Raw genomic sequence first — 57,671 nt, forward strand, 5'->3', positions numbered from 1 at the left:
GTCATCCTTCCAGGCCGCCCTCCCGGGGCAAGCCAGATCAGATGTCACCTAACCGTGCACCAGTCCCCATCGTCGGCCTGGCTCGCTGTATCGCCATGGTCATCATCTGGAACGACCTCGCGTGTGGTGACCGGGAGGCGGCCGCGGTTCTGGTGGCGCTCAATTCGGCGTTCCAGGTGGTGATGTTCGCGGTGCTCGGGTGGTTCTACCTGTCGGTGCTGCCGGGGTGGCTGGGACTGGAACAGTCGGGAATCGACGCATCGCCGTGGCAGATCGCCAGATCGGTGCTGATCTTCCTCGGCATTCCACTCCTCGCCGGGTACCTCTCGCGACGGTTCGGAGAGCGGGCGAAGGGACGCGACTGGTACGAATCCCGATTCCTGCCGGCCGTCGGCCCGTGGGCGCTCTATGGACTGCTGTTCACGATCGTCGTGCTGTTCGCGCTGCAAGGTGAGCAGATCACCTCGCGCCCATGGGATGTGGTGCGCATAGCGGTTCCTCTCCTCATCTACTTTGCAGTGATGTGGGGAGGTGGATTCGCACTGGGGCTCGCGCTTCGCCTCGGGTATGCCCGCACCGCCACCCTCGCCTTCACCGCCGCGGGCAACAACTTCGAACTGGCGATCGCGGTGGCCATCGCCACCTACGGCGCAAGCTCCGGTCAGGCGCTCGCCGGCGTCATCGGGCCACTCATCGAGGTGCCGGTTCTCGTTGCACTCGTGTACGTTTCGCTGGCGCTGCGGCGGCGGTTCTTCGTCGAGAAGAGCCGTGGTGTCTGAGCCGTTGAGGGTGTTGTTCATCTGTGTCAGCAACCGGGGAAAGTCGGTGATGGCCGGGTATCTGACGCCGACAATCACCGATCGCATCATCGCATCGTCTGCGGGCACTTCGGCGAAAGTCGGTGGGCGCGTGAACGAATTGTCCTTCGAGGTTTTGGCCGAGGTCGGAGTGGCGGTGGCCGGGCATGATCCTCGGCAGCTGACTGACGAACTGATGCGGGCCGCCGATCTCGTGGTGGTGATCGGAACTGCAGAAGTGTGTGCCCCACCAGGTGTTCCGGTCGAGATCTGGTCCACCGACGAGCCATCGGAGCGCGGCGTCGACGGGTTCGAGCGGATGCGACTGATTCGCGACGACATCAGCGCTCGGGTTCGCGCCCTCGCCGATCGTCTGGGGCAGTAGGCGACGGCGTCAGCAGCAGGCCGTGTCGGCGGCATTGCCGTCACAGCAGACCGAGCCGTCGGCTGTCGGCTTCTGCTCCAGGAGATTCGGGCTGGTACCAAAGGTGTCCGAGTCGGCGAGCACGGTGTAGACCTCCCACTTCTCGTCGTCGGCCCCGGTGATCCACACCTTGTCCTGGGTGGCAAAGCAACAGGTGGTGTTGATCTCCTCGTGCGTGAACAGCCCGGCGTCGGAGAGCCGGGCGATCTCGGCGTGCACCTGTTCGCTCGATTCAACCTCCACGCCAAGGTGATTCAGGGTCCCGCCGGTGCCGGGATTCTCGAGGAGAACCAGCTTGAGTGGCGGGTCGGAGATCGCGAAGTTCGCGTACCCGGGCTTGCGTTTCGCCGGTTCGGTGTTGAACAGCGTCGAGTAGAACTCGACGGCCGCGTCGAGATCGTCGACATTGAGGGCCAACTGGATGCGCGACATCATTACCCCCGAAGGTTCGACATATATCGAAATTGTGGTCGAGGTTAGTGTGGTCCACCTCTTCGACATATGTCAAGGGCGTCGGTAGGGTGGGCGCATGCCCAAGGCTCTGCCAGTCATCGACATCAGCGCGCCGATCTGCTGCGCCCCGGTGTCCGCGCAGCCACTGGACGACGATGCGGCCCTCGAGATCGCCCTGAGACTCAAGGCTCTCGCAGATCCGGTGCGCATCAAGCTGATATCCCTGTTGCTGACCGTCGATGCCGGCGAGGTCTGCACCTGCGATCTCGCCGTCGCGGTCGGCCTCACCGAGGCCACCACCAGCCATCACCTCGGACAACTCCGGAAAGCGGGGATGGTGGAACCGGAACGTCGCGGGATGAACGTCTTCTACCGCGCCCGGCCCGAGAGCCTCGCCGCGCTCCGCAGCGTGCTCGGACCACCGGACTGCTGCTGACGCCGCGACCAGCAGGTGGTTAGAGCCTCGTGTTCGGCCATCCGAGATCGACGATCGGGCCGATCTGTCTTCGGGCCTGCCAGACGGGTGTCGATGCCGGTTGGGTGGAGTAAATACCGTGCGCCACCGATTCGACGCGTTCATATTGGCTCGGCCAATTGATCGATGCAGCCAGCGCATCGAGTTGTTCTCGCCCGCGCCCCAGAGCTCGGACCACAAGGCTCGGGGCCGGTAGGTGATCGGACTTGTTGGAGTTGCACGACGCGCAGGCGAGTACCAGATTGCTGAGTCCGTCGATGCCGACCCTGGACCACGGCAGGACATGATCGACATGTCTGACTCCGGTCAAACGCGTTGCGCAGTAGAAGCATTCGCTGCCAAAATGCTCCGCCAGTAGTTCTGCGGGGCGCGACAGAGAGATTCGATCGGACCCGAACAGGTGTCGCGCCAGATCCGGCCCCTCGTCGAGCAGGTGCGTGTTCATGCGGCGCACGTCGCCGACCCAGGCCAATTGAAACGCCGGTTTCACCAGCGGGGCCAGCCGGGCGAGCGTGTGACAGACGCCGGGAAACAGCGTCAGCTTGTTGCCATGATCGGCGATGGCGCGCAACGAATCCCGGCCCATCCACGAGTCGTCGTACAGGAAACAGTCGTGGCCGCCGGTGCCCACCTGCTGAAGAAGGTGCAACGGCATCTCCACCATTTTGCGCTTCACCTGCAACCTCGATCGCTCGTAGACGTCGGGCGTGCGCAGCGCAGCGGTCTCGATCGGAACCCCGCGGGAGGCTGTGCCGCTCGTGGCGCCCCGGAGCGCGCTGACGGCCTCGAAGATCTTCCCCGACGGCTGAGTGGACTGACTAAGAATATGCCCACCGTCGCGGTCGTGCATCGGCAGCAGCTGACGCCAGTACAGATCCATCACCCGTTCGGCAATCCGATCCAGGTCCACATCGACCGCCGCGGCCGGATCGTCCGGCGTCAGCTCCACCGCGAGATCGAGCAGTGCCACCATCGTCGCGAGTTTGTATGTCGCCGTGCGCCGCCCACCTTCCAGAACCGCGACCAGACGCTGGCCGAGGGAGAGGGGGTCGGTGGGAGGCATTGCAAAGAGTCTAGGGGGTGCGCCAGGCAATCTTGCTTGAGCGGCGGTGGTGGCGAGGATGGGCTTCCGCGCTGAGAGTTCTTGGCGAAACCAGTCCAACTGCGCCCTCGCAGGGAGACAATGACGCTGACCACTTGGGGAGGTCAAGGATGAGTAGTAGTGGTGATTGCACACGGCAGGCAGAGTTCCCTGGCCTCCCGGAGCAGATCGAGCCCGGAAAGTTCAGCTTCACATATCCCTACGCCTATGAGGGGGAGTCGTACCTCCAGGATGTCGCCTTCGATTGGGTCGCCGATGAGCACACGGCAACCTGGAGCCATGACGTATCTGAGTCGGCGTCGGGGCTTTCGGTCGGCTCAAGCGCACCCGCCTATGGCTGGATTTCGTGGGGCTCGGGGAAGAACCTCTTGATCGCCTACATCTGGCCCGAAGTCGGTGTCGATGGGTGGGCCCACGTGGTGGGTGGTGTGCCAAAGAGCTCAAAGTATGAGGCTGATGTCGAGTACGATCCTATGACCTGGGTCGCGTTTGCCAGATCAATCACGGCTGCGCTGTGGGGTAACGAACAAGCGGGAGTTACCGCCGACTATTACCGATGGTAGTCAGTTCAATGGCGTGACCACTTCCGTCGAGATTCTCCGGCCGATGCCGTCTACCTGTTTAAGCAGTTCATCCGGCGGGCTACTGAGGTCAGTGACGTGGCGGTAAATCGCTATCTTCGAGAGTTTACGGATGGAGTCGGCCGCGGCGCCATGGGGCCGGAGGATACGGCGGTTGGATGCAAACTGGTCGATTGCGTCACTCCTTCCTGGTTGCGATCGGGGGTGGTCACCTGCCAGGCCTGCTTAACCCGCGATCACCGACCCGCTCTCGAACACGTCAATCGGCATATTTCGCCGCAACTTCCACGTTATCGCGATCGGTCTTTCGCCCTGGTGGCTGACGTAGTCGACCGGTCCGAGGAAGATATACGGGTCGGCGCCGAAGTCGCCGTCTGTGCGATCCCGAACGAAGAGCAGCACGCGGCAACCGTTCGTCCGTTGCTCGACGTAGCGGCGGCCCGTCTCGGAGTCGACTGCTGTGTTGTTTGGCGACTCCCAGTGGAATAGCTCCCGGGAGATCGGGTAGTCGTGGTACATCGTTGCGGGGTTGAAGTCGCGGTCATTCTTGTGAAGGGTGACGAACAGGGCGCCCGTGTCGCCGTGCCAGGTCACGCCCCCGGCCTGTCCACGCGCTTTCCGCTCGAGTGTGGCAAAGCCGATGGCGGCGAGCACTTCTTCGCGGCGGTAGTGAGCATGGCTGTAGAGCGGGAAACTGTCAGAAGCTTCAACGACAGGCCTGGGGACGTGATCGGTTGCGGCGGCGGATATGGTGAGCAGCTGGTCGATTTCGGTGCATAAGGCGGGGTGCGCTCGAAGGTGGTCGAAGCCCTCGTCGAAACTGGAGAATCCGCCAAGGTCCGACCACAACGTGAAGAAGAGCATGCGGGCCAGTGTCTGCTCACGCACCGTGAGTGCACCGTATCGGGGACCATCCGGATCGACGAGTCGCCGGTAGAGGGCGGCGCGCTCGGCATCGTCGACGTGCGCGAGTGCTCGGATCCGTCGCGCGAGGCTGTCCTCACTCGTACTTACTGGGTCTGGGATCAAACGGGCGGCTCGCAATAGAGGCGTCCACGCACGCGTACCGCTACCGGCATAGATGTCCGCCAGGTCGTTGCCGGTGGCCGTGAGGTATTCGCCGAGATCTGTTGTCTTGGTGTCGCGGACCGAAGCGATGAGTGCGGAACGTCGGTTGGTCGGCAACGCATTGCGAATGGAATCGAGCACAATCTGTTGTGACTGGCGATCGAGTACCAGTCGGCTGGCGCCGGGCAGGAACGGAAACCCGCCTTCGACCTCCGAGATGAGCCGTCGGTCCCTGGTTCCGGTGAGTGCTGTCAACCGCGGAGCGAAGTTGAACTCTGCCCGCTGGTGACCGATGAAGTCGAGCACGGTCAGCACTGCTTTTTCCGAACTGCGTCGCAATCCGCGGCCAAGCTGCTGCAGGAACACTGTGGCGCTCTGCGTCGGGCGCAACATGAGAAGGGTGTCGACGTCTGGAATATCGAGGCCCTCGTTGAATATGTCAACTGCGAAGAGGCAGCGTACGGTGCCGTTCCCGAGACTTGAAAACGCCTGTGCCCGAATATCCCTCGGTGTATTGGCAGACAGGGCGATGGAAGCAATGCCCTGCTTGCTGAATGCATCGGCCATATACTCGGCGTGCGCAATGGAGACGCAAAAACCTAAGGCGCGCATAGTGGTTGGATCAGTCACGTAGTCGCGGACGGCGTGCAGGATCAGGCGGGTGCGCGCGTCGCTACTCGTGTACACGTTCTCCAGGTCCGCGACTCGATAATCGTCACGGGACCACACCACGTCTCTCAAATCAGTGTTGTCAGCGATGCCGTAGTAATGGAACGGGCACAGCAGATCCTGTTCGAGAGCATCCCAGAGGCGCAGCTCATAGGTCGATCGACCGCCGAACCAGCCCAGAATATCGGCGCTGTCGCTGCGTTCCGGTGTTGCAGTGAGTCCGAGCAACTCGACCGGATCGATGCGGGAGAGCAATCTCTCGTAGGTGGCCGCGGCAGCATGGTGGAACTCGTCGACGACAACAACGTCGAACTGACCGGGATCGACAAGGTCGACGCCAGAGCCGTTCAATGACTGGATGCTCGCGAATACGTGCGACCATCCGACCGGACGTTGACCGTCGACGAATAGCTCGCCGAAACTGCCGTCACCCATGACCTCGCGGTACTTACGAAGAGACTGATCGAGAATCTCCTTACGATGCGCCACGAAGAGCAGGCTGAGTGGCCGCTTAGCGTCGTGGCAGAGCCGTTTGTAGTCGAGCGCGGCGACGACGGTTTTACCGGTACCGGTCGCCGCGACAACTAAGTTGCGGTGTCGCCCATGGACTTCGCGAGCTGCATCGAGCGCTTCGAGGATTCGTTCCTGATGCGGGTATGGCCGTACCTCGAGACCCGACACCGTGATGGTCTCGCGTCCACTGCCCCCGCCACCTGCTTCCGCGAGTGCCCGGTCGAGCTTTTCGAAGTCGGTGGCGGGGTTGTATGTGAGGAAAGCCGGGTCGTTCCAATAGGTGTCGAAAGTACCCTCGAACTTGCGGATGAGGGTAGGGGTACTGACTCGGGAGATCCGAACGTTCCATTCCAGGCCGTCGACCATGGCTGAGTGAGAAAGGTTGGAGCTGCCGACATACCCGGTGTCGAATAGCGAATTGCGGCGAAACAACCATGCCTTTGCGTGGAGACGAGTGGAGGCGGTTTCGTAACGGATGCGGACCTCTGCGCCGTACTTGCTGACGAGTTCGTCGATGGCCCGGCGCTGAGTTGCTCCACGGTATGTGGTGGTGATGACCCGGAGAGGTACACCACGCTCACGCAGGGCTTTGAGTTCACGGCCGATGACGGCGATCCCGGCGAAACGAATGAATGCACAGAGCAGATCGACGCGATCGGCGCTCGCCAGCTCGCGTGCGATCTCGCTGGCCATGTTGGGCTCGTTTGGCGTGTTCGTAAGGAGGGCAACTTCCGACAGCGGTGTGGCCGGGCGGACGGGTGCCGGCACGCCAGCTGCGTGAGCCGAGGTCAATATCTCGTTGCGCGAGATGATGTCAGCTGCACTGTCGCTAAGCATGGCGATGAGCGCGTTTGCTCCATCGAGGCGTGTGTCGTCCGGCAAGTTCGCCAGATGTCGTTCCACCGCAGCGGCAATGTGCCGAGCCAGCACGTGCGGTTCGTCGGCGCGCGTCAGCGACCCGAACTCTGGCTCCAGCCCGGAGATATCAAGCGCGCTCTGCAAGTGGCTGGTGACGACCGACTCGTAGATTCCGGGCAGCAAAGGCTCTGGCACCACCGAAGTACATCACGAAGGACCGACAACGGGCGGCGGGATTCTGTGTCTCCGCCCGTTCTACGAGGATGCCGACAAGGATGATCGCGTAAGCAGTCCAAGATCTCGACGTCAATCGAGCTGAGACCCTCGCTCAATGACTTCTCCCTAAGCCCAACATTCCGGCGCCCGGCTCGTGCCACCAGCATGGGTAGGAGCTCTCGCCGGCGGCCGCCGAGGTTCGCGCATTGTGCAACGGTGTTGCGGCGGGCACGGTTGTTGAGACATCGCCCGTTCGGGTGCCAGTTGAAACTTAGAATTGCCCGTAGACGTTTGGCGGTTCACGGTCACCGTGATCCCTGTCGCCCGGAGCGGGGGATTCCGTCACTCCCGCCTATCCAGCGAATACCAGACGGGGCCGGTGACTGCCCAGATGACGGTGACGACGCCGAGTGTGCCGGTGATGCCGAACATGGCGTGGCGCTGGATGTCGTCGGCGACGGTGTAGCCGAGGCCGGCGGTGATGATCAGCGCGATGGCGGCTGCGGCGAGCCAGCGGCCGAAGTCCTGCCACTCATGGCGTATGCGGATCGATCCGTACCTGGGGATCTTGTCAGGTGCGGGGCCGGCGGCGAAGTGGTGGGCGAAGCGGGCGTCGGCCCAGGAGACGACGCGGTGTCCGAACATGAGTGTCACGCCGAGGTAGAGGGGAGCGAGTCGGTGCGCGAAGCCGACTTCTCCGCCGCGATGGAGATCGAGCGTGACGGCGACCAGCAGCACGAGGTCGACGAGCGGTACGCAGGCGAGGATGATCGTCGAGAGTCGTTGGTGTCGAACGATATACCGCACGATGAGGCCGACTGCGATGACAACCCAGAAACCGATCTCGCATGCGGCGATGGTCCACAGGATCGGGTTGGACAATTCGTTCATGTGGTGAGTGTCGGCGGTAACGGCCGCGGACACATCGGCCGATCGGGCTTGCGGGCATCCGTCGTTCGGGGGACCCGTCGGTGCGCCGTGTGTGGTGTAGTGAATGGGATGCCGGTTCTCCGATCGTTCACCCGCGGCACGATCGCGGGCTGCCTGTTCACCGCACCCAATCTGCTGGCGGTGGGCACGCTCCTGATCGGGCTTCTGCTGTGGGCGTCAGGCGATTTCACTCTCCTCTCCGATCGACGCGACGGATATCCGCCGTATGCCGAGCCGGTTCTGCTCGCCGTCGCGTTCGTCCTGCAGATCTCCGCACGGCGATATCCGGCGGCGGTCTTCGGCGTGTTCTCGGTGCTTGTGCTCGCCGACATGGCAGTCGGGCCCGCGCTGCCACTCTGGATTGCCTACTCCGATGTCGTTTACCTCGCGATGGTGCGGGGAAGTCAACGGCTGCAACAGATCGTCACATCGGTGACCATCATCGGTTCGGTTGCCGCGGCCGTCGCCGGAGGTGTCGTGGCGGGGCCACGGGGAGGCGTATTCGCGGGACTCGTCGCGGTGGCATTCCTGCTGTCGCCGGTCGGATATGCCAAGGCGGTCCTCGCCACGAGACATGCCGCCGCAGTGGAGAACACGGCGGTGCGTGCCGAGGCCGCAGCAGCGCGGGCGACCGATCTCGCCGACGAACGCCGCCGGGTGTCCCGCGAGTTGCATGACACCGTTGCCGGGCACGTGTCGGCGATTGCAATCCTGGCCGAGGCGGCACGCGATGCGGAACGGCCCGGGCCGATCGTCGAGTCGATTCGGGCGAATAGCCTGCGTGCACTCGACGAACTGCGCGTCATGATCGACCTGCTCGCCACCGACGGCGACGACACCGCGACCGTCCGCTGGGCCGGCCTCGAACCTCTCATCGAGGCGGCAAACGCCGTCGGCTCCACTGTCACCATCCACGGCGAAGAACTCATCGACAACGTCCCGCACGAGACGGAAGTGGCGTTGTCGCGGATCGTGGGTGAAGCTCTGGCCAACGCGACCAGACACTCGCCCGGCCACCCGGTCACGGTGACCCTCCGCCGCGACGATGGTGTCCTCGAACTGCAGGTCGACAATCCGATTGTCCCCAACGTGCCAGTCGGCGAGGGGCGGGGTCTGGACAACATGAGAGTGCGAGCCGAGAGTGTCGGAGGTCGCGTGACGATAGATACTGCTGGTGAACACTGGTGTGTGACAGCCGAACTCCCGCTGCCGAGGCATGGCGGCTCGCGTCAGGTTCACCGATGACCGGTGAGCGCAGAGTCCGCGTCGTGCTCGCTGACGATCATGCCGCGGTGCGCGAAGGGCTTCGGATGGTGCTCGAGGCGTCGGGGTCGATCACCGTCGTGGGGGAGGCGGCAGATGGAGCGGCCGCGGTGCGCGCGGCCACCGCGTTACGGCCCGACGTCATTCTGATGGACGTGCGGATGCCGGGCGTCGACGGACTGGTCGCCACCGCGTCGGTCACCGCGAGCACCGATGCAAAGGTCCTGGTGCTCACCACCTTCGGACTTGACGAGTATGTGCTCGGCGCCCTGTCGGCGGGAGCGTCCGGGTTCCTGCTGAAGACGGCGTCGGGGGCCGAGTTGGTGGATGGGACACTCCGTGTGGCGGCCGGTGACGCGGTACTCGACGCCGATGTAGCCAAAGTCGTTGTCGACGCGATGCGTTCGCGTCCTGCGACAGCCGCTCCCGACCTCACCGAGCTGACCGAACGGGAACGGGACGTCCTTGTCGGTGTTGGTCACGGATGGACGAACGCGCAGATCGCCCGACGCCTGGACATCGGCGAATCGACTGTGAAGACACATGTTTCGCGTATTCTCGCCAAACTCGACGTGCCATCACGTGTGCAGGCTGCCGTCGTTGCCGTTCGCGCCGGGTTGACGGGTGACGAGGCATGACGGTCGTAGGTGCTGCTGCCAATTGTGGGCGCGCGAGCATACAGCTGAGCGGGGATGCAGTGCCGAATCTGGTTCGATAACGTTCCGCCTGAGATGCGTTCACGCCGAGCCGGTTTCATCGCGTAGTCGCCTGAGGTACGCGATCTCCGCAGTGTTGCCGGCCAGACGGATGGCGTTGACGTAGCTATCGTGCGCTTCGGCGTTCCGGCCCAGTCGACGTTGTAGTTCGGCGCGTGCAGCGTGGAACGAGTGGTAGGTGGCCAGCGCGGGCTCGAGTTCATCGACAAGCACGAGTCCGGATTCCGGACCATCGCGGCCGGCGATGGCTATGGCGCGGTTGAGTTTGACGATCGGTGACGGCTCCAGGACCACCAGCTGGTCGTAGAGTGCGACGACCTGTGCCCAGTCCGTGGATGAGCCGTCCGTGTGTACGGCGTTGATCGCGGCAAGCAGCTGATACTGCCCGGGAGCGAGGCCGGTGGCCAGGCGTTCACGTACCAGCGCGTGTCCCTCGGAGATGGTATCCGCATCCCAGAGCTTCCGGTCCTGTTGTTCGAGTGGAACCAACTCGCCCGACGCCGACACTCGTGCGGCGCGACGAGAATCTGTGAGCAGCATGAGGGCGAGGAGTCCGGTCGTTTCGCCGTCTTCCGGCAGAAGCTCGTGGAGGAGCCGAGCCAGCCGTATTGCCTCGGCGGACAGGTCTTCGCGTAGCGGTGTGTGGTCCGAATCCGAAGGCAGGTACCCTTCGTTGAAGATCAGGTAGAGGACTGCGAGAACCCCAAAAACTCTGTGCGGCAGGTCTTCTGAGTTGGGAACCCGGTACGGGATCCGGGCGCGTGCGATTTTCGCCTTGGCGCGCGTGATCCGGGCGCCCATGGTGGTGTCCGGCACCAGAAATGCGCGCGCAATCTCCGGCACGGTCAGCCCCCCGACCATCCGTAGGGTCAGGGCGACGCGAGCCTCCATCGCCAGTGCGGGATGACAGCAGATGAAAATCAGCCGGAGCCGGTCGTCGGCGACGGCGCCGATCGGCGTGGGATCGTGGTCCCCGAACACCCTGTGCGCCTCTCGATGTCGCGTGTCTCGGCTGCTCTCACGCCGGAGTCGGTCGATCGCTTTGCGAGTCGCGACGGTGGTGAGCCACGCGCCGGGATTCGGGGGTACGCCGTCCGCGGGCCACCGTTCGACCGCCGTCGCGAAGGCGTCGGCTGCGGCGTCGTCCGCGATGTCCAGATTGCCGAACCGCTTGGCGAGTGCCGCCACCACCCGCGCCCACTCGGTGTGGTGGGCGCGGACGAGTGCGTCCTGTGTGTCGATCAGCGCTCCGTGAGAATCGGCCGCACCTCGAGCCTGCGGTTACAGGCCCGGGAGCCCTCGGTCATCAACTCCAGGGCGACGTCGAGATCAGGGGCCTCGATGATCCATAACCCCGCCGCCCACTCCTTCGTTTCGACGAATGGGCCATCGACCAGGAGCGGCTCGCTCCGGCGGCCGTCGATGACGGTCGAGGCCGCCGGATCGGCCAATCCGGCGGCGAACACCCAGTGGCCGCCCGCACGGAGCTTCTCGTTGAAGGCGTCGATCGCGGTGTATTCCTCGGGGGTTGCCGAGCTGCTGCGGTCGTCGATGACATTGACGAGATACTGCATGCGCCCAGTGTCCTCCCTTACGCCGACTCTCGTGGGGTCGGTCCCGCGTCGGCGGGGATCGCGCCGTGCAGATGTGGCATGTACGCGAGTTTCACGATCCGGCCGTCGAGAACCGACGATTCGACGAGGTCCAGGTCGAGTTCTGCGCCGTCGTGCAGGAGCGCCGCACGGCCTGCAGCCCCGGTCACGGCAGGAAACAGGATCACCTCGAGCCGGTCGACCAGCCCCGCTGCGAGGAGTGCGCGATTCAGTGTGATGCTGCCATGCGACCGCATCGGGACGTCGGTGGTGCGCTTGAGCCGCTCGATCGCGGTCACCGCATCCTCGTTCAGGACGGTGGCGTTCTGCCAGCCGGGGTCGTCGGGGTCGAGCGTGCTGGAGAAGACGATCTTCGGCAACGCGTTCATGCTGTCGTAGTAGGGCTCGTCGTAGGCGTCGATGAATGTAGAGAATTCGCGGAAGGTTGTCGCCCCGAAGACCAGTACCTGCTCTTCGGCGAAGGTGCGTACCCGGTCCTCGCGGATTTCCGGCCCCTCCTTACCCCAGTACCCGGGCCAGCCCTCGGCCGAGCCGTAGCCATCGATGGTGCAGAAGAAGTCGACGGTGAAAGTGGTGCTCATGATGGTGCTCCCTTGGCGTCCGAGCCGCCCCGGTGGCGGCCTCACTTCCTCTACGAATGGGCGAGGAGCGATTCGACAGCCGTCGGACAGTGATTTCGGACCGTTCTCGACTTCGCTATCCGCGCAGCGCGTAGCGAATCGGTAGGTGTTTGAGTCCGCCGACGAAGACGGTCTCGGCGAGTGCTGGTTCGCCGGCCAATTCGATCGAGTCGAGGCGGGGGATGAGTTCGGTGAAGAAGCTGCGCATTTCCATTCGGGCGAGGGCGGCGCCCAGGCAGAAGTGCACGCCGTATCCGAAGGCCAGGTGCGGGTTGGGGTCGCGGCCGACGTCGAAGGTGAACGGATCGTCGAACATCTCCTCGTCGCGATTGGCGGAAGTGTAAGCGAGATAAACGGATTCACCTTCTGCGATGGGGACGTCGCGCACGGAGGTGTCCTCGGCTGCGGTCCGCATGAACTCCTTGACCGGGGTGCTCCAGCGGATCATCTCCTCCACCGCCGTGGGGATGAGCTCGGGCTCGCGACGCAGCCGTTCGAGTTGATCCGGGTTGTCGATGAGGGCGCGCAGGCCGCCGGAGATCGCGTCCTTGGTGGTGTCGTGGCCCGCGCTGGCGACGATGACGTAGTAGGAGGCGGTGTCCACGTCGGAGAGTGGTTCGCCGTCGACACGGCCGTTGGCGATGGCCGAGGCGAGATCATCGGTCGGTTGCTCGCGTCGCGACGCGGTCAGTGCGCTGAAGTAGTTGAAGAAATCGAGCAGGGTGGCCATCTGCTCGTCGACCGAGGTGCCACGCTGGTACTCGGCGTCGCTGCCGCCGAACAGCTCCTGGGTGAGCTGCTGCATCCGAGGAAAATCCTCCTCGGGTAGCCCGAGCAATGACAGGATCACGTGCAGGGGGAAATGGATCGCGATGTCCTCGACGAAGTCGCATTCGGGGCCGACGTCGAGCATCGTGTCGACGTAGCGCGTGGCCAGTTCGTCCACGCGGGACTGTAAGGCGCGCATGGCTTTCGGTCGGAACCAGTCGGCACCGATCGCGCGTACCTTGCGGTGGTGCGGGTCGTCCATGTGGATCAGGGTGCGCAGACCGGCGCCGCTGTCGAGCTGTGACTGCGCGTAATCGTCGCCGGCGGCGGTGGTCAGCACCGGCCGTGGCGCGCTCAGCCACAGATTGTTGGCGCGCTCGATGTCGAGGATGTCGGCGTGCTTGGTGATCGCGTAGAACGGCCGATACGGGTCGTGATCGACGCGTACCACCGGCTGGTTTTCGCGCAGGTAGGCCATCGCCGCATGGAGCCGCGGTTCGTCGGCGTATGCGCTCGGGTCGGCGAAGATCCTCGCGGCCTCGTCGGTCGAAGTGGTCACCTGATCGTCCTCTCCAGTCGCCGTGTCACTCCTGAGTGTCGGCCACGGAGCGGGTCGGGGCGAGCTGGTTGGTTAAATTCCGGCGTTCTGTCCTGCGGGCGCCGACGGACCGAGCGGGTGATCCTCTACGTGCCGAGATTCCCGATCTTCCACTGCAGCCGGCGCATCGCCAGATAGGAATCGTCGGGGTCGAAGTCGCTGAAGTCCTCCCACTGGTGTCCCAGGCCGAGGATCTCGCTGGAGAAGGCGACTTCGCAGGCGCCCAGGCATCGTCGCCACTCGCCGGCAGTGAGTCCGAGCCCCGCGTCGATGTTGCCAGCACAGTGCGCGCTGTCGGCATAGAACGACTGAGCGCCAGTGTGGCCGAGGGCTTTTGCGAGATCGTCGGTCATCCCGACGACTCCACCCCATTGGAGTAGACCTGTCTGAAGGAAGTCGCGCTCGACGGGGTCGAGGTCGACGACGTACCGCTTGGCTGGACACATCATTGACAACACTAGGTCCGACGGTCCGAAATCGACGACGATCAAGTCCAGGGTTCGATGACCGGATCGATCATCGCGATGAACGTGTCAGGACGGACACCACAGAGCGAGGCTTGCGCCTGTGAGCGGACCGATCGGGCGACCGTTCGTGGCATCGCTGACGCAGAGCCGTGAGAACACTATCGTTTTCAGGGTTTTCGGGTCTACCTCCGAGATGTGGCCGTCGCCGAGCCGCGTCGACGATTTGTGCACTGTGCCCTGGGTGGAGAACGCCTCCGGCAGTCGGGACCCGATGAAGCCGTAGCGGAGCGTCCCACGGCGTCCATCTGTCGGCGAGTGGAGGCGCTTGAGGATAGGCGTGTAGAGCGTTGTCGCCTTGGGGCCGTAAACGATGCTCTCCGTGACGGCGACGCGCTCATAGACCTGCACACCGACGGTGAACAACTGCGCGTAGACGAAGTCGCCGAGCTGATCGACGCGGTGCGGTGTGACGGGGGAGCGGTCCGGTTGCGCCGCGGCCTGTCCACTGGCGCCGAACAACAATGCCGCAACAGCGGCGATCGAGGTCAAACACACGGTGGCGTGTCGTGCTGTCGTTGTCATCGGCGCTCCCGTGATCGATGTTCTCGGCAGTCTCGCTTGTTAGGCGAACTTAATGTACGCCGGAAAGCGGTGCGATGAGGCGGCTTCGGCGATGCGAGAACCCGTTCAGCATCGGGACGACCTGTGACCGATTGGCGAAACCGCCGGGCGTTCTGTGCTGCGATCCCTGCCGGACCGAAGCCCGAGAACGCCGAACCCCGGGATGCCGGCCGGACATGGTCGACGCAAGCCCGACCGGATGTCCCGGAGTTCAGAGGTGTTAGGGCAGAAGCCACTCCGCGTTCTTCGAGAAGAACTTCGAGGTTGTCTCCGCGCCCAGTGGTTCCACCTTGGCGAGCATGTTGTCGAGGGCGTCCTTGGTACCTTCGACGTGCGGGTAGTCGCTGGAGAAGCAGAAGACGTCGGCGAGATGGGGGTCGTCCTGGAAGTAGCGGTCGACCGGCTCGAAGTTGAAGGGTGAGATCCGCACGTTCCTCGCGATGTACTCGGACGGCTTGAGCGGGAACCTGGCCGCGGCCGAACCGGGAAACACCTTGACGTACATGTCCATTCGTCGTGCGGCGTTACCGATCCAGTGCGCGCCGACTTCGAGCAGACCGACCCGCAGGCGGGGGAAGCGCTCGAACACGCCACCGAGGACCATGGTGGACAGGTAGTTGTCCACGGCCATGTGCACCGTCGCGAACATGTGGATCGTCGTGTTCGGGATCTCGGGAGACTGAAACAGGTCGAGGAACGTCTCTGCCAACGACCATCGTGGATCGAGGAAGGCGAACTCGGTGCCGATGTGGAGCGTGACCGGGACGTCGGCTTCCTCGAACATGCGCCAGAACGGATCGAGCTCGGAATGCGCGGGGGAGAGTCCGCCCGGCGGTTCGTCGGCCTGGACATAGACGGCCTTGATACCGGCGTCGATGAGTCGTCTGCCGGTCGCCATCATCTCGGTGAGGTCCTGGCTGGTGGGCACGATCCCCACCATGCGAATGCGGTTGTCCGCCAAGGTGGGCTCGCTGGTGACCCACTCGTTGTAGGCGCTCAGGAAGCTGGATGTGAAGTCGGGTCGCGACATGCCTTCGAGCATCGATACGTCGCCGCCGAAACGCATGTCGAACGCCATGTCGTTCATTCCGCCGACCATCATCGCCGCTATGGCGGTCGTCGGAAAGACCAGCTGCCGATCGATTCCCATGGTGTCGAGGACCTCAAGTCGTCGATGCATGTCGATGGCGCTCGGTGCCGGTGGTCCTTTGATCTTCCAGATATCGCATGGCTCAATCGGATTCACGTCGCCGATGATGTCGGGCTGATGCATGTTGGTCGGAGTGGGGTCCGGGCGCAACTCGTCCATCGCCTCGAATAGCCGACCCATGATCCGGCCGGGTTTTCCCAGGACATCACCGAGGAGGTGGCCGGGGATCATCTCGTGGCTGTCGATGTCGTTCGCAACTAGAGTCATTGGGGCCCTCTGGCTTTCGTGGTTGGTTGCGCGGGCCGGAGTTCGCGGATCGCGACAGAATGGAGACCGAAGCCCGCTCTAGATAGATCACTCTATCCACCATTGAGCCTGACATGTGGGCTGCGTCACGTCAACTGCTCCGGCAATTCTCGTCGCACGGCTCGGTCACCGTGGCGACTGTGCCGAAGACGCCACCGCCGCGGGTGCGACCGAGGGGTGGTCGCACCCGCGGCGGATCGCCCAGGCTGTGGACGATGGTCAGTCGGCGGCAGCGCCTGTCATCTCCTCCTGTGCCTTGACCAACGAATCCATCAGCGACGGTTGGTCGGTCGCGAAATCGAGCTTCTCCATCCCGCCGTACGGGTTGTCGAACGTTGCGACTTCTTCGGGGGAGTTGTCCGAATAGACCTCGAGCTCATTGCCGTCCGGATCCAGGAAGTAGATGCTCTTCGTGACGCCATGATTGACCGTATAGGCGATCTCGACCTTCTCGTCCAGCAGCGTCTGGTAGGCCTCGCGAAGATCGTCGTCGTTGCGAAGCCGGAATGCGAAGTGCTCCATGCCGACTCGGTAGAAGCTGTTGGCCGGCGCCTCGTCGCCGAGCTCGGCGATGCCCAGCTCGTGGTGATCGCGGCCGGTGGACAGGAAGACCACCGCGGGATCGATGCGGCCCATCTCCTTGAGGCCGAGGATGCGGGTATAGAAGTCGAGCGACTTCTCCAGGTTCCGGACTTTGATCACGACGTGTGCGACCCTGTCGATCTTGATCATCGGTATTCCTTTCGGTGGGGTTCGTCTGACGGTGTCACTAACCGCGATTCTACTAGATCAATCTATCTAGTTGCGTCGATTGGCGAAAGCAATCGTGACGGCGTCAGCCGATGCGGAGGAGGATCTTCGATGATGCGCCCGCTCTGAGTTGATGGAGAGCGTCGACGATGTCGTCGAGCGTGCGCTCGGCGACCCACCCGCTGGTGTCGTAGAAGCCCTGCGACATAGCGGCGATGACTGCATCGAACTCGGCGTCCTGGTAGCCGATGGCTCCCGCGATCTCCTTCTGGGTCATCATCAGATCAGTGGGCTGCAGCCCGGTCGGATGTTCATGCAACGAGACGAGGACAAGACGTCCGTTGGGCGCGAGACTCGCGAGTCCGGTCTCCAGGGCCGCTCCGGCGCCTGCGGCTTCGATGACGGTGTCGATGCCGTCGCCGTCGGTGAACTGGTCCACACGGGCGCCGAGATCGTCGTTGCGCGGATCGATGACGGTTGCTCCGAGTGCCGCCATCACCGCGCGGCGCTCGGAGCTCGGTTCGGACACCAGTATTCGGTCGACCCCGTGGGCTCTCAGTGCGAACCAGGCTCCGATACCGATCGGCCCTGCGCCTGCGACGAGGGCGGTGCCGCCGGGGCGAACGCTGCTGCGGGCGACGCCGTGCCAGGCCACCGACATGGGTTCGACCAGGGCACCGTCACGCAGGCTCACGTCGTCGGGCAGTCGGTGGAATTGTCGCGCGTTGGCAATCACGAATTCGGAGAGCCCGCCGCCGGGCGCCGTCGCACCGAGAGCCCCCATGAGGCGACAGGTCATCGGTACACCGCGTCGGCACGATGCGCACCGGCCACACGTGACGACCATGGGATGGACTGCGCCCCGGTCGCCGACGCCGATTCCGGTGACATTGTCGCCGATCTCGACCACCGTGCCGGACATCTCGTGACCGAGAATCTGGGGCAGACGAGCGCCGGTCAGTGGGTGCGGACTCCGGACGTCGAACGGCACGGAATCGAGCGCGAAGTAGTAATGCAGGTCGGAACCGCAAATACCGGCATATCCGATCTTGATCTTGATCTGGCCCGGTCCCGGCGACGGCTCGGCAACGTCCTCCACCCGGAGGTCTTCCTGGCCGTACAGTACTGCAGCTTTCATGGTGAAGTCCTCGGTCGCGTGATTGGTCACGCTCATACTCGCGCCGCCCGAGTGGCCCGACAATCCGCCGAACGTTGCGGATTGGTGGGCCCGAACCCCGCCGTCCGGGCGTCGGCGGGAAGCCTCGGCCCGCGAGGTGTCACGTATCCGTGGTGAGGCGTCGTAGCAATTCCGCTGCCATATAACGCATTCGGCCTTCCACGGTTCTCGGGTCGTAGCCGAGCATGCGAGTGAGGCTCTCATGTTTGGCCTGCAGAGTGGAATGGTGCATGGCCAATTCGGCCGCGGCGGAACGGATACTGCTCGCGCCGGCCAGCACTCGTAGCACGTCGGCGGATCGCGAGTCGGTCCGGCGCAGGGCCTCGACGTCGGGATGGGGGTGGTCGGGATCGTAGGCCCGGGCGAGAATCACCATGGCGCCCAAGTCGCCGGCATTGACGACCGGCAACTCCGGGGCAGTGAGGCGGTAGGCGACAACCGCACCTTGCCACGATTCCGGAGCGTGGTCGGCGCGGACCCACTCGCCGATGCCCGCGGCGCCGGAGGGTCGCGCGGAGCCGGTCACGTCGAGGCTGGCCTGCAGTATGCCGTAACGAGTCGGTACCGCCGCGGAAATGCCGGACTCCGCGGACCCGAGGGCGCTGGCCACCACACGGATTCGGGTGGCCGGATCGAGGTGGAGGCGAAAGAGGCCGGCGGCGCGGGCGTCCGCCGTCTGGTCCGCGTCGATCACAAGGGCGAGGCCGGAGGATGAATTGCTCCGCGCGTCGATGAGGCCGATCGCGAAAGCGAGGCGATCCACGACGATGTCGTCGTTGCGGCGGGCGGTACCGCTGCGTTCGAGCCAGACGCTACCGCCGTCGATCGAACGCTCCGCACACCGGTCGCCGACGTGTGTGCCGTCCGGGGCCCGCCGGCCGTCCGCGGTGAATCGGGTGATCCGTCCATAGTGTTCGGCTCCGGCGACCGTACCGGTCATCGTCGCCGCGGCCCGTACGTAGCCTTCGACGCCGAGGCCACTGCGCATCAGCTCATCGAAGTCGCGGATCACGCGTCTCGTCTCGTCCGATTCGGGATCGAGAGGAATCGATGAACTCACGGCAGCCTCCCGTCAGTGGAAAGGCGAGTCTACGGGCCCGCGATCGTCCTTTTGGGTTATTCGCTGCGGATGCCGGCGCCTTTCGCTGTTCCGACCGTCCAGGTCGATCACAGTATAGATTGATCAATCAACCGAGGTGATCCCCGCGGGAACGTGCTCGCTGACGGCGGCGGTGCCCCCGACCGAGTCGGCCGTGCGGTGCAGGGGCCGACTCGGTGCGCCGGCCGGGGTATGCGGCATTCGCGCAGTTCAGCCCTGTGGCGCGAGTCCGGCGTCTGCCCTTGACGAGACGTCGCTCATAGGTTTAAGTAGAGGCACTAGATCAATCTATTTAGAGGAGCGCAGGTGAGTACGCACCCGTCACTCGTGTCAGGACCGTTGGGCGTCTGGTCATACCAGCTCGATGTCCTGCCGATGGCGCGCTCTCAGGAGATCGCCGCGGATCTGGACGAACTGGGATTCGGGGCACTGTGGATTCCGGAAGCCTTTGCCAGGGAGCCGTTCGCAAGCGCCGCGATGCTGCTGGCGGCCACCGAGCGGATGACCGTCGCCACCGGAATCGCAAGTCTGCACGCCCGTACCGCGATGACGATGAACGCGGGCCGGCATACCCTCGGCGAGGCCTTCCCCGGTCGATTTCTGCTGGGGATCGGCGTCAGTCATCAGCCGCTTGTGGAGGGCTCGCACCGCAGGTCCTACTCCGCAAGGCCGTACAGCGCGATGGTCGATTACCTCGATCAGATGGACTCGAGCGTCTTCCTGGGCGCCATCGGGGATGACGCTCCACAACGCGTTCTCGCCGCGCTCGGGCCACGGATGCTGGCTCTCGCCGCGCAGCGCGGCGCCGGCGCACACACATACTTCGTGCCCGTCGAGCACACGGTGATCGCACGCGAAATACTGGGTACGGCAGCACTTCTCGTACCCGCACAGACGGTGATCCTGGAATCGGATCCGATCAAGGCGCGCGACATCGCTCGCCGCTTCATGGAGCGATACCTCGCACTGCCGAACTATACGAACAACCTCCGGCGACTCGGATGGGCGGAGAAGGACCTCGCCCATGGTGGCAGCGATCGTCTGGTCGACGCGATCGTCGCATGGGGTTCGCTCGACGACGTCGCGCGAAGGGTGCAGGACCACCTCGACGCGGGCGCCGATCAGGTGTGCGTCCAGGTCCTCTGTGAGGACCAGCCCGGGCTCCCGACACCGCAGTGGCGCGAACTCGCCACGCTCATCCCCGAGTTGCGCACCCGCTCCCGGCCGACGCCGGTGTCCTGACCGAATGCGTCGCCCACCGACTTACCCATCCACCATCACCGAAGGCCTGTCATGACACACACCGCAGCTGCCCGCTACCTCGCGGCCCTCGCCGAATACGGAATCGAATCGTTCTTCGTCAATGCCGGAACCGATTTCGCCCCGATCGTGGAGGCGTACGCCCAGAACCTGGAGGCGGGCGGTCCCGACCTGCCCACCCCGATCATCTGCGCGCACGAGAACCTCGCCGGCGGCATGGCGCATGGTGCCGCACTGCTCACCGGCAAGCCGCAGGTACTGATGGTCCATGTGAACGTGGGTACCGCGAACGTCGCCTGCGCGGTGGCGAACGCGTCCCGGGACCGAATTCCGTTGCTGGTCACCGCCGGCCGGTCACCGATCATCGAGGCAGGCGCCGTCGGAGACCGTGATCTGCCGATTCACTGGTCGCAGGAGATGTTCGACCAGGCGAGCATCGTGCGGGAATTCGTCAAGTGGGACTACGAACTTCGCGACCCGCGCCAGGTGGACGCGGTCGTCGACCGTGCCCTGAGCATGGCGACCTCGCAGCCGCAGGGGCCCATCTACCTGTCGCTGCCCCGGGAGGTTCTCGCCGAGAACGCCGACGAGCCTCCCGTGCCCGCGAAGCGGGAGTTCACATCCGTCTCGGCGACCGTGCAGCCGGATCCGGCCGCGGTCGCCGAGATTGCCAACCGGATCGCCGGTGCCACGTTCCCGGTGATCGTGGCGACAGCTGCCGGTCAGGACCAGGCGGCGGTGCCGCTCCTGGAGGAACTCGCGACCCGGTTCGGTGTCGGGGTCGCGGACCCGTGGGCGCGATACCTGAACATCGCGTTCGATCATCCCAACCGTGTCGGCAGTCAGATCTCCGACGTGTTCGGTCACGCGGACGTCGTCGTCTTCCTGGAGAGCGATGTGCCGTGGATCCCCAAACGGGAGGCCCCGGCCGAGGGCACGTACATCGCGCAGGTCGGCATCGATCCGTTGTTCGCCGCCTACCCGATCCGTTCGCACCGTTCGGATCTCAATGTGAGCGCGTCGTCTGCGGCTTTCCTGACCGAACTCATCGCCGCCCTCGACGCACGGTCGGCGGACATCGATCCGGCCCGGGCCGACACGATCCGGGAAGTAGCCGCCGGCCACCGGGCGGGGATCGACGCCCTCCGCGCCCAGGAAGCGGCGGTCAGCGACGAAACCATCAGTCCGGCAATCATTTCGGCGATCCTCGGCGACCTGCTCGACGACGACGACATCGTGTTCAACGAGTACGTTTCGTATCCGGACCTGCTGCGCAGGACCAAGCCCGGAACGTACTATTTCCTCCCGGCTTCCGGAGGTTTGGGCTGGGGACTGCCGGCCGCGCTCGGCGCCAAATTCGCCGCACCCGAACGCACGGTGGTCGCGACTCTCGGAGACGGCGCCTACATGTTCGCCAACCCGGCGGCCTGCCATCATGCGGCAGCCAAACACGACCTCCCGATCCTCACCGTCATCGCCAACAACAGCAACTGGGGCGCGGTCGACGGAGCCACGCAGCTCGCCTATCCGGCCGGAACGGCGGTTGCCAACGCCGAGCGCCGCTTCTCCGACCTGTCCCCGTCGCCGGACATGGCGGCGTATTGCACCGCATCGGGGGGATACGGCATCACCGTCCACAACCGGAGCGACCTTGCCGACGCACTCAAAGCGGCATTGCACGCGGTCCGCGTCGAGAAACGTCAGGCCCTCGTCGATGTCCGAACGGCACTGGCATGAATCCGACGATCATGCCGAAACACCGCGCAACCCCTGGGAGCCCAGCATGAGATACAACCACTCCACTTTGTTCGCCGCGGTTGCCGCGGCGATGCCAGATCGCGAGGCCATCGTCTTCCGTGATCGGAGACTGACTTACGATGATGTCGCGGCCCGCGTCAACCGGCTCGCGAATCTGCTTGCCTCCCAAGAGATCGGCATCACGACCGAGCGTGACGAACTCGAGCCGTGGGAGTCCGGGCAGGATCTTGTCGCCCTGTACCTGCTCAACGGCAACGAATACCTCGAAGGCATGCTGGGCGCGGCCGCCGCCCGGGCGGCGTCGTTCAACGTCAACTACCGGTACGTGGAGTCGGAACTCGCCTATCTCCTGAACGATGCCCGCCCGAAGGCGGTGATCTATCACGCGCGCTTCGCTCCGACGCTCGGCGCGATTCTCGACATGCTCATCGAGAAGCCGGTGCTGCTCCTGCAGGTCGCCGACGAATCGGGGAACGAACTGCTCCCGGGCGCCCTCGACTACGAAGAAGCCTTGGCCGCTGCCGACCCTTCACACCCGGTCACCGAGCCCGACGCCGACGACCTGTACGTCGTGTACACCGGCGGCACCACTGGCATGCCCAAGGGTGTCCTGTGGTCCCAGGCGGAGATCCTGCAGAGCTCGATCGCCGCGTTCATGCCTCCCGGTGTCTTCGACGCCGCGACTCTCGCGGACGGGATCGAACTGATTAAGGCGGGACCGTCCCGTGTGGTGCTGCCGACTCCGCCGCTGATGCACGCCGCGGCGCAGTGGGTCGCGCTCGCGGGCATCCTGTCCGGTGGGGCCGTGGTGTTCCCGTCGGTCGTCGACCGGTTCGACGCATCCGCCGTGTGGGACGTCATCGACGCCGAGGGCGTGATGCTCATGAACATGGTGGGCAACTCGTTCGCCACGCCGCTCATGGACGAGTTCGATCGTGGCGGACGGAGCGGCGCAACCATCCAGATGATGGGGACCGGTGGCGCGATCCTGTCGGCCTCTGTGAAACAGCGCATCCTCGACGCCCTGCCGCACGTCGCGATCGCCGACGTCGCCGGGTCGTCGGAGACCGGCTCGCAGCTGTCGAACATCAGCGTGAGTACCGCACGAGCCACCTCGGGAGTGTTCACAGCCGCACCGGGTAGCTGTGTCGTCGACGACGACCACACCCGAATCCTCGAGCCCGGCGCGCCCGAGTCGGGATGGCTCGGACGCTGGGGTGCAATACCGCTCGGGTATCTCCGCGACAAAGCCAAGACACTGCGGACCTTCCCCACCGTCGACGGACGCCGGATCGCCATTCCCGGCGATCGCGCACGGCATCTGGCCGACGGCGGCATCGAACTCCTCGGCCGGGACTCGGTGACCATCAACTCCGGCGGCGAGAAGATCTACGCCGAGGAAGTGGAGGATGCCATCATCGTCCACCCGGCCGTCCGGGACGTCGTGGTGGTCGGTCGGCCGAGCGATCGGTGGGGCAACGAGGTGGTCGCCGTCGTCGAGGTCACGCCCGGCCACGATCCGAGCGACGACGACCTGCGTGCCGATATCGAATCTCGGCTCGCGCGCTACAAGCTCCCCAAGGAATTCATTCGGGTCGAACGCGTGCTTCGTAGTCCGGCCGGGAAGCTCGACTATCGCTGGGCGCAACGGATCGCCGCACAGAACGTCACCGAAAACGTTTCTGCAGACAAGGAATTGATCAAATGACCGTCACCACGGATATCACCGCCGATCTCGGCACGGCCGAGTTGCAGGCCCTGCTCGACGCCCAGCGCGCGGCCCATGCCGCAGATCCCGTTCCGGATGCCGCCACTCGGCGCGACCGAATCGATCGGCTCGTCGCAGGTGTCCTCGAGCATGCCGAAGAACTCGGTGATGCTCTCGCCGCCGACTTCGGAAGCAGGCCCGCGACGACCTCACTGGAGATCGACATTCTCGGTGCGCTGCAGTCCATCGCCTACACCCGCGACCATCTCGAGGAGTGGATGGCGCCGACCGAGGCAGAGGCTGGTCTCGGCGGCATCATCCCGACCTACGTGCAGCACCGCCCCAAGGGGGTCGTCGGTGTGATCGGACCATGGAATTTTCCCGTGGTCCTGGTCTTCGCGCCGGCCGTCGAAGCTCTCGCCGCCGGTAATCGAGTGATGATCAAGTTCTCCGACATGGCGCCCCACACGGCCGCGGTGTTCGCGCGGGCGGTCGCATCGCGCATGAGTCCCGAAGAGGTCGTCGTGGTCGGCGGTGGTCTGCCGACGGCGACCGCCTTCAGCGACCTGCGATTCGATCACCTGTTCTTCACCGGATCTCCGAAGGTCGGGCGACTGGTCGCCGCGGCGGCAGGCAAGAACCTGGTTCCGGTCACCCTGGAACTCGGCGGCAAGAACCCGGCCATCGTCGCGCCCGACGGCGACATCGCCGGAGCCGCGCTGCGCATCGCGGGCGGCCGGATGCTCAACAACGGCCAGGTCTGTTTGTCGCCCGACTATGCCTTCGTCCCGGAACAGGCGAAGCAGGACTTCATCGATGCCTACCGGGACGCGATCAGCACCTACTTCCCGACGTTCGCCGACAACCCCGACGTCGTGTCGATGGTCGACGACGCCAACTACCGACGTGTCACCGACCTGATCGACGACGCGAAGGCCAAGGGGGCCACCGAAATCGTGATCGTCCCGGACGACGAGCGGCAGCGGCTGCCGCTGTCCGGAGAACGCCGGATCCCGCCGACACTGCTCGTGGACGTCCCCGATGACGCACGGATCCACGGCGAGGAGATCTTCGGTCCGGTTCTGGTTCTGCACTCCTACACAGACGTCGACGAGGCGATCACCTATGCGGCCGCCGGCGAGCATCCGCTGTCGTCGTACTGGTTCGGTGGTGACACCGCCGACTTCCGGCGATTCGTCCGGAACACGACCTCAGGCGCTGTGTCGCGCAACGACTTCGCACTCGCCTACAACAATGACGATGTGCCGTTCGGTGGCGCCGGCATGAGTGGGTCGGGCGGCTATCACGGCAAGGCCGGCTTCGACACATTCTCCCATCATCGTCCGATCGCACAGAGCGATCTGCCGGTCGCCCTGGTGCCGAATCTGTTGCCGCCACTGACATCCGAGCGTGTGGCCGGTGCCCGGGCGATGACGCACGACGCGCTGGCCGACACCGTCGCCCGCCTGAGGGCATAGGGGTCATCATGGGTGAGGCGAAGACGACTGACTTCGAGACGATTGTCTATGAGCGGCCCGCCGAGCAGGTCGCGCGGATCGTGCTCAATCGTGTCGATGCGCGCAACGCGCAGAGCATGCGTCTGCTCTACGAGTTGAATGATGCCTTCGATCGTGCGGCGCAGGACGATTCGATCAGTGTGATCATCCTGGCGGCCAACGGACCGCACTTCTCGTCGGGTCACGATCTTCGTGAGCCCGATCCGCTCGGCGAGATCGAGGCGCACGATCGAGTCGGCACGTGGTGCGGATTCGGTTGCGAGGGTGCGCAATCACAGATGGCCGTGGAGAAGGAGATGTACATCGGGTTGTCCGAGCGCTGGCGAAATCTGCCCAAGCCGACGATCGCCGCCGTGCAGGGCAAGGTCATCGCGGGTGGTCTCATGCTCGTCTGGCCCTGTGATCTGGTCGTGGCATCCGCCGATGCGCAATTCCAGGACAACACCATCGCGATGGGTGTCGCCGGGGTCGAGTTCTTCAACCACCCGTACGAGGTCGGTGTCCGAAAGGCGAAGGAGATGTTGTTCACGTCGGACTTCGTGTCGGCCGTCGAGGCACAGCAACTCGGGATGGTGAACCACGTGGTAGAGCGTGACGAACTGGCCGACTTCACTCTGCGGCTTGCCCGGAAGATCGCCGAGAAGCCCTTGTTCGCACTACGTTTGGCGAAAGAGTCGATCAACATCGCCCAGGACAACCAGGGGCGGGCGACCGCGATGCAGGCATCTTTCGCCTACCACCAGTTGTGTCACAGTCACAATCAGCAGGTCCACGGAATGCTGATCGATCCGTCGTTCATGGCGGCGACGTTCGGTGCCGACGCGGAGCGTGCGTCGTGACCGGGTCGACCGTCGAGGTGGTGCTCGTCGACGGAGGCCGGTCAGCGGTGTATCCGGATGGCCGGGACATGCCGGAAACAACGGGCCGCGGCCTGCGGCGTGTCATCGACGCCCTCATCGATCGCAATGGGCTGGACGTCGCAGAACTCGGCGGTGTGTTCCTCACCGAGGGGTGCGGTCGGCTGTCCGGGGAGCTCGGCGGGTTGCAGACGCGCCCGGCCCGCAGCAGCGCGGTGAGTCTGGAACAGGCCGTGGCGGCCGTCGAGGCCGATCCGGACCTCGTCGCGGTGGTGGCCGCCGCCGATGTCGGTTCGGACGGCTCGCCCACCGACCCAGGCGTCGACCGAGCAGTCCGAGTCCCCGGCGACTGGTTGCGCCGGTCGTCGGCGGACCGATGGAAGGTGGGAGCCGACGAGGTCCGACGGTGGATGCGATCCTCCTATTCGAGGTCCTTAGAGTGCTCCCGGGCAGGGGATTTCGCACACGAGATCGTCGCGATCGAGCCCGGCCACCACTCGGACACCTTCCGCACCCGCCGCCTGAGCGCACCGCAGCCGGCATGCGGCTGCAGTGCCGTCATCATCACGAGCCGCCGCCGAGCGGACGAGCTCGGGCTGACGTTCCGGGCCCTGATCAGGACGGTCAGTCGCCCGCAGACGGGAGATGCGTTCGAGGTCGGGCCACTCGATACGACATCGTTCGATCAGCTGCTGGCGCCATGCCGGGTCGATGTCGCACATCTCGATCAGCTCGAGGTACCCGAGGCCGATCCGGCCACCCCGCCGGCCTGGATCAAGGCCACCGGCATCAGCCGGTACCTGGTGAACCCGCGCGGGGGAGATCTGGGATTCGGACGGCTGCGGCGCTCGGGTTCGCTTCGCTCACTGGTCAGCATGGTGGGTTCACTCGAGGCCACCGATGGGCGCACCGGGGTGGTCGTCGCCGGTGACGCCGGTCGAATCCTGGCTGTCGTCCTTCGCCTCGATGCGCACGGTTCCGGTGTGCGGCGCCTCGACGGAAAAGGTGTCGAGGCCATCGCGGGCTGAATCTATTCCCGAGGGGCCGATGCACGAAAACCGCGGAACCACACTCTATTCCGGAGAAAGAAGACCATGACTGACAATGATGCGGCGCGGGTCCGCGACGCCGCCGTGGCCGTCGTCACCGCGCACGATCCACGGTCGGCGCCCATCGACGAGGTGCTCGGCGCGTGGTACGAGGCGGGACTGTCCTGGGTCCACTTCCCCGAGGGGCTGGGCGGGCTCGGTGTGTCGCGAGGCCTGCAGAGCGTTGCGGATCGGGTGCTGGAGGAATCGGGTGCGCCGTCGCCGTCGACGCTCAACATCATCGGATACGGCATGGCCGCACCGACTCTCGTCGAGCACGCGCGCACCGATGAGTTGAAGCGTCGCTGGCTGCCGCCCCTGGCGTCCACCGAGGAGATCTGGTGCCAGCTCTTCTCGGAGCCGGGCGCGGGTTCCGACCTCGCCGGGCTGGCCACCTCCGCGGTCCGCGACGGCGACGAATGGGTGATCAACGGACAGAAAGTCTGGACCACGCTGGCGCATCAGGCCCGATGGGGTCTGCTGCTCGCCAGGTCGGATCCCGATCAGCCCAAACATCGCGGGCTCACGTACTTCGTTGTCGACATGCACAGTCCGGGTGTCGATGTCCGGCCACTGCGGCAGATGACCGGGCAGGCCGAGTTCAACGAGGTGTACCTGACGGACGTCCGTGTCCCCGACATCCACAGGCTCGGAGACATCGGTAACGGGTGGCGCGTAGCGATGACCACATTGATGAACGAGCGCAGCACGATCGGCGCGACCGGTAGTGCGCGAGGAGAGGGGAGCATCGACGACGCCGTCGCGCTGTGGTCACGACGACCGGAGCACCGCACGCCGGTGCTCCGTGAACGTCTGACCCGGCTCTGGTTGCGCGCCGAGGCGGCGCGTCTGACCTCCGAACGCGCGCGCGTACGCGCCACCCTCAGCGGTCCGGGACCCGAGGGCTCGATCGACAAACTCGTTGGCGCAGAACTGAACCAGCGTGTCTATGAGCTCTGTATGGACCTGCTGGGGCCACAGAGCGCGCTGTACGGCGACTACACGATGCGTGAGGTGTTCCCCGACGAGGCCAATCGCGGGGGTCCGCTTCAGCAGCGCTTCCTGCGTTCGCGTGCCAACACCATCGAGGGCGGCACATCCGAGGTGCTGCGCAATATTCTCGCGGAGCGGATTCTCGGCCTGCCCGGTGATCTGCGTGCCGATTCCGGACGACCGTGGAAAGAGGTCCCCCGTGGCTGAACTGAATCCCTATGACCGCCGGGAGTTTGCGTTCACTCCCGAGCAGGAGGAACTGCGAGCCGCGGTGGCACGCTTCTGCGGGGAACGCTCCGACGACACGACGGTCCGTCGGCTGATGGCGTCGACCCCGCCGTTCGACCGGAACGACTGGCGGCGGCTCGGCACCGAACTCGGTGTGCTCGGCCTCGGCGTACCGGAGGATCTCGGTGGATCGGGTGGTGGACTCGTCGACGCGTCAATCGTGACCGAACAGCTTGGGGCAGCGGTCTATTGCGGACCTGTTGTCGGAACCCTGATGCTCGGTATTCCTGCTCTGGTGGCGGCGCCCGCATCGTCGGTGCGCGATGAGGTGCTCGGCACGATGCTCGACGGGACCAGGACGGCGGCGTTCGTCGTGCCCGATCGTGCGGGCGCCTTCTCGACCGATGCGGTGACCGTGTCCGCCGACAGCACCGATGGCCACTGGCGGCTGCGCGGAGGTATGGCCCAGGTGGTCGATGCCGGTGACGCGGACGTACTGCTCGTCGCCGGCCGGACCATGCTCGGTGTCGCACTGTTCGTCGTCGACGCCGATCAACCAGGAGTACGTCGTATCCGGCTCTCGACCATGGACCAGACGCGGCCACAGGCGTCGGTGGAGTTCTCCGATGCGCACGCGCGGGTGGTGGCGGGCGTCGACGAGGCCGCGGCCGCGTGCGACCGCGCGTTCACCGTCGGCGCGGTGCTCCTGGCCGCGGAGCAGGTCGGCGTAGCCCAGCAACTGCTCGACATGTGTGTGGAGTACGCGACGTCGCGGCTGCAATTCGGCCGGCCGATCGGATCATTCCAGGCCGTGAAGCATCGGCTCGCCGACATGCTGGTCGATCAGGAGCACGCGAGATCTGTTGCACTGCACGGTGCGTGGGCGTTGCAGGACGGCACCGACGACCCGCATCTCGCGGCGTCCATCGCGCAGGCGGTGTGCTCGGACGCAGCCACCAGCATCGCGCGTGAATCGGTGCAGATACACGGCGGCATCGGCTTCACCTGGGAGCACCGCGTGCACCTCTATCTCAAGCGGGCGTTCACCGATGCGGTGCTGCTCGGTTCGGCGGAGGCTCATCGCGATCGTGTCGCCTCCAGGGTGCTCGATGCCGTCGAACCGCGGCAGGTCGACGTCGCCACGGGGTGAGTCCCGCTCACGGTCGGAAGTGTTTTACCAACAGCAGGTGCACATCGATGCGCCGGAATCAGAATGAGGAGAGTGTCATGACACTTGCGACAGCGCCGTTCCGGGCGTTCGTGCTGAACAAGAACGACGGCGAATTCAGTGCCGGCGTGCAGGAATTGACGTTCGATGATCTCCCCGCCGGGGACGTCACGGTGCGCGTCAGCTATTCGAGTATCAACTACAAGGACGGTCTCGCGTGCCTTCCGGAGAGTCCGGTGGTCGCTTCCTACCCGATGGTGCCCGGTATCGATCTCGCCGGTACGGTCGCCGAATCCGATGATCCGCGGTTCCGGGTGGGACAGTCGGTGATCGCCATCGGCCGGGATCTCGGCATCGCGCATTTCGGTGGGTATTCGGAGTACACCCGGTTGCCGGGAGACTGGCTGGAGCCACTGCCCGAGGGTCTGAGCCCGAAGCAGGCGATGCTGCTCGGTACCGCCGGTTTCACTGCGGGACTGTGTATTCAGCGGTTGGAAGAGAACGGTCTCCGGCCCGGTGACGGTCGGGTCCTGGTCACCGGAGCCACCGGCGGTGTGGGCAGCACGGCCGTCAACATGCTGGCGGGCCGGGGCTACGAGGTGTCGGCGAGTACCGGTAAGGAATCCGAGCACGAGTTCCTCCGGAAGCTGGGTGCCACGGAGATCCTCGGGCGGAATGAGGTCTCCGGCGCCGGCGATGCGCCGCTGGAGGCCGAGCGGTGGGCAGGTGCCGTCGACCCGGTCGGTGGCGATACGCTCGCATATCTGTTGCGCACCACCAGGTATCGCGGATCGGTGGCCAACTGTGGTCTCACCGGCGGCCCGGCACTGAACACGACGGTGCTGCCGTTCATTCTGCGCGGGGTCAATCTGCTCGGCATCGACTCGGTCCAATGCCCTCCGGAGGTGAGGGCGGAGGTGTGGAAGCGACTCGGCAGCGACTTGAAGCCGAGTGATCTCACGGGTTCCATCGCGAACGAGATCGCTCTGGACGACATTGCGGCGACAGCCGGGAGCATCCTCGCCGGTGGTGTCCGGGGCCGGACACTCGTCAGTTTGCGATGATCGAGATCCGTTGGAGGGTAGTGGTATTCGTCGAATCACACTGACGCCGCGGCCCATGACTCCGGCCCGGCGATGGTAAGCCGGGCCGGAGTGTGGTGCGCCGTCTTATGAAGTGTGGAGAGCTGCGGACACGAGTGCCACGGCGGCCCGTCCCGCGGCCATGACCGGATCCGGTGACCGGGAAGTCCGTGCGAGCAGTACCGCGCCTTCCATCAGGGACAAACATTGGATCGCCACGTCACGCGCATCGTCCGGTGCCATCCCCGCCTCCGTGAAGCGGGTCTCGAGGGCGTCGAGCCAGGACGTGAAGGCCGCAGATGCGGCCTCGCGCAACAACTCGTGGGTGTTCGATGCCTCGAGTGCTGTCGTCGCGATAGGGCACGTGTACTCGTAATCGCTGGTCACCATGAGGTCGGCGGCATGGTCGAACGATCGCTTCGTCGCCTCGACGGGGTCGGAGCCGACCGGGTGAAAGGCTTTGAGTTGTTCCAGGTAGCGGTCACCGCCATACTTCAGGGCCGCGGCACCCAGTTCCTGCTTGCCGCCGGGGAAGAAGTGATACAGGGAGCCGTACGGTGCGCCGGCGTCGGCCAGAACCGTTTTGATGCCGGTGCCGCCGTAGCCCTGGTGACTGAACAGTTCGGCGGCCGACTCGATCAACCGCGTGCGGGTCTTTCGAGTGTCCTCGGGTGCGTTGGTGCTGGAAGCCATGGTGCGATCTTACTAGATCAATCTGTCAAGTGTGCGGTCAGCTGCCGCACCGGCGCGCACATGGCTGGTCCGCGTGTTCGTTCCCGCCCCGCTTGGCGGATGACGCCGGCCCGGGCCGATGAGATGGTGAATACACCGGTAACTCAAGGTGATCTATTTCACTACCGGCTTCACAATTCGGACTCTTGCGCCGGGGCAACCGTTGCCGCCTGTGGGCGCCACCTTGCCATAGATCGTTTCTGCGTCGAGGGTTCCACACCAAGAAAGGGATGAGCGATCCACATGGCCGATCTGACAAAAAAAGAGATGGAAGAGATCCTCCTCGCCCACGAAATTGCCGAGCTGGAACAAGACATCGAGGCCACAATGGCGACTCTGGTGGACAATCCGCATTACGAGCTCGCCTACTTCGGACTGCAAGTGGATGGTCGTGAGGCCATCCGCGAGGTCTACAGCCGGATCCTGAACGACGCGGGCAACGTCGCCGCCGAGAAGCGGGTCCACGCGGTCGCTCCCAACACGCTGATCCGCGAGGCGCATATGACCTTCACGAACGACGAGGGGGAGCGTGTGAACGGTCTGTACCTCGTGGTCATGAGCTTCGACCCGGAGACGAAGAAGATCGCGGGCGAGCGCATGTATCAGGACCCGAACTTCGCCGGCCTGATGGCCAAGCAACTCGGTCCGGACTTCGAGAACATGCCGGGGGTGTCCAGGATTCGCGATTCTGCACCGAATATCGAGAAGCATGACGCATATAAATATGCCGAGGCAGCCGGAAAGACTATTAACACGGTCGCGCAATAGGTGCGGGAGTCCCAACCATTACCTGTATTCGAATCAAGTGAAGGAATGCGTGTGAGCACACTTCTGGTCAACGACGTCGACAGTCATGAGAACATCCCGGGACACCTTCTCGGCGAGAGCTTCGGAGAATCGGGGCGCATGCTCGGCGAACTCTTCGAATCCGCGAGCCGGGCGCACCCGGATCCGACGCCGACCAACCCGCATCAACCAGACGTTCGCGGGGACGTCACGGAGATCGACGCGGAGACGATCTGGTCCATCAAGGGAGCCCCGGCGCCGAGCGCCATCGATCTGAGTCGACGTGCCGAGGTGCTGGAGGTCATGGGTATCGATCGCCAATTGGTCTTCCCCACGGCGGCGTTGGCCGCCCTGATCATCGGCGGAATGGACGATGACACATACGCCGCCAGGTGGGGTGCCGATACGTCGATGTTCGGTGACCTGTCGCGTCCGGAGTTCGCCGAACAGTTCGTCATCGATCACAACCGTTGGGCGGTGGCCAACGCGAACCTCGAGAATGGCCGTATTCGTGCCGTCGGCGTATTACGGACTCGGCCGACCGTCGAGGAGATGATCTCCCAGGCGCGCGAACTCGTGGACAGTGGGGTTCGTGCGGTCTACCTGCAGGCGGATGTCCCGCCCGGCGGGTTGTCGCCGGCGAACTCGGCGTTCGACCCCATGTGGGCCCTGCTTGAGGAGGCGGACGTCGCAGTCACACTGCACATCGGCACGGAGTTCTTCTTCCTCGACCCGCGGTGGACCTATGCGGAGTCGTTCTCGTCGATGTTCCAATCCGCGGAGATTCCCAACGCGAACCTTCAGGTCTTCTCGACTGTGCACATGGCCATCGACAACTACCTGTCGACACTGGTGTTGGGTGGGGTCTTCGAGAGATTCCCGCGGCTTCGCGTCGGGTTGATGGAAGTGGGGGCTCACTGGGTGGGGAACGCCGCGCGACGCATGAACATGTACGTCGATGTGTTCCCCGGGGCCGATGCGAAGAAGTACTCGCTGAAGCCGTCGGAGTTCATCGCACGCAACGTGCGCGTGTCCCCGTTCAACTTCGAGCCCGTCGACCGCTACTTCCGGGACGACCCCGACCTGGCCGACGTGTTCTGCTACTCAACGGATTACCCGCATACCGAGGGTGGCAAGAATTCGAAGGCGACGATGCTGTCGCGACTCGAACCGCTGGGCGATGAGGTGGTGAACAAGTTCTTCCGCACCAATGCCGAATGGCTGTTGCCGGCATAAGCGGAGCCCGAATGTCCCGTCTGCCGTGCACTGCCCATCCCCGAGAGGCCGGGTAGTGCACGGCAGTCCGCTTTCGGATTACCGTGCACTACAAGCCATTTAATGGATCTGCGAGCGGCCTCGCTGGATGACCGCCGCAGCGTCCTTGCCGACTTCGGCGCCGCCGTCGCCGGCGAGCCATGCCGCCGCAGTCGACGCCTCGGCCTCCAATTGTGGCTCGAGTAACGTGTCGCTGACGCTGCGGTAGGAAGCGAGTAGCGACGCGACTGCCGCGGCATTGTTCGAAGCGATGTCCGTCGCGAGCGCACGGGCGGACGTAAGCAGGTCGTCGTGCGTCACGACTTCGGTCACCAGGCCCTGAGCGAGCGCCGTCTGTGCGTCGATGAAGTTGCCGGACAGGCTCATTCGTCGAGCGAAGCCGAATCCGACGGCCTCGGGCAGTCGTGCCGTCAGTCCCCACAGCGGCATCATGCCGACGCGCGCGTGTGTGTCGGCGAACCGGGCGTTCTCGGACGCGATGAGAATGTCGCAGGCGAGCGCCAATTCGAGTCCTCCGGTGACCGCCGCGCCGTTGATCGCGCCGATGATCGGCTTGTCGATCGGGGTCCACGGGTGACCGGTCGGGGGGCTGGGTTGCTCTGAACCGGCTGGGTCGGACGGTGGTGTGGTCATGTTGTCCCATCCACCTTCGGCCCCGATGACGCGGAGGTCGACGCCCGCACAGAAGGCCGGGTCCGAGCCTGTGAGAATGACCACGGAGACAGTGGAATCGGCTCCGGCAGCGGCGATTTCGCTCTGGAGTCCGGCGATGAGCTGTGGTGTCAACGCATTCCGGGAGGCAGGGCGGTCGAGCGTGATGGTGCGAATGGAGTCCGTCGTCTCGGTGAGCAGCATGCCTCACCATAACGCGTGAACCGACCGACGAGAAGTAGAGCGATCTATCAAATATGGGTCGCGGCGAGGGTGTGCCATCTGGCGGCGCGGGCCGGGCAGCGTGCCGATTCGGATCAACGCGACGCATTGCGAAATCGTTGAGTATTCAAGGGCCCTCGGGTGCGTCGACTCATTCGGGGGCGGCTCGAGTACCTCCGGTCGGCAACCCGCCGAATGGCGGGTATTCGCAGTCGGAATGATCCATCTGGCGGTTGTGACCGAAGTAACAAGCAGTGTCTACTGACTATGAGAGATAGAGCGATCTATCTAGTCGCCGAGAGTGGCAGCTTGCCCTCGTCGGCCGGCTCCAGCCCGTGCAGTCGTGCACCCGACGGCAGGCTCTCGTCCCCTGGTCCTCTCGTTGCACGCGAGGGACTTCTCAACGCAGAAGGAATCACGGCGATGGCAAAGTTCACCCTGCAGCAGATGGAAGAGTTGCTCATTCTTCACGAAACAGCCGAGTTCGAGATGGATCTCGACGCGACCATGGCCACGCTCGTCGACAACCCGGTGTACGAGTTGCCGTCGATGGGGTGGCGGATGGAAGGGCGTGAGGCCGTCCTGGAGACGTACAAGCGCATGTTGCCCGGCAGCGACAAGCGGAACGTCTGGGCCGACCGTCGGGTGCACGCGGTCTCCGACACCGAGCTGTGCCGCGAGGCGTACGTCTACTTCGACACTCCCGACGGCCGGAAAACCGGTCAGTATTTCGCCATCATGGCTTTCGAGGGCGACAAGATCCTCGGCGAGCGAATGTACATGGACACCACGTTTGCCGAGGCGATGACCGAGATTCTCGGCGCCGACTTCGGTGAGATTCCGGGGGTGTCCCGCCTCGCCGATGTTGTCCCTCCTCCCGTTCCGCGTCTCGACCGCGCTGCCGAACACGCCGCCAACTCGAATCACTGACCGGTACCGAAACCACGAAAATGCATGGGAGACGACGTCATTCCTGAGGATTGCCGGCGGTCGCGGGCGAATGTCATGTCCTTTGTTGCGCCGGGGCCCCGGCTCACCGCGACACTCATCGGTCGGTCGCCGGGGTCGCCACACGGTTCCGCGCCCGGCCGGGTTTCGGGTGTGCACTGCCGGCCGACATGCCGGTCTCCCGTAGCCGTCGACGTCTCGTCGGTGGCCCGACCACCGCACCACTACTGGATGGATTGAAGCAATGACAACAAGCAACGAACGGCCTCGCACATTCGAACTCCGCACCTACACAGCCGTTCCCGGCAAGGTCGACGCGTTGGTGGAGCGATTCCGCGATCACGCCGTCGCCCTCTTTGAGAAGCACGGTATGACCAGCGTCGGCTACTGGGTGGAGTCGGATGAGGCAGGTAACCCCACCGATAACCTGATCTACATCGTGGGGCACGAGAGCAGGGACTCCGCCAAGGCGTCATGGGAGGCATTCTGGGCCGACCCGGAGTGGATCGAGCTCCAGTCGAGGGGTGAGCGGGTGACGGCGAACGCGACAGCGGTCTTCCTCGATCCGACCAGCTTCTCCCCGGTCCGGTGATGTCCTCGATGGGCAATCCGCTGTTCGATCTGGGCGGACATGTCGCGGTCGTCACCGGGGGCAACTCCGGCATCGGCCTGGGCATGGCGCGCGGCCTGGCACGATCGGGTGCCGACATCTGCATCTGGGGCACGAACGCCGAGAAGAACGACAAGGCCGTGGCCGAACTCTCCGTGTTCGGTACTCGAGTCCACGGAATCCAATGCGACGTCAGTGATGAGGGGGCAGTCATCGAGTCGTTCGCGGAGACCGTGGACCACCTCGGGCGCGTCGATTCCTGCTTTGCGAACGCCGGCATGCACTCCACGGACACCGCGTTCATAGACACCGATCTCACCGCATTTCGTTCGGTCACCGCCGTCAATCTCGATGGCGCGTTCCTGACGTTGCGTGAGGCTGCGAAACATATGGTCCGTCGCGGCGACGGTGGTGTTCTGGTGGGAACATCGAGTGTGTCGTCGCTGCACGGTACGCCGCGGGGACAGGCGTACGCGGCCAGCAAAGCCGGATTGTCGGCGATGATTCGTTCCTGCGCAGTCGAACTCGCACGTTACGGTATCAACGCGCACTCACTTGTGGTCGGATGGACCGAGACGCCACTTATCAGTCGTGAATTCGAGCAGCCCGCGTTCACGACCGCGGTGATGAAACGAATGCCCCAGCGCCGCTGGGGCTCGCCCGACGATTTCGAACGACTGGCGGTGTATCTCGCCGGCAGCCGGGGAGGTTTCCAGACCGGCGACGAGATCGTCATCGACGGCGGGTACTCCGTCTTCTGACCGGCTGACGCGTCGTTTGGCGCAGACGACTGTGAGACAGTAAGCGGCCCAACACATATTGGTGTTGGGCCGCTTCGCCTCATCCGTCGATCGTCGCGTTGCTAGATGGTGGCGAGGCGCCGAAACCGGCTGTCGTGGAACACGAGCGGCGCGGTATCGGGATTGATGGCGAGTCCGACGATCATCAGCAGTGCGATGGTGTGATCACCCGCGGGCACCTCGGAGTGTACGGAGCAGTCGAGCCAGACCGAGGCGTCGTGCACGAATACGCCGCCGCCCGCGGAACGGTCCCAGTCGACGCCGTCGAAGCGGTCGACGGACGGGCGTGAAAGCTTGAGACAGATTTCGTCATGCTGTTCGGCGAGGACGCTGACGCCCAATCGTCCGTGCGAGCGTAGTCGAGGCCAGGTCGTCGACGTGTTCTGAAAGCAGACCGAGACGAGCGGAGGGTCGAGTGAGACCGACGTGAACGAGCTTGCCGCCATGCCGACCGGGCGTCCATTCACAAGCGCGCACACCGTTGTCACCCCGGACGGAAAGCGACCGAACGCCTGACGGAGTGAGCGCGGGTCGGAGGTCATCTGTTCGAACTGGATCATCGTCATACTCTCGGTCGGCTCGAGTGTTGTATAGATCACTCTATCTAGAACGCGGTGGGGAGTCCAGGGATGTGGCCGGCAAAACGATTCGAACGCTCGACACGGCGCGTCACGAGCGTCCGGTGTCCGGGATGTTCGGATTCGTCGTTGGGTACATTCGGATCGTTTCAAGACGAGGGAGACGACATGAGGTTTGATCGACGTGGCGGACTGGTCGCGGCGACGCTGGCAGTCGGGTTGGTGCTGGCCGGGTGCGGGGCGTCAGAGGAGGATGCCGCGGCTGAGCAAGCCGAGATCAACTGTGGGACTGCGTATACCCCCGCGACCGCGATCCCGATGGCGCTCAAGTCGTATCAGGAGACCGGGCGAGAAAAGGAGTTGGTGCTCGGGTCCGCCGCACTCTCACGGAAGCGGGTCGAACGGATGACGGATCCGGCACTCAAGAAGGTGGCCGGGGATGCCGTCGCGCAGAACGAAGCCTTCAACGCGGCCAAGGACAACCCCCGCCGTGAGGCCGTACTGACGAGCTTCCGCCCGGTGTTCGACCAGTATGTGAAGCAGTGTTCGGACGAGGCCCGCTCTTCGTACCTCACGGAAGCTCTCGACAACGGGCTGAAGACTTCGGAGACTCCGGAACGAGTGGTGGTGACGCCGGTGGGTACCACCGTCAAGCTGGGGCAGCCGGTGACGTTCGAGTTCACCGACTCGAGCAAGGAGTCCGGCGAAGTGACGATGGCGGTCACCGAGATCGTCCCGATGCCGGGCGAGGACTGGTGGAGCATCGACCGCAACTCACGCAATAAGTACGGCCCCCTCTACTACATCCGAGCGGAGGCCACGCTCGCGACGGAGGGCGGACAGCGACAGCCGAGTCTGAGCCTTCTCGAGCCGCAGTACGCGGTGCGCACCTCGGACGGATCAAAGGTCACCATGCTGAACTTCCCTGATTCGTGGAAACGGTGCACCAACGAATCCGGCACGTCGCAGGTGAAGTTGTGCCAGGTCGTCGCGGTGGGGAAGGACGTGAAGATCGACGCGGTGAGTGTCACCGGGTTCGATGAGACAGCCGCGCGCGAGTCCACGCCGCTCTACACCTGGAACGCGAAGTAATTCGTCAAACCTGAGCGGAATAGACTCAACTCTACTGGCGTTGAACCTCTCGAATGGCTCATACTTGAGTCTATTGGACTAAAGAGAAAGGTACACGCCAGTGGACAGCTTCAACCCGACGACCAAGACGCAGCAGGCGCTGAGCGCTGCTGTGCAGGCCGCGGCCGCTGCTGGAAATCCCGACGTGCGTCCGGCCCACATCCTGGTGGCGCTGCTCGATCAGTCCGACGGTATCGCTGCTCCGCTGCTCAAGGCGGTGGGCGTGGATCCGTCGACGGTTCGTGCCCAGGCCCAGGCTCTGGTGGATCGTGCGCCGACGGTGTCCAGCGCGAGCGCGCAGCCCCAGCTTTCCCGCGAGTCGATCGCGGCCATCTCGGCCGCGCAGCAGCTCGCCGGTGAGCTCAACGACGAATACGTCTCCACCGAGCACGTCCTCGTCGGTCTGGCGACCGGCGACTCGGATGTGGCGAAGCTCCTCGCCGGCGACGGCGCCACCCCGCAGGCGCTGCGGGACGCATTCGTCGCGGTGCGCGGCAACGCTCGCGTCACCAACGCCGATCCGGAACAGACCTATCAGGCGCTGGAGAAGTATTCGACGGACCTGACCAAGGCCGCCCGCGAGGGCAAGCTCGATCCGGTCATCGGACGCGACAACGAGATTCGTCGTGTGGTGCAGGTGCTGTCTCGTCGCACGAAGAACAATCCGGTGCTCATCGGTGAGCCCGGCGTCGGCAAGACCGCGATCGTGGAAGGCCTGGCGCAGCGGATCTTCGAGGGCGATGTCCCGGAGTCGTTGCGCGACAAGACCGTCATCTCCCTCGACATGGGTTCGATGGTGGCAGGCGCCAAGTATCGCGGTGAGTTCGAGGAGCGGCTGAAGGCCGTGCTCGACGAGATCAAGGGCTCCGACGGGCAGATCATCACCTTCATCGATGAGCTGCACACCATCGTCGGTGCCGGTGCGACTGGCGATTCCGCGATGGACGCCGGCAACATGATCAAGCCGATGCTGGCGCGTGGCGAGCTGCGGCTCGTCGGTGCGACGACCCTGGAGGAATACCGCCAGTACATCGAGAAGGACGCGGCCCTGGAGCGCCGTTTCCAGCAGGTGTACGTCGGTGAGCCGTCGGTGGAGGACACCATCGGCATCCTGCGCGGTCTGAAAGATCGGTACGAGGTGCACCACGGTGTGCGCATCACCGACTCGGCATTGGTCGCCGCCGCAACGCTTTCCGATCGCTACATCACCTCGCGCTTCCTGCCGGACAAGGCCATCGACCTGATCGACGAGGCCGCGTCCCGCCTGCGCATGGAGATCGACTCCCGCCCCGTCGAGATCGACGAGGTGGAGCGCATCGTGCGCCGTCTCGAGGTCGAAGAGGTCGCCCTGCAGAAGGAGACCGACGCGGCATCGAAGGAGCGGTTGGAGAAGCTGCGCCAGGAACTGGCCGACCAGAAGGAGAAGCTCAACGAGCTGTCCGCGCGCTGGCAGTCGGAGAAGACCGCCATCGACTCCGTCCGCGACATCAAGGAGGAGCTCGAACAGCTTCGCGGAGAGGCGGATCGGGCCGAGCGCAACGGCGATCTGGGACGTGCTGCCGAGCTTCGGTATGGCACGATCCCGGGCCTGGAGAAGGAACTCGAGGCCGCGGCCGAGAAGACGGGCGCCGATCTCGACGGTGATGTGATGCTCCAGGAGGAGGTCGGCACCGACGACATCGCGGGTGTCGTCTCCGCATGGACCGGCATTCCCGCCGGCCGCATGCTGGAGGGCGAGACCGCGAAACTTCTTCGTATGGAGGAGGAAATCGGCCACCGGGTCATCGGACAGGCCGCCGCGGTGGAAGCCGTGTCGGACGCGGTCCGCCGTGCCCGTGCCGGCGTCGCCGACCCGAACCGGCCGCTCGGATCGTTCCTGTTCCTCGGACCGACCGGTGTCGGCAAGACGGAGCTGGCCAAGGCGCTCGCCGAGTTCATGTTCGACGACGAGCGCGCGATGGTTCGTATCGACATGAGTGAATACGGCGAGAAGCACAGCGTCGCACGGCTTGTCGGTGCGCCTCCCGGATATGTCGGATACGAGGCCGGCGGTCAGCTGACCGAGGCGGTGCGGCGTCGCCCGTACACGGTGGTCCTCTTCGACGAGGTCGAGAAGGCTCACCCGGACGTGTTCGACGTGCTGCTCCAGGTGCTCGACGAAGGGCGCCTCACCGACGGACAGGGTCGCACGGTGGACTTCCGCAACACCATCCTCATCCTGACGTCCAACCTGGGCGCCGGCGGTGACAAGGATCAGGTGATGGCGGCGGTGCGCACCGCGTTCAAGCCGGAGTTCATCAACCGGCTCGACGACGTGCTGATCTTCGACGCACTGAACCCGGGCGAACTGGTGGCGATCGTCGACATCCAGCTCGACCAGCTCCGCAAGCGGCTGGCGCAGCGTCGACTCGACCTGCAGGTTACGCCGAAGGCCAAGGAATGGTTGGGTGAGCGTGGCTTCGATCCGCTCTACGGAGCGCGTCCGCTGCGCCGCCTCGTGCAGCAGGCCATCGGCGACAAACTCGCAAAGGCCTTGCTGGCCGGGGACTTCCACGACGGCGACACCGTCCCCGTGGATGTCGCACCGGACGGTGAGTCGCTGGTCCTGGGTGCCGAGAAGTCGGAAAAGACCCCGGAACACGCCTGACCTAACTGCTGACAACGTCCCCCTGAGCGGGTGCCGAGGACATAGTGTCTTCGGACGCTCGCCAGGGGACGTTGGCCGTTGTTGACCGCTACGACTGTGCACAGGGCGGTGCCGGCGGGAGGGGAGTGTGACGACAGACAGCCCCACGAGGATGCAGGCGGCGACGCACACCTGCCGACTGCCCGGGATCGCGGCGTGAATCAGGACGACCGACGTGAACCAGACCGTCGATCCGAGTGCGCAGAGTGCTGCCGGCATCCAGTGATTGTGCCGGAGAAATGCTGCGCCACACTGACATTGCAGGATTGCCACCGTCAGTACGCCGACAATCAGCGCAACCGCCGCTGACGTCAGAGCTAGCCCGCCGTCGGCACGTATGACAGTCGCGTACGTGCCGGTCATCGTCAATGGGTGCTGAGCTCGGCGGCGGCTGTCGACGACGCGCTCGGTGTCGTGGCTGACGACGCCATCGCCATCGTCTCCGGGGAGCGGGACGGACGAATGGCTCTGTGTGCATCGCCGACGTGCCGGGCGGCGTTCTTCGACACCAGCCGGAGTCGTACTCGTCGGTGGTGCGAGATGAATACCTGCGGGAACCGGGAGAAGAAGGCGCGATTCAACGCCGGGCGGCACAAGTCCAAGTCGGCGAACGACTGAAAACGTCCTCCTGAGTGGGTTCCGGGGGCAAATTGCCCTCGGGCATCTGTCAGGAGGACGTTTTCAGCAGTGCCGCCGGTTCAGGCCGCGACGAGCTCGTCGATCTGGTTGATCGCGCCGGTGGCGCCCTCGACCATGCCCATGTCGAGCACCTTCTGCAGGGCCTCGGCGGATTCGTAATGGCCGACATAGGTGGCGACGGTCTTTCCGTCCCGCTCGACGAAGCTGTACTCGTTCTTCGAGACCGGCATGTCGTCGATGGGGGAGAAGTCCTCGGCGTTGGCGAAGCCGTCGTCGAAGGTGAAGCCGTTCGGCTCGTCGACCGAGGTGATCACCCAGTAGCCGGCGAACTTCTCGCCCTCGGGAGAGGTCATGTAATAGGTCACCCGGCTGCCCGGGGTGAGGCTGTGGTCTACGAAGGTGGCCGGGTATGTCGGTGGGCCCCAGATCTTTTCCAGCTGCCGCGGATCCGCGTAGATCTGCCAGATGCGGTCGACCGGTGCGGCGAACTCCGCTTCCATGGTCAGGGTCAGCTTGTCGAGATCGTGAGAAACGTTGGTGACAGGCATTGTTCACTCCTCCGTGGTTGATTCGATGGCGAGTAGGTCGTCGATGCGTGCGATGCGTCCCCGCCACACCTGCTCGAATTCCCCGAGCAGAGCCGACACCGCACGAACTGCGTCCACGTCGCCGCCCGCCAATTGCTCACGGCCACTGCGGCGTTTGTGCAGCAGCCCTGCTTTCTGAAGTACGGCAACGTGTTTCTGCACCGCGGCGAAGCTCATGTCGTACTTCGCCGCGAGTTCGGTGACCGAATGCTCGCCGGCCAGAACCCGCCGCATGATGTCTCGGCGGGTGCGGTCGGACAGGGCGTGAAACAGGGCGTCCGCCCGGTCTTCGTCTGTCTCGGTCACGAACCAAATATACAACTGATCGGTTGTACGTTGTCAACCCTCCGGCGAAAAGTTCGCGACGTCGGATAGGCCGGGTAGCGTGCGGGCATGGCGTATGTGATCACCGACGACGACGGCGTGACACGGTGCGTGTGGGCGGCCACGGAGCCGGAGACCAGCTATCACGACACCGAGTGGGGGATGCCGCTCACCGGCGACACCGCGTTCTTCGAGCGGGTTTGCCTCGAGGGTTTTCAGTCGGGGCTGAGTTGGCGCACAATCCTGACGAAACGTGAGAACTTCCGGGCCGCATTCGCCGGATTCGATGTCGAGCGGGTCGCCCGGTTCACCGATGCGGACGTGGAACAGTTGCTCGGCGATGCGGGGATCATCCGCCATCGCGGCAAGATCGAGGCCGCCGTCAACAACGCGCGCCGCGCCGCGGACCTCATCGACGAACAGGGCTCGCTGCACGACTACTTCTGGCGCTTCGAACCGGAGACACCACCGATCCCATTCAGTCAGACCACATCTGCGGAATCGACCGCCTTGTCCAAGGATCTCAAGAAACGTGGGTGGCGGTTCGTGGGGCCGACCACGATGTATGCGCTCATGCAGGCCAGCGGCATCGTCAACGACCACGCCGAGGAATGTGTGGCACGCGATGCGGTCGCTCGGGCACGTGACCGGGTGCGTCGGCCGGGTAAGTAGCTGGCGGCCGGCGTCAAAAGCGGTACAGCCATGTACATGGAATGATACATGAGTGTATCGTGAAGGCGTGATCGAGCAGCGCCTGCTGGATGCGTTCGAAGCGTCTCTGGCCGAAAATGGTTGGTATAACACCACTCTCGTCCGTATCGCGGAGCTGGCACAGGCGTCCAGAATGACCTTGCACCGCCGCGGCATCACCAAAGAAGTCTTGCTGCAAGCCCTCTCCGAGAGGCTCGATGCTGAGCACCGAGAAGCGTTATGGCCTGCGATGACCGGCACCGGAAGCGGCATCGAACGGATGGAGGCCCTGCTGCGCGCGGAGTGTGCGTTGACGGAGCGAAATCTGGTAATCCTCGAGGCGTTGGACAGCGCCGATCATGCGGCCATTTACCACGCGGAAAGTTCGTCCGGCTCCCGCTCGAGCTACCTCGCTCCGTATGAACGGATTCTGCTCGACGGCATCGCCGACGGCAGTATCCGCGCGGTCGGCGACGTTACCGATACCGCGACGGCGATTTTTACCTCGGTCGGATTGACGTACCGGCATCTTCGGTCCGGGCATCGATGGTCCGCGAAACGTGCCGGAGCTCTGCTCATCGAGATGACGCTGGCCGGCCTACGAACATGACCGTTCGCGCCGCCCCGATCCCCGCGGCCACGCTCGCCTTGGCGGTCGCCCACGCCGGCTGTGACTTCACTCAGGGGGCGGTTCCCGCTATCGGTGCGGTTCTCGCAGCGCACGGCACCGTCGACCTCGGGCAGGTCGGCATCCTCGTTTTCGCGGTCAACGCCGGGTCATCTGTCCTTCAGCCCGCCCTGGGGATCCTCGCCGACCGCACTCGGCGGCCATGGGTCTCGGTCGGGGGCGTTCTCGTCGCCGCACTCGGTCTCGGCGGCCTCGGCGCCGCTGACGGGTTCAGCGGGATGGTCGGCGCCACGGTTCTGTGCGGGATCGGTGTCGCGGCTTTCCACCCCGAAGCCGGCCGGTTGGTTCGAATCACCGCTACGGGCGAGTCGTCCGCGCGCGCCGTGAGTGTGTTCGCACTGGGCGGCAACATCGGCTTCGCGCTCGGACCGCTCGTCGCCGCGCCGGCAGGTGTGGCGGCGGGTTCAATCGGGGTGTCCGCGCCGGCCGTTATTCCCGCTATTGCGGCACTGCCGCTCATATGGACCATTCGTCGTCGCGGGCATCGAACCACCGACCGACCGACGTCGACTGCGCCACCGCCGCGAAGGCCGCGATCGTCAGCAGAACACGGGCGTGCGGTGTGGTGCCTTGGCGCCGTGATCACGCTGCGCTCTGCCGGCTACTACAGCCTGCAGGCGTTCGTGCCCGCGTACCTGGTCTCGACGTTCGCGGTCTCGGCGTCGGCTGCCAACCTAGGACTCACGGCGCTCGTCGTCGCCGGAACGATCGCCACGATGATTGGTGGCTGGAGAATGAGTCGAATTCCGGCGATGCGCCTCATCAGTCTGCCGCTGGGCCTGGTCGGAATCGCGACGGCATGCCTCCTGATCGCGCCCTCGTACGCGTCCGCGCTTGTGGCGCTCGGCGTCGTCGGCGCGTCGACCTTCGCAGGCTTCGGGCCCTCGATCGCGCTGCTCCAGAACTATCTTCCCGCAAGGGCTGCCCTGGCGTCCGCGATCGGTCTCGGCCTAGCTCCCGGCATCGGCAGTGCGATCGCGATACCGATCACCTACATCGCCCAGCGCGTCGGCTACACACCCGCAATCGCAACTCTCGCCGGCTTGCCGATCCTCGCTCTCGCGATGGCGGTCAGACTGAGGCCCGTGGCCGGTCCTGACCGCGAGTCCACGCGCATCGCAGCGGGATGACGCGGTCGGGTGTCCTCGTGCGGGGTTCCCGCTAGCCTGGCGTCATGGAACCCAACGGGCAGGAAGACTCGGTCGCGGCGGTCGCCGAGGCGAAATACGTTCTGCTGACCACCTTCCGTCGCAGTGGCGAGGGCGTGAGCACGCCGGTGTGGGCTGCTGCCGACGGTGACGCCATGCTCGTGTGGACCGAGGCAAACGCCGGAAAGGTCAAACGCATCCGGAACGATCAGCGGGTCACCGTGCAGAAATGCGATGCGCGCGGCAAGAAGACGAGCGGCCCTGTCGTCGATGGCACGGCCACGATCCTCGACGCGGCGGGCACCGAGCATGCCCGCACGCTGATCATCCGCAAGTACGGCCTTATCGGGCGGCTGCTCGTGCAGGCCAGCAAACTCCGACGCGGCTCCGACGGCACGGTCGGGATCCGGATCACCACCCTGACGCAGTAGCGATCGTGCTCTCGCCGGTCCCAGTGTGATGGTTGATGGGCCACCTCGGTGGTGTTCTCGCTGGTCGAGTAGCGTGCGAGCGCAGCGAGCCCGCGTATCGAGACCATGATCTCGATACGACCTCGGCTGGCGCCTCGGTCTACTCGATCACCGAGGGGCTCGGCTGGCGCCTCGGTCTACTCGATCAGCGAGGGTCTCGGCTGGCGCCTCGGTCTACTCGATCAGCGAGGGTCTCGGCTGTGACAGTCGGCCCGCTCGCTTCGTTTCCGGCGTCAAGGCCTCGGTCTACTCGATCAGCGAGTGGGTGGTCGGTTGACGCAGTCGCTGCTAATCCGGCGTCAAGTAGTGGCGGACGACCGTAGAGAAAGCGTTAAGAAACGCGTCGGCGGGTCCGTGGCGAGTCACAGTATGAGTCGGCCGCCGACAAGGTGGCGGCCGGCCGCGACATCAGGGTCACCCCTGTCCGCCGCGGCCACCATCGTGTGGGCAGCGTGACGGCGCCCACCGTCAGCGAAGGACTGCTGTGGCCGACCTCCTCTACTGCCTCGCGGCGATCGCAGGTTTCGCGATCTGTCTCCTGGCACTCACCGGTCTCGACGTACGGATCGGGCGGTGACCGCCGACGGCGCAACCAATGTCGTGATGCTGACGTTGGCTCTGCTCGTGGGGGTTTTCCTGTTGATCGCGCTGGTCTTCCCGGAGAGGTTCTGATCCCGTGAACTCCACTGTGGCCGGCCTGCTGCAGGTCGTCTTCCTCATCGCCGTTCTGGCGGTCGTCTACGTGCCGCTCGGCGACTACATGGCGCGCGTCTACGATTCCCGGAAAGACCTTGCGGTCGAACGCCTCATCTACCGGGTGGCGCGTATCGACCCGCGTCGCGGACAAACCTGGATCGGTTATGCGCTTGCGGTACTGGCCTTCTCGCTGATCTCGTTCTTCACCGTGTATCTGCTGCAGCGTCTGCAGTCGGTGCTGCCGTTCAACGACGGCAGGCCCGGGATCTCACCGTCGATGGCCTTCAACACCGCGATATCCTTTGTCGCCAACACCAACTGGCAGTCGTACTCGCCGGAAATGGTGATGGGCAACCTGAGTCAGATGCTCGGACTCGCGGTGCAGAACTTCGTGTCCGGTGCGGTCGGCATGGCCGTCGCGGTCGCCCTGATCCGCGGCATCATCGCCCGGAACAGAACCGGTGAGATCGGCAACTTCTGGGTCGACCTGGTGCGCGGTTGCCTGCGAATCCTGTTGCCAGTCAGCCTCGTCATCGCGATCATCCTGGTCTTCCAGGGTGCCGTGCAGTCCTTCCACTCCGGATTCGGCTTCCATATTCTGGGCGGCGACGAGTCCCGGAGTCTCGTGGGCCCGTTCGCGTCGCAGGAGGCCATCAAGGCCGTCGGTACCAACGGCGGTGGCACACTGTCCGCCAATGCGGCGCATCCCTTCTCGAATCCGACACCGCTGTCGACGATCGTCGAGATCTTCGCTCTGTTGGTCATCCCGGTGTGCCTGACCCGCACCTACGGCACCCTCGTCGGTGACCGGCGGCAAGGCCTCACGCTGCTGGGCGTGATGGGCGCGATCTGGACCGGCATGCTCGCCATCGTGTGGACCGCCGAGGCCAACCCCGACGGCATCGCAGCGAAGGCGGCGGGCGCCATGATGGAGGGCAAGGAGATGCGCTTCGGTGTGCCGGCCTCCGCGTTGTTCGCGGTATCGACCACCGGAACATCAACCGGCGCAGTGAATGCCGCGCACGACAGCTTCTCGGCAGCCGGTGGCGGAGCGCTGATCTGGAACATGCTGCTCGGGGAGGTCGCGCCCGGCGGCGTCGGCTCCGGACTCTACGGCTTGCTGATCCTGGCGATCATCACGGTCTTCGTCGGAGGGCTTCTCGTGGGCCGCAGCCCGGAGTTCCTGGGCAAGAAGATCGGTCAGGCCGAGATCACCATGGCGGCGCTCTACGTGCTGGTCATGCCGGCGCTGGTGCTCACCGGTACGGCGATCACCGTGATCCTCGGCTCGATAACCGGCTACCAGGGCAACTCGGGTGATCCCGGAACGCCGGGAGCCATCCACGGGTTCAGTGAGGTGTTGTACGCCTTCACATCTGCCGCCAACAACAATGGCAGCGCCTTCGGTGGACTCACGGTGACCAGCGACTGGTTCCAGACCTCCCTCGGATTGGCGATGCTCCTCGGCCGCTTCCTGCCGATGATGTTCGTCCTGGCGCTCGCCGGCCTGCTGGCACGGCAACGTCCGCGGGACGCCCGGTCGACGGTGGGTGCTGGTGTAGACGTCGGGGGATCTCGATACGCAGACTCGCTGCGCTCGCCTGCTACTCGATCAGCGAGTGAAGGGGCTGTGTCTGCTACTCGATCAGCGAGTGAGGGGGCGGCGGTGTCCGGCACGGTGGTGCTGGAGAAGGCGGAAGCCGATGGGGCACAGCCGGATTCTGAACGAACCAACACCGGTTCCACTCTGCCCACGCACGGACTGCTGTTCGGCGTGCTGCTCGCCGGAACCACGTTGCTGGTCGCCGGTCTCACCTTCTTCCCGGCCATGGCGCTGGGCCCGATCGCGGAGGCAATTCTGTGAGTACCGAACTTCTGGAAACACCCACGCCGAGTGACCTTCCGGCACAATCCGAGACCACCGAGCTGGTCACGCGAGGCGCCTTCGAGCCTCGTCAGTTCCTCACCTCCCTCCCGCAGGCACTCCGGAAGCTGACGCCGCGCGCGCAGGCGCGCAACCCGGTGATGTTCGTGGTGTATCTCGGGGCCATCGTGACCACGGTGCTGGCACTGTGGCAGCCGTCCTGGTTCTCCTGGGCCGTCACCGCATGGCTGTGGTTCACCGTGCTCTTCGCGAACCTGGCCGAGGCCGTCGCCGAGGGCCGCGGCCGGGCGCAGGCCGACAGCCTCCGAAAGGTCAAGCAGGACACCATCGCCCGACGACTCGACGACGACGGGTCCGTCACCGAGATTCCCGGTGGCGAACTACGTATCGGGGACCGGATCGTCGTGCAGGCCGGCGAGGTCATCGCCGGCGACGGTGACGTGGTGGACGGCATTGCCACCGTGGACGAGTCGGCCATCACCGGCGAATCCGCGCCGGTGGTCCGGGAGTCCGGGGGCGACCGCTCGGCCGTTACCGGGGGCACCGTGGTGCTGTCCGACCGCATCGTCGTGCGCATCACCACGGCCCCGGGCGAGACGTTCGTCGACCGGATGATCGCACTCGTCGAAGGAGCCGCACGCAAGAAGACCCCCAACGAGATCGCGCTCGACATCCTGCTCACCAGCCTGACGATCATCTTCCTGCTCGCGGTGGTGGCCGTCGGTCCGATGCAGCAGTATGCGGGGCAGACCCCTGATCCGGTCAAGCTGATCGCGCTGCTCGTCTGCCTGATCCCGACGACCATCGGCGCCCTGCTGTCGTCCATCGGTATCGCCGGCATGGATCGTCTTGTGCAGCACAATGTTCTGGCGATGTCAGGTCGTGCGGTGGAGGCCGCCGGTGACGTCGACACACTGCTCATGGACAAGACCGGCACCATCACCTTCGGCAACCGCCGGGCCACCGCCCTGGTGCCGGCCCCGGGTGTGGAGGTGATCGAACTGGCGCAGATCGCCTACGAGAGCAGCCTCGCCGACGACACCCCGGAGGGCCGGAGCATCGTTGATCTGTGCCGCGCCGACTACGCCATCCGGGAAATCGATCCGGCATCGATCGAGGCGGCCCGTGCCCAGGTGCACCCCGACTACCAGGTCGTCGCCTTCACCGCCGAAACCCGCATGAGCGGAATGGATGTGGACGATCACGGCACAGTTCGGCAGTGCCGGAAGGGTGCAGCTGACGCGGTCGAGCGCTGGATCACCGACACCGGCGGCAGACTGGACCCGATGGTTGCCGGAGAGGTGGAGGCGATCTCCACCGAGGGCGGCACACCACTGGTCGTCGGCGTCCGTGACGGTGGCGGCGAGGTGCAGGTACTCGGCACCATCGCGCTCTCCGACGTCGTGAAGCCCGGTATGGCGGCTCGCTTCGAGCAGTTGCGCGCCATGGGAATTCGCACGGTGATGGTGACCGGCGACAATCCGCGTACCGCACGGGCCATCGCCGCGGCCGCCGGTGTCGACGACTTCGTCGCGGAAGCCACCCCGGAGGACAAACTGGAGCTGATCCGGCGCGAGCAGTCCGGTGGCCGGCTGGTCGCGATGACCGGGGACGGCACGAATGACGCACCCGCACTGGCACAGGCCGATGTCGGGCTCGCGATGAACACCGGGACGTCGGCGGCCAAGGAGGCCGGCAACATGGTGGATCTGGATTCCGATCCCACCAAGCTGATCGATGTGGTGGCCATCGGTAAACAGCTGCTCATCACCCGTGGCGCGCTGACCACGTTCTCGCTGGCCAACGACCTCGCGAAGTACTTCGCGATTCTGCCCGCACTGTTCAGCGGCATCTACCCGCAGCTGGATTCGCTCAACATCATGCGGCTGCACTCGGCCGAGTCGGCGATCGTCTCGGCGGTGATCTTCAACGCGATCATCATCATCGGCCTCATCCCGCTCTCGCTGCGGGGTGTGCGGTACCGGCCGTCGTCGGCGTCGAAGCTGTTGGGCCGCAACCTGATGATCTACGGGCTCGGTGGCGTCATCACGCCGTTCATCGGGATCTGGCTCATCGATCTCGTCGTTCGTTTCCTGCCCGGGATGGGATAGTCACATGCATTCGATGCTCTCCGGATTCGTCCGGCAAATCGTCACCGCGTTCATCGCGCTCTGCGCGCTGACGGTCATCCTCGGTCTCGCGTATCCCGCTGCCGTCTGGGCTGTTTCACGGATCACCAGTACGACGGCCGAGGGTTCGCAGATGCGGGATGCCCACGGCTGCACCGTGGGGTCGTCGCTCATCGGGGTCGACCCGCGGGTGCCTGCGGGCGCTCCCGACCCGTATCTGCACGCGCGGGTGCTCGGCTCCGCCGATGATCCGATGGCGCCGGGCGATCCGTCGGCGTCGGCAGCGAGCAACAAGGGCCCCAACAACTCCACGCTCGTCGAGTGGATCAACGCCCGCCGCACCCTCATCGCCGATCGTGAAGGGGTGGCACCCGCGGCGGTTCCCGCCGACGCGGTCACCGGCCCGGGCTCGGGACTCGATCCCGACATCAGTCCGGCGTATGCCGAACTGCAGGTGCCGCGACTGGCCAGGGAGAACCGGCTCCCGGAGTCCCGGGTGCGGGAGATCATCGCCGATCGCACGTCGGGCAGGCAGTGGGGCTTCCTCGGGCAGCCACGCGTCAACGTGCTGCAGGTGAATCTCGCGCTGGGACACACGGTCACATCGTGCGACTAGACGACACCCACACGTTTGCCGATCCTCGGCCCGGCGTGCGCGGATACACTCGGGGACATGGGCGCATCACCTGACCGGGGACGACTCGAGGTCTTCCTCGGGTGCGCTCCGGGCGTGGGTAAGACCTACGAGATGCTCGCCCACGCCCGGGTGTTGCGCGACGAGGGCGTCGATGTGGTCATCGCGGTGGTGGAGTCGCACGGACGGATCGCAACCGCCGCGCTCGTCGAAGGTCTCGAGGTCGTTCCGTTGCGCACGGTGACCTACCGGGGCACCGATCTGGAGGAGATGGATCTCGACGCCGTGCTCGCACGCAAGCCGCAGGTGGCGCTCGTCGACGAGTTCGCGCACACCAACGCGCCGGGTTCCCGGAATGCCAAGCGGTGGCAGGACATCGACGAACTCCGCGACGCGGGTATCGATGTCCTGTCGACGATCAACATCCAGCATCTGGAAAGCCTCAACGACGTGGTCGCCCAGATCACCGGTGTGACGCAGCGCGAGACGGTGCCCGACGACACCGTGCGCGCCGCGGATCAGATCGAACTGGTCGACATCGCCCCACAGGCGCTGCGGCAACGACTCTCCGCCGGGAAGGTCTATCCCGACGGCCGGATCGACGGCGCCCTGTCCAACTACTTCCGACAGGGCAACCTGACGGCGCTGCGTGAGCTGGCGCTGCTGTGGCTGGCCGATCAGGTCGACGACAATCTGGCGGATTATCGTGCGGCACATAACATCACCGACACCTGGGAGGCGCGGGAGCGGGTGGTCGTCGCGGTGACGGGCGGTCCCGAATCGGCGACTCTGCTGCGGCGTGCGAGCCGTATCGCCTCCCGGTCGAGTGCGGAACTGGTTGTGGTGCACGTGCTTCGCGGTGACGGTTTGGCCGCACGCGGGCAGACCGATCTCGACGAACTGCGGCGGCTCGCCGCAGGATTCGGTGCCCGCATCCACACCGTGGTCGGCGACGACGTCCCGTCCACCCTGCTGGACTTCGCCCGTGGGGTGAACGCCACCCAGTTGGTGCTCGGCACGTCGCGCCGCCCGCGCTGGCAACGTCTGCTCGACGAGGGAGTCGGTGTCAGCGCGGTCCGGCAGAGCGGCCGCATCGACGTCCACATGGTGACCCACGACGAGGCACGTCGCCCGAATCGACTGGACATCAGGCACACCCGCTTCCACCGTCCGCTCAGTTGGCTGTTCTCCATCGCCGTGCCCGCAGCCCTGACCGGGCTACTGTGGCTCACCGATCGGTGGCTCGGCTTCGCCAGCGAATCCGCCCTGTACTTCGTCGGGGTACTCGCGGTGTCGATGCTCGGCGGCATCGGCCCCGCGGCGGTGTCGGCACTCGTCTCCGGGTTGCTACTCAACTACTTCTTCACCGATCCGCGGTTCACCTTCACGATCGCCGAGCCCGACAACATCATCACCATCCTGGTGTTGCTGGTGGTGGCCGTTGCCGTTGCCGCGCTGGTTGATTCGGCCACCGTGCGGCGCGCGCAGGCGCAACTCGCGGGCCGGGACGCCGAACTGCTCGCGGGCTTCTCCAGTGCGGTGCTCGGTGGGGCAGACGTGCCGGGCCTGCTCGACCGCATTCGCGAAACATATGATCAGCGCGCGGTGTCCATCGTGCGTCGGACGGGCCGGGACACGGTCGTCGAGGCGTCGGCAGGCGTCGATCCGCCCGGCACCGCGGACGCTGCCGACACGGTATGTCCGGTGCCGGGCAACGAATTCGAGCTGCTGCTCAGCGGTTCGGAGATCCCCGGGCGAGATCGCCGGGTGCTCACCTCGGTGGCCAGCCAGGCAGCGGGCGCGGTGGAGCGACGAAAGCTGGAGGCGGAGGCGTCCGAGGCCCGGGCGCTCGCGCAGACCGACGAACTGCGCCGGGCGTTGCTCTCCGCGGTGAGCCATGACCTTCGAACCCCACTCGCCGCGGCCAAGGCATCGGTGTCCAGCCTGCGCAGCACCGATGTGACCTTCGGTCCCGAGGACACGGCCGAATTGCTGGCCACCGTCGAGGAATCCGTGGATCAGCTCGCCGACCTCGTCGGCAATCTGCTCGACTCGTCCCGTCTCGCCGCCGGTGTGGTGAGCCCGCAGTTGCGCCGGACCTTTCTGCCCGAGGTCGTACACCGGGCCACCGCCATGGTGTCGCGCCGGGAGCCGGACGCCCCGGCGATCGTGGTGGACCTGGAGGAACAGTGGGCCTACACGGATGCGGGGCTCCTGGAACGCGTGCTGGCGAATCTCATCGACAACGCCCTTCGTTACGGAGGTCCGGGCATTCGGGTGGAGTCGCGGCCAGCGGTCGACGAGGCCGGCGACGACGACCGGTTGTGCGTCATCCGCGTCATCGACGACGGACCGGGTATCCCACGCGCGGAACGGGACCGGGTGTTCACTGCCTTCCATCACTACGGAGACACCAGCACCGCGACGTCGGGTGTGGGTCTCGGTCTCTCCGTGGCCAGGGGATTCGTCACCGCGCTGGGCGGGACTTTGATCGCGAGCGAAACACCCGGCGGCGGTACGACAATGACGATCACCCTGCCGTCCACCCCCGACGCCGAATCGATATCGAAAGGTGACCTCCGATGAGCGGCGAGATCCGGGTCCTCGTCGTCGACGATGAACCGCAACTGCTGCGCGCACTGCGCATCAACCTGAACGCACGCGGCTTCGCGGTGACCACCGCCGCCAACGGCACCGATGCGCTGGCTGCGGTTGCGCGCGTGAACCCGCAGGTGGTGGTGCTCGACCTGGGGCTGCCGGATGTGGATGGGCTCACCGTGCTCGAGGGCCTGCGCGGCTGGACGAGTGTTCCGGTGATCGTGTTGTCGGCCAGGGGCGATGCGGCCGACAAAGTGGCCGCCCTCGATGCCGGCGCCGATGACTATGTCACGAAACCCTTCGGCATGGAGGAGTTTCTGGCACGATTACGTGCGGCGATACGACGTGGCAGCACGGCCGTCGCCGCCACGGAATCGCCCACCGTCGACGCCGGAGACTTCTCCGTCGACCTGGTGGCGAAACAAGTTGTGCGTCAAGGGGAGCCGGTGCATCTGACACCCACCGAATGGGGCGTGCTGGAACTGCTCGTGCGCAACGAGGGAAAACTGGTGGGGCAGAAGGAGATTCTGCACACCGTCTGGGGACCCACGTACGGCGGCCAAACCAATTATCTACGTGTCTATCTCGCGAGCCTGAGACGCAAACTCGAAGCGGATCCGGGTCATCCGGCGCATCTGCTCACCGAGGCCGGTATGGGGTATCGATTCGTCCGCTGAAACCGGGAAATTCTGCGTGACGGACGTCGCTTACGACGGTGTACGGACGTATGACGACACGCTTGTCCACCTGCGAATTCGTTTGTGGCCGCTCGACATGATCCTTAGCGCCGCGTAAGTTCCACATGTGCGATCGCCCCGTGCGCTCGGCGGGACGGCTTGTCCGGCTGGGGGTACTTGCTGTGACGCGAGATCACTGGCCGATCGATTGCAGGAGGCGCAGGATGTCTTCGGATCCCCATCCGGCCGCGGCGGCAGATTCCGCCACGGCAACCACCGAGTTCACCCAACTGGCTCCCGACCCGGAAACACCCGAGGGCAAAGCCATCATCCGTAAGGCCATCGGTGCCTCGGCGATCGGCAATGCGACCGAGTGGTTCGACTACGGCGTCTATGCAGCGGCAGCCACCTACCTGACACACGCATTCTTCCCGGGCGAGCTCGGCTCCATCGGCACGATGCTCGGCTTCGCCATCTCCTTCGCCCTGCGCCCGCTCGGCGGCATGGTGTGGGGCCCCATCGGAGACCGCATCGGCCGGAAGGCCGTGCTGGCCATGACGATCCTGCTGATCTCCGGTGCGACCGCACTCATCGGCGTGCTCCCCACCCACGCGGTGGCGGGTATCTGGGCCCCGATCCTCCTCATCATCCTGCGTGTCATCCAGGGTTTCTCGACCGGTGGTGAATACGGCGGCGCCGCAACATTCATGGCGGAGTACGCCCCGGACAAAAAGCGCGGCAAGTACGGATCGTTCCTGGAGTTCGGCACCCTTGCCGGATTCAGTGGCGGCACCGCCTTCGTCCTGCTCCTCGAACTCCTGCTCTCCGACGACCAGATGCAGACGTGGGGCTGGCGCATCCCGTTCCTGTTCGCCCTTCCGCTCGGCCTGGTCGGCCTCTACCTGCGTTCGCAGATGGAGGACACTCCGGTCTTCCAGGAGATGGAGAACGCCGACGAGATCACCGGCACCCCGTGGACGAGGTTCGTCGATCTGCTGCGCAACTACTGGCAGCCGATCCTGATCATGTTCGGCATGGTGATCGCGCTCAACGTCGCGAACTACACGCTGCTGGCCTACCAGCCCACCTATCTCAAGGCGACCATCGGCCTGTCCGAGACCTCCGGTTCGATCGTCGTGCTCATCGGTCAGGTCGTGATGATGCTGGCGATCCCGTTCTTCGGTCGCTGGTCGGACTCCACCGGCCGCAAACCGATGTGGTGGGGTTCGCTGATCGGCCTGTTCGTGCTCGCGTTGCCGATGTACTGGCTGATGGGCCAGGGCATGGCCTGGGCCATCGTCGGATTCGTCGTCCTCGGGCTGCTCTACATCCCGCAGCTGTCCACGATCTCGGCGACGTTCCCCGCCATGTTCCCGACTCAGGTGCGGTACGCGGGCTTCGCGATCTCCTACAACGTGGCCACCGCGGCCTTCGGCGGTACCGCGCCCCTGGTCAACGACGCTGTCGTGCAGGAGACGGGCTGGAACCTCTTCCCGGCCGCGTACATGATGGGTGCCTGCGCGATCGGCATGATCGCGATGATGTTCCTCAAGGAGACCGCGGGCGCGTCGATCCGTGGCACCGAGATCCCGAGCCTGGAGGACGAGTTGTCCGGCGACCGGAGTCCGGCGGGGGTCAAGTCCTGACGCGCGGCCCGCTCAGGCGAGCAGCCTGAGCGCGGTGAGAGCGTAAGCGCGGGCCGGGATCTCGAGTTCGTCGATGGACACCGACTCGTCCGGCTGATGCGCTTCACCGTTGATGTCGCCGGGTCCGCAGACGATGGTGGCGATCCCGAGGTCGCGGTTGATGAAGCCGCCGTCGCAGGCGGCGCTCCATCCGCCGACCGAGGTGGCTCCGCCGCTGTCGGTGATCGCACCGACGGTCTCGGTCACGATGGGATCATCTGCGGCCGTGGCGAATCCGGGCATCTCCATGGTCACCCGTACGTCGACCTCGATGCCGTCGGTGTCGATGCCCGACTCGGCGATCTCGGTTCGTAGTCGTTCGGCGACGGCTTCCGCGTTCTCGTCGGGCATGAGCCGCCGGTCGATACCGAGGTCGCACATCGGCGCGACCACCGAAATGCCTTGCCCACCAGCGATGGTGCCCACGTTCCAGGTGCCGAATCCGAGGAGCTCGTCGGGGTCGTCGGCGAGTCTGGTCCGGTCGGCCCGGATCAGGTCAACGATCGCGGCGGCCGCCTCGATCGCATTACGGCCGTCCGAGGGGCGCCCGGAATGCGCTGCGCGGCCGGTGATCCCGATTTCGATGTAGGAGGCACCGCGACAACCGCGGACCACGGACAGGTTGGTCGGTTCGGCCACGATGCACGCGGCGAAGGCCTGCTCGGCCGGTCGCGACACGTAATCGCGGACACCGAGGCCGTGTTCTTCCTCGTCCACGGTGCAGACGAGTTGCACCGGCCCTCGTAACCGGACACCGGCGCGCGCCAGAGCCGACATGGCGACCACGGCGGCTGCCAATCCGCCCTTCATGTCGGTGCTGCCGCGTCCGTAGATGCGGCCGTCGACGATCCGGGCTCGATAGGGATCGGCGGTCCAGTTCGGTCCGGCGGGCACCACATCGGAGTGACCGAGGAGCATCAGTCCCGGCCCGTCTCCGCCGGCGAGTGTCGCCACCAGATTCGGACGGCCCGGCGCCACTTCCTGTGTGCTGACGGAGAATCCGGCGTTGCGGCACGCCTGCTTCAGGACATCGACGGCCGCGGCCTCGGTGCCGCCCGGATTCTCGCTGGGCGCCTCCACCAACGCTGCGGTGAGCGCCGTGACGGCCTGTGCGTCGATGTGGGCGAGGACGGCGGCCTCGGCCTCCGTGAGTGACACCGGTGCTCCTCCGATCGCTGGGCTGTTCACCTGAGTCTATGTGCTGTCGCAGGCGGGGCATGCCCACAGAAATTTCACGTCACAGCCTCACCGACCGGATAATCCGGTTCGCTCCTCTGTGAGGTCGAATTTCTGTGGTGGTCTCCCGCGTCACGCCTCGTCCGCCATCGCCGCGGACAACCGACGCAACGCCTGCACCGCGTCGCGCCACTCGTCGCGCGGAAGGCGGTCCGCGATCCGCTCCGCTGCCGCGCGGTGCTGAGGATTGATCCGGCGGACGGCGTCGAGGCCCGCCGGCGTCGCCGCGACCAGCTTCGCCCGGCGATGGTGCGGATTGTCGCGGTACTCGAC

Annotated in this window: 54 protein-coding genes and 1 pseudogene (1 of these 55 running past the window's edge); 34 read left to right on the plus strand and 21 right to left on the minus strand. The window is 65.1% G+C overall.

Annotated elements, in window-relative coordinates:
- Both arsB and AC4JJG_RS10065 read left to right on the plus strand, forming a co-directional pair.
- On the plus strand, positions 1 to 779 hold a 779-nt coding region (gene arsB / locus AC4JJG_RS10060; protein WP_495405764.1), incomplete at its 5' end, for an ACR3 family arsenite efflux transporter.
- On the plus strand, positions 772 to 1,182 hold the full coding sequence (locus AC4JJG_RS10065) for an arsenate-mycothiol transferase ArsC (RefSeq protein ID WP_495401041.1): 411 nt from the start codon (positions 772 to 774) through the stop codon (positions 1,180 to 1,182). The genes arsB and AC4JJG_RS10065, both read left to right, overlap by 8 nt.
- Before the next feature lie 9 nt (positions 1,183 to 1,191).
- Here the strand turns inward: AC4JJG_RS10065 and AC4JJG_RS10070 are convergent, their stop codons facing one another.
- Entirely contained in the window at positions 1,192 to 1,653 is a 462-nt protein-coding gene (locus AC4JJG_RS10070; RefSeq protein WP_495401373.1) for an ArsI/CadI family heavy metal resistance metalloenzyme, read from the minus strand.
- A gap of 97 nt (positions 1,654 to 1,750) precedes the next feature.
- Between AC4JJG_RS10070 and AC4JJG_RS10075 the strand changes: the two genes are divergently transcribed.
- On the plus strand, positions 1,751 to 2,110 hold the full coding sequence (locus tag AC4JJG_RS10075; protein ID WP_495401042.1) for an Rv2640c family ArsR-like transcriptional regulator: 360 nt from the start codon (positions 1,751 to 1,753) through the stop codon (positions 2,108 to 2,110).
- 19 nt (positions 2,111 to 2,129) lie between these two features.
- On the opposite strand, the gene AC4JJG_RS10080 is transcribed toward AC4JJG_RS10075, so the two are convergent.
- Positions 2,130 to 3,212: an HNH endonuclease gene (locus AC4JJG_RS10080; protein ID WP_495401374.1), complete on the minus strand. Its 1,083-nt coding sequence runs from the start codon at positions 3,210 to 3,212 to the stop codon at positions 2,130 to 2,132.
- 149 nt (positions 3,213 to 3,361) lie between these two features.
- On the opposite strand from AC4JJG_RS10080, the gene AC4JJG_RS10085 reads away from it, so the two are divergent.
- A complete protein-coding gene (locus AC4JJG_RS10085; RefSeq protein WP_495401043.1) occupies positions 3,362 to 3,814 on the plus strand; it encodes a hypothetical protein in 453 nt (150 codons plus the stop codon).
- A gap of 243 nt (positions 3,815 to 4,057) precedes the next feature.
- Here AC4JJG_RS10085 and AC4JJG_RS10090 read toward each other — a convergent pair whose 3' ends face one another.
- Positions 4,058 to 7,135 (minus strand): DEAD/DEAH box helicase, encoded by a 3,078-nt coding sequence (locus AC4JJG_RS10090; RefSeq protein WP_495401044.1) that lies wholly within the window; start codon positions 7,133 to 7,135, stop codon positions 4,058 to 4,060.
- Between the two features lie 363 nt (positions 7,136 to 7,498).
- Entirely contained in the window at positions 7,499 to 8,047 is a 549-nt protein-coding gene (locus AC4JJG_RS10095) for a hypothetical protein (RefSeq protein WP_495401045.1), read from the minus strand.
- 108 nt (positions 8,048 to 8,155) lie between these two features.
- Between AC4JJG_RS10095 and AC4JJG_RS10100 the strand changes: the two genes are divergently transcribed.
- Both AC4JJG_RS10100 and AC4JJG_RS10105 read left to right on the plus strand, forming a co-directional pair.
- Positions 8,156 to 9,331 (plus strand): sensor histidine kinase, encoded by a 1,176-nt coding sequence (locus AC4JJG_RS10100; protein WP_495401046.1) that lies wholly within the window; start codon positions 8,156 to 8,158, stop codon positions 9,329 to 9,331.
- Positions 9,328 to 9,987: a response regulator gene (locus tag AC4JJG_RS10105; protein WP_495401047.1), complete on the plus strand. Its 660-nt coding sequence runs from the start codon at positions 9,328 to 9,330 to the stop codon at positions 9,985 to 9,987. Before AC4JJG_RS10100 ends, AC4JJG_RS10105 begins: the two co-directional genes overlap by 4 nt.
- A 99-nt stretch (positions 9,988 to 10,086) precedes the next feature.
- On the opposite strand, the gene AC4JJG_RS10110 is transcribed toward AC4JJG_RS10105, so the two are convergent.
- From AC4JJG_RS10110 to AC4JJG_RS10155, 10 genes are all read right to left on the minus strand, one after another.
- A complete protein-coding gene (locus tag AC4JJG_RS10110) occupies positions 10,087 to 11,253 on the minus strand; it encodes an RNA polymerase sigma factor (RefSeq protein WP_495405765.1) in 1,167 nt (388 codons plus the stop codon).
- A gap of 53 nt (positions 11,254 to 11,306) precedes the next feature.
- Entirely contained in the window at positions 11,307 to 11,639 is a 333-nt protein-coding gene (locus tag AC4JJG_RS10115; protein ID WP_495401049.1) for a YciI family protein, read from the minus strand.
- 17 nt (positions 11,640 to 11,656) lie between these two features.
- A complete protein-coding gene (locus tag AC4JJG_RS10120; protein ID WP_495401050.1) occupies positions 11,657 to 12,259 on the minus strand; it encodes a dihydrofolate reductase family protein in 603 nt (200 codons plus the stop codon).
- Positions 12,260 to 12,374: 115 nt separating this feature from the next.
- Complete coding sequence (locus tag AC4JJG_RS10125; protein ID WP_495401051.1) at positions 12,375 to 13,625, minus strand: cytochrome P450; 1,251 nt, start codon at positions 13,623 to 13,625, stop codon at positions 12,375 to 12,377.
- 125 nt (positions 13,626 to 13,750) lie between these two features.
- Positions 13,751 to 14,017 (minus strand): hypothetical protein, encoded by a 267-nt coding sequence (locus AC4JJG_RS10130; protein WP_495401052.1) that lies wholly within the window; start codon positions 14,015 to 14,017, stop codon positions 13,751 to 13,753.
- A 180-nt stretch (positions 14,018 to 14,197) separates the two neighbouring features.
- On the minus strand, positions 14,198 to 14,713 hold the full coding sequence (locus AC4JJG_RS10135; RefSeq protein WP_495401053.1) for a hypothetical protein: 516 nt from the start codon (positions 14,711 to 14,713) through the stop codon (positions 14,198 to 14,200).
- A 259-nt stretch (positions 14,714 to 14,972) separates the two neighbouring features.
- Complete coding sequence (locus tag AC4JJG_RS10140) at positions 14,973 to 16,169, minus strand: amidohydrolase family protein (protein WP_495401054.1); 1,197 nt, start codon at positions 16,167 to 16,169, stop codon at positions 14,973 to 14,975.
- A 258-nt stretch (positions 16,170 to 16,427) separates the two neighbouring features.
- Positions 16,428 to 16,940, minus strand: a complete 513-nt coding sequence (locus AC4JJG_RS10145; protein WP_495401055.1) for a VOC family protein — start codon at positions 16,938 to 16,940, stop codon at positions 16,428 to 16,430.
- A gap of 103 nt (positions 16,941 to 17,043) precedes the next feature.
- The gene (locus tag AC4JJG_RS10150; RefSeq protein ID WP_495401056.1) at positions 17,044 to 18,096 is read right to left on the minus strand and encodes a 2,3-butanediol dehydrogenase; all 1,053 of its coding nucleotides are present in this window, start codon (positions 18,094 to 18,096) and stop codon (positions 17,044 to 17,046) included.
- Positions 18,097 to 18,235: 139 nt separating this feature from the next.
- A complete protein-coding gene (locus AC4JJG_RS10155) occupies positions 18,236 to 19,195 on the minus strand; it encodes a CdaR family protein (RefSeq protein ID WP_495401057.1) in 960 nt (319 codons plus the stop codon).
- A 366-nt stretch (positions 19,196 to 19,561) separates the two neighbouring features.
- Here AC4JJG_RS10155 and AC4JJG_RS10160 point away from each other — a divergent pair, with 366 nt between their 5' ends.
- The 9 genes from AC4JJG_RS10160 (at position 19,562) to AC4JJG_RS10200 (ending at position 30,875) form a co-directional block, all read left to right on the plus strand.
- Positions 19,562 to 20,476, plus strand: coding sequence for an LLM class F420-dependent oxidoreductase (locus tag AC4JJG_RS10160; protein ID WP_495401375.1), 915 nt, complete (start codon positions 19,562 to 19,564; stop codon positions 20,474 to 20,476).
- A 51-nt stretch (positions 20,477 to 20,527) separates the two neighbouring features.
- Positions 20,528 to 22,231, plus strand: coding sequence for a thiamine pyrophosphate-requiring protein (locus AC4JJG_RS10165; RefSeq protein ID WP_495401058.1), 1,704 nt, complete (start codon positions 20,528 to 20,530; stop codon positions 22,229 to 22,231).
- 46 nt (positions 22,232 to 22,277) lie between these two features.
- Positions 22,278 to 23,960: an AMP-binding protein gene (locus tag AC4JJG_RS10170; protein ID WP_495401059.1), complete on the plus strand. Its 1,683-nt coding sequence runs from the start codon at positions 22,278 to 22,280 to the stop codon at positions 23,958 to 23,960.
- Positions 23,957 to 25,438: an aldehyde dehydrogenase family protein gene (locus AC4JJG_RS10175; protein WP_495401060.1), complete on the plus strand. Its 1,482-nt coding sequence runs from the start codon at positions 23,957 to 23,959 to the stop codon at positions 25,436 to 25,438. Before AC4JJG_RS10170 ends, AC4JJG_RS10175 begins: the two co-directional genes overlap by 4 nt.
- A gap of 8 nt (positions 25,439 to 25,446) precedes the next feature.
- Positions 25,447 to 26,316, plus strand: a complete 870-nt coding sequence (locus AC4JJG_RS10180) for an enoyl-CoA hydratase (RefSeq protein ID WP_495401061.1) — start codon at positions 25,447 to 25,449, stop codon at positions 26,314 to 26,316.
- A complete protein-coding gene (locus AC4JJG_RS10185; protein ID WP_495401062.1) occupies positions 26,313 to 27,362 on the plus strand; it encodes an acetyl-CoA C-acetyltransferase in 1,050 nt (349 codons plus the stop codon). Before AC4JJG_RS10180 ends, AC4JJG_RS10185 begins: the two co-directional genes overlap by 4 nt.
- Before the next feature lie 66 nt (positions 27,363 to 27,428).
- A complete protein-coding gene (locus AC4JJG_RS10190; protein ID WP_495401063.1) occupies positions 27,429 to 28,622 on the plus strand; it encodes an acyl-CoA dehydrogenase family protein in 1,194 nt (397 codons plus the stop codon).
- Complete coding sequence (locus AC4JJG_RS10195) at positions 28,615 to 29,793, plus strand: acyl-CoA dehydrogenase family protein (protein ID WP_495401064.1); 1,179 nt, start codon at positions 28,615 to 28,617, stop codon at positions 29,791 to 29,793. The genes AC4JJG_RS10190 and AC4JJG_RS10195 overlap by 8 nt, the downstream gene beginning before the upstream one ends.
- Positions 29,794 to 29,870: 77 nt before the next feature.
- Entirely contained in the window at positions 29,871 to 30,875 is a 1,005-nt protein-coding gene (locus AC4JJG_RS10200) for an oxidoreductase (protein WP_495401065.1), read from the plus strand.
- 105 nt (positions 30,876 to 30,980) lie between these two features.
- On the opposite strand, the gene AC4JJG_RS10205 is transcribed toward AC4JJG_RS10200, so the two are convergent.
- Entirely contained in the window at positions 30,981 to 31,586 is a 606-nt protein-coding gene (locus tag AC4JJG_RS10205; protein ID WP_495401066.1) for a TetR/AcrR family transcriptional regulator, read from the minus strand.
- A gap of 282 nt (positions 31,587 to 31,868) precedes the next feature.
- Between AC4JJG_RS10205 and AC4JJG_RS10210 the strand changes: the two genes are divergently transcribed.
- The gene (locus tag AC4JJG_RS10210; RefSeq protein ID WP_495401067.1) at positions 31,869 to 32,393 is read left to right on the plus strand and encodes a nuclear transport factor 2-like protein; all 525 of its coding nucleotides are present in this window, start codon (positions 31,869 to 31,871) and stop codon (positions 32,391 to 32,393) included.
- 51 nt (positions 32,394 to 32,444) lie between these two features.
- On the plus strand, positions 32,445 to 33,647 hold the full coding sequence (locus tag AC4JJG_RS10215) for an amidohydrolase family protein (RefSeq protein ID WP_495401068.1): 1,203 nt from the start codon (positions 32,445 to 32,447) through the stop codon (positions 33,645 to 33,647).
- Between the two features lie 99 nt (positions 33,648 to 33,746).
- On the opposite strand, the gene AC4JJG_RS10220 is transcribed toward AC4JJG_RS10215, so the two are convergent.
- Positions 33,747 to 34,541, minus strand: a complete 795-nt coding sequence (locus tag AC4JJG_RS10220) for an enoyl-CoA hydratase (protein WP_495401069.1) — start codon at positions 34,539 to 34,541, stop codon at positions 33,747 to 33,749.
- A 441-nt stretch (positions 34,542 to 34,982) separates the two neighbouring features.
- Between AC4JJG_RS10220 and AC4JJG_RS10225 the strand changes: the two genes are divergently transcribed.
- The 3 genes from AC4JJG_RS10225 (at position 34,983) to AC4JJG_RS10235 (ending at position 36,878) form a co-directional block, all read left to right on the plus strand.
- On the plus strand, positions 34,983 to 35,489 hold the full coding sequence (locus AC4JJG_RS10225) for a nuclear transport factor 2-like protein (RefSeq protein WP_495401070.1): 507 nt from the start codon (positions 34,983 to 34,985) through the stop codon (positions 35,487 to 35,489).
- Positions 35,490 to 35,751: 262 nt separating this feature from the next.
- Positions 35,752 to 36,099, plus strand: a complete 348-nt coding sequence (locus tag AC4JJG_RS10230) for an NIPSNAP family protein (protein ID WP_495401071.1) — start codon at positions 35,752 to 35,754, stop codon at positions 36,097 to 36,099.
- An 8-nt stretch (positions 36,100 to 36,107) separates the two neighbouring features.
- Positions 36,108 to 36,878, plus strand: coding sequence for an SDR family NAD(P)-dependent oxidoreductase (locus tag AC4JJG_RS10235; RefSeq protein WP_495401072.1), 771 nt, complete (start codon positions 36,108 to 36,110; stop codon positions 36,876 to 36,878).
- Positions 36,879 to 36,979: 101 nt separating this feature from the next.
- Here AC4JJG_RS10235 and AC4JJG_RS10240 read toward each other — a convergent pair whose 3' ends face one another.
- Entirely contained in the window at positions 36,980 to 37,477 is a 498-nt protein-coding gene (locus AC4JJG_RS10240; protein ID WP_495401073.1) for a flavin reductase family protein, read from the minus strand.
- 186 nt (positions 37,478 to 37,663) lie between these two features.
- Between AC4JJG_RS10240 and AC4JJG_RS10245 the strand changes: the two genes are divergently transcribed.
- From AC4JJG_RS10245 to AC4JJG_RS10255, 3 genes and pseudogenes are all read left to right on the plus strand, one after another.
- Complete coding sequence (locus AC4JJG_RS10245; RefSeq protein ID WP_495401074.1) at positions 37,664 to 38,587, plus strand: hypothetical protein; 924 nt, start codon at positions 37,664 to 37,666, stop codon at positions 38,585 to 38,587.
- Between the two features lie 100 nt (positions 38,588 to 38,687).
- Entirely contained in the window at positions 38,688 to 41,273 is a 2,586-nt protein-coding gene (clpB, locus tag AC4JJG_RS10250) for an ATP-dependent chaperone ClpB (RefSeq protein ID WP_495401075.1), read from the plus strand.
- Between the two features lie 396 nt (positions 41,274 to 41,669).
- Positions 41,670 to 41,930: pseudogene (locus tag AC4JJG_RS10255) on the plus strand (CGNR zinc finger domain-containing protein); the annotation flags it as partial.
- Between the two features lie 80 nt (positions 41,931 to 42,010).
- Here the strand turns inward: AC4JJG_RS10255 and AC4JJG_RS10260 are convergent.
- Positions 42,011 to 42,499: an SRPBCC family protein gene (locus tag AC4JJG_RS10260; protein WP_495401076.1), complete on the minus strand. Its 489-nt coding sequence runs from the start codon at positions 42,497 to 42,499 to the stop codon at positions 42,011 to 42,013.
- A gap of 3 nt (positions 42,500 to 42,502) precedes the next feature.
- Positions 42,503 to 42,844 carry an ArsR/SmtB family transcription factor gene (locus tag AC4JJG_RS10265; protein WP_495401077.1) on the minus strand — a complete coding sequence of 114 codons (342 nt, stop codon included), beginning with the start codon at positions 42,842 to 42,844 and terminating at the stop codon, positions 42,503 to 42,505.
- 87 nt (positions 42,845 to 42,931) lie between these two features.
- On the opposite strand from AC4JJG_RS10265, the gene AC4JJG_RS10270 reads away from it, so the two are divergent.
- From AC4JJG_RS10270 to AC4JJG_RS10320, 11 genes are all read left to right on the plus strand, one after another.
- Positions 42,932 to 43,534, plus strand: a complete 603-nt coding sequence (locus tag AC4JJG_RS10270; RefSeq protein ID WP_495401078.1) for a DNA-3-methyladenine glycosylase I — start codon at positions 42,932 to 42,934, stop codon at positions 43,532 to 43,534.
- 67 nt (positions 43,535 to 43,601) lie between these two features.
- Positions 43,602 to 44,162, plus strand: a complete 561-nt coding sequence (locus AC4JJG_RS10275) for a TetR/AcrR family transcriptional regulator (protein WP_495401079.1) — start codon at positions 43,602 to 43,604, stop codon at positions 44,160 to 44,162.
- Positions 44,159 to 45,370, plus strand: coding sequence for an MFS transporter (locus tag AC4JJG_RS10280; protein WP_495401080.1), 1,212 nt, complete (start codon positions 44,159 to 44,161; stop codon positions 45,368 to 45,370). The genes AC4JJG_RS10275 and AC4JJG_RS10280 overlap by 4 nt, the downstream gene beginning before the upstream one ends.
- 44 nt (positions 45,371 to 45,414) lie before the next feature.
- A complete protein-coding gene (locus AC4JJG_RS10285; RefSeq protein WP_495401081.1) occupies positions 45,415 to 45,819 on the plus strand; it encodes a PPOX class F420-dependent oxidoreductase in 405 nt (134 codons plus the stop codon).
- 612 nt (positions 45,820 to 46,431) lie between these two features.
- Positions 46,432 to 46,530 (plus strand): potassium-transporting ATPase subunit F, encoded by a 99-nt coding sequence (locus tag AC4JJG_RS10290; protein WP_495401082.1) that lies wholly within the window; start codon positions 46,432 to 46,434, stop codon positions 46,528 to 46,530.
- 4 nt (positions 46,531 to 46,534) lie between these two features.
- The gene (kdpA, locus tag AC4JJG_RS10295; RefSeq protein ID WP_495401083.1) at positions 46,535 to 48,418 is read left to right on the plus strand and encodes a potassium-transporting ATPase subunit KdpA; all 1,884 of its coding nucleotides are present in this window, start codon (positions 46,535 to 46,537) and stop codon (positions 48,416 to 48,418) included.
- 11 nt (positions 48,419 to 48,429) lie between these two features.
- Positions 48,430 to 50,550: a potassium-transporting ATPase subunit KdpB gene (gene kdpB, locus AC4JJG_RS10300; protein ID WP_495401376.1), complete on the plus strand. Its 2,121-nt coding sequence runs from the start codon at positions 48,430 to 48,432 to the stop codon at positions 50,548 to 50,550.
- A gap of 4 nt (positions 50,551 to 50,554) precedes the next feature.
- On the plus strand, positions 50,555 to 51,184 hold the full coding sequence (locus AC4JJG_RS10305; protein ID WP_495401084.1) for a potassium-transporting ATPase subunit C: 630 nt from the start codon (positions 50,555 to 50,557) through the stop codon (positions 51,182 to 51,184).
- Between the two features lie 57 nt (positions 51,185 to 51,241).
- Positions 51,242 to 53,788, plus strand: coding sequence for a DUF4118 domain-containing protein (locus AC4JJG_RS10310; RefSeq protein ID WP_495401085.1), 2,547 nt, complete (start codon positions 51,242 to 51,244; stop codon positions 53,786 to 53,788).
- On the plus strand, positions 53,785 to 54,477 hold the full coding sequence (locus tag AC4JJG_RS10315; protein WP_495401086.1) for a response regulator: 693 nt from the start codon (positions 53,785 to 53,787) through the stop codon (positions 54,475 to 54,477). Before AC4JJG_RS10310 ends, AC4JJG_RS10315 begins: the two co-directional genes overlap by 4 nt.
- A 224-nt stretch (positions 54,478 to 54,701) precedes the next feature.
- Positions 54,702 to 56,123, plus strand: coding sequence for an MFS transporter (locus tag AC4JJG_RS10320; RefSeq protein ID WP_495401087.1), 1,422 nt, complete (start codon positions 54,702 to 54,704; stop codon positions 56,121 to 56,123).
- Between the two features lie 12 nt (positions 56,124 to 56,135).
- Here AC4JJG_RS10320 and AC4JJG_RS10325 read toward each other — a convergent pair whose 3' ends face one another.
- Positions 56,136 to 57,335, minus strand: coding sequence for a M20 family metallopeptidase (locus AC4JJG_RS10325; protein ID WP_495401377.1), 1,200 nt, complete (start codon positions 57,333 to 57,335; stop codon positions 56,136 to 56,138).
- A gap of 135 nt (positions 57,336 to 57,470) precedes the next feature.
- Positions 57,471 to 57,671 carry the end of a MarR family winged helix-turn-helix transcriptional regulator gene (locus AC4JJG_RS10330; protein ID WP_495401088.1) on the minus strand. Its footprint extends 255 nt past the window's final position, so only the last 201 of its 456 coding nucleotides appear in the window; the start codon falls outside the window, past its right edge — the gene reads right to left on this strand; its stop codon occupies positions 57,471 to 57,473.

The organism is Gordonia sp. B8661-1, from assembly GCF_059427765.1.

Excerpts from the sequence above, each read along its gene's own strand:
- AC4JJG_RS10145 (WP_495401055.1), bottom strand. The coding sequence starts at position 16,940 with ATGATCAAGATCGACAGGGTCGCACACGTCGTGATCAAAGTCCGGAAC.
- AC4JJG_RS10080 (WP_495401374.1), bottom strand. The coding sequence starts at position 3,212 with ATGCCTCCCACCGACCCCCTCTCCCTCGGCCAGCGTCTGGTCGCGGTT.
- AC4JJG_RS10210 (WP_495401067.1), top strand. The coding sequence starts at position 31,869 with ATGGCCGATCTGACAAAAAAAGAGATGGAAGAGATCCTCCTCGCCCAC.
- AC4JJG_RS10150 (WP_495401056.1), bottom strand. The coding sequence starts at position 18,096 with ATGAAAGCTGCAGTACTGTACGGCCAGGAAGACCTCCGGGTGGAGGAC.
- AC4JJG_RS10280 (WP_495401080.1), top strand. The coding sequence starts at position 44,159 with ATGACCGTTCGCGCCGCCCCGATCCCCGCGGCCACGCTCGCCTTGGCG.
- AC4JJG_RS10175 (WP_495401060.1), top strand. The coding sequence starts at position 23,957 with ATGACCGTCACCACGGATATCACCGCCGATCTCGGCACGGCCGAGTTG.
- AC4JJG_RS10180 (WP_495401061.1), top strand. The coding sequence starts at position 25,447 with ATGGGTGAGGCGAAGACGACTGACTTCGAGACGATTGTCTATGAGCGG.
- AC4JJG_RS10165 (WP_495401058.1), top strand. The coding sequence starts at position 20,528 with ATGACACACACCGCAGCTGCCCGCTACCTCGCGGCCCTCGCCGAATAC.
- AC4JJG_RS10140 (WP_495401054.1), bottom strand. The coding sequence starts at position 16,169 with ATGACTCTAGTTGCGAACGACATCGACAGCCACGAGATGATCCCCGGC.
- AC4JJG_RS10190 (WP_495401063.1), top strand. The coding sequence starts at position 27,429 with ATGACTGACAATGATGCGGCGCGGGTCCGCGACGCCGCCGTGGCCGTC.
- AC4JJG_RS10320 (WP_495401087.1), top strand. The coding sequence starts at position 54,702 with ATGTCTTCGGATCCCCATCCGGCCGCGGCGGCAGATTCCGCCACGGCA.
- AC4JJG_RS10105 (WP_495401047.1), top strand. The coding sequence starts at position 9,328 with ATGACCGGTGAGCGCAGAGTCCGCGTCGTGCTCGCTGACGATCATGCC.
- AC4JJG_RS10115 (WP_495401049.1), bottom strand. The coding sequence starts at position 11,639 with ATGCAGTATCTCGTCAATGTCATCGACGACCGCAGCAGCTCGGCAACC.
- AC4JJG_RS10310 (WP_495401085.1), top strand. The coding sequence starts at position 51,242 with ATGGGCGCATCACCTGACCGGGGACGACTCGAGGTCTTCCTCGGGTGC.
- AC4JJG_RS10305 (WP_495401084.1), top strand. The coding sequence starts at position 50,555 with ATGCATTCGATGCTCTCCGGATTCGTCCGGCAAATCGTCACCGCGTTC.
- AC4JJG_RS10130 (WP_495401052.1), bottom strand. The coding sequence starts at position 14,017 with ATGACCGACGATCTCGCAAAAGCCCTCGGCCACACTGGCGCTCAGTCG.
- AC4JJG_RS10230 (WP_495401071.1), top strand. The coding sequence starts at position 35,752 with ATGACAACAAGCAACGAACGGCCTCGCACATTCGAACTCCGCACCTAC.
- AC4JJG_RS10220 (WP_495401069.1), bottom strand. The coding sequence starts at position 34,541 with ATGCTGCTCACCGAGACGACGGACTCCATTCGCACCATCACGCTCGAC.
- AC4JJG_RS10095 (WP_495401045.1), bottom strand. The coding sequence starts at position 8,047 with ATGAACGAATTGTCCAACCCGATCCTGTGGACCATCGCCGCATGCGAG.
- AC4JJG_RS10100 (WP_495401046.1), top strand. The coding sequence starts at position 8,156 with ATGCCGGTTCTCCGATCGTTCACCCGCGGCACGATCGCGGGCTGCCTG.
- AC4JJG_RS10205 (WP_495401066.1), bottom strand. The coding sequence starts at position 31,586 with ATGGCTTCCAGCACCAACGCACCCGAGGACACTCGAAAGACCCGCACG.
- AC4JJG_RS10240 (WP_495401073.1), bottom strand. The coding sequence starts at position 37,477 with ATGATCCAGTTCGAACAGATGACCTCCGACCCGCGCTCACTCCGTCAG.
- AC4JJG_RS10085 (WP_495401043.1), top strand. The coding sequence starts at position 3,362 with ATGAGTAGTAGTGGTGATTGCACACGGCAGGCAGAGTTCCCTGGCCTC.
- AC4JJG_RS10245 (WP_495401074.1), top strand. The coding sequence starts at position 37,664 with ATGAGGTTTGATCGACGTGGCGGACTGGTCGCGGCGACGCTGGCAGTC.
- AC4JJG_RS10225 (WP_495401070.1), top strand. The coding sequence starts at position 34,983 with ATGGCAAAGTTCACCCTGCAGCAGATGGAAGAGTTGCTCATTCTTCAC.
- AC4JJG_RS10200 (WP_495401065.1), top strand. The coding sequence starts at position 29,871 with ATGACACTTGCGACAGCGCCGTTCCGGGCGTTCGTGCTGAACAAGAAC.
- AC4JJG_RS10075 (WP_495401042.1), top strand. The coding sequence starts at position 1,751 with ATGCCCAAGGCTCTGCCAGTCATCGACATCAGCGCGCCGATCTGCTGC.
- AC4JJG_RS10070 (WP_495401373.1), bottom strand. The coding sequence starts at position 1,653 with ATGTCGCGCATCCAGTTGGCCCTCAATGTCGACGATCTCGACGCGGCC.
- AC4JJG_RS10270 (WP_495401078.1), top strand. The coding sequence starts at position 42,932 with ATGGCGTATGTGATCACCGACGACGACGGCGTGACACGGTGCGTGTGG.
- AC4JJG_RS10260 (WP_495401076.1), bottom strand. The coding sequence starts at position 42,499 with ATGCCTGTCACCAACGTTTCTCACGATCTCGACAAGCTGACCCTGACC.
- AC4JJG_RS10135 (WP_495401053.1), bottom strand. The coding sequence starts at position 14,713 with ATGACAACGACAGCACGACACGCCACCGTGTGTTTGACCTCGATCGCC.
- AC4JJG_RS10315 (WP_495401086.1), top strand. The coding sequence starts at position 53,785 with ATGAGCGGCGAGATCCGGGTCCTCGTCGTCGACGATGAACCGCAACTG.
- AC4JJG_RS10170 (WP_495401059.1), top strand. The coding sequence starts at position 22,278 with ATGAGATACAACCACTCCACTTTGTTCGCCGCGGTTGCCGCGGCGATG.
- AC4JJG_RS10285 (WP_495401081.1), top strand. The coding sequence starts at position 45,415 with ATGGAACCCAACGGGCAGGAAGACTCGGTCGCGGCGGTCGCCGAGGCG.
- AC4JJG_RS10235 (WP_495401072.1), top strand. The coding sequence starts at position 36,108 with ATGGGCAATCCGCTGTTCGATCTGGGCGGACATGTCGCGGTCGTCACC.
- AC4JJG_RS10120 (WP_495401050.1), bottom strand. The coding sequence starts at position 12,259 with ATGAGCACCACTTTCACCGTCGACTTCTTCTGCACCATCGATGGCTAC.